This is a genomic window from Streptomyces sp. NPDC030798, from assembly GCF_055572275.1.
The window spans coordinates 426,646-484,316 of the sequence record NZ_JBVIDR010000005.1; the positions used below are offsets into that span (position 1 = coordinate 426,646).

Sequence of the window (57,671 nt, forward strand, 5' to 3'; positions counted from 1 at the left end):
AGCGCGGTGGACAGCTTGTTGCGTACGTCGCCGTGGTGGGCGACGTACGCCTGCGGGTCCACATGGACCGGGCGCTGAGGGGTGATCGGGATCTCGAAGACGCCGCCGTGCGCCATCACGGCCACGGACCCCTGGCCCTGGAGCGTCGTGGTGAACAGGCCCTGCCCGGTGACCTGGCCGCGCACCAGGCCCATCACCCCGCCCTGGGAGCCCATGAACATCGTGCCCTGGCGCAGGGTGCCCTCGAAGGCGAGCAGCCGGTCCGCCTCGACGTACAGCGTGTCGCCGGTCAGGGTGATGACGTGGACATGGTGGCCGCCGTGCCCGAAGAAGACGGTGCCACTGCCCTCGACGGTCATCAGCGGTGTCGCCTCGCCGGCCACCCGGCGCCCGATCATGGACATCAGGCCGCCCTGGCCGCCCTGCATGTTGGGTGTGAAGGACACGTCCCCCTTGTAGGCGAGCATCGCCCCGCGCTGGCTGAACAGCCGCCGGCCGGGCAGCACGGTCGCCTCGACCATCTTGGAGTTGATCTCCCGGAAGCTCATCTCACACGTCCCCCGCGATCGTGTTCCGCTCGCTGGGCTGGACGTACACCAGCCCGTCCCCCTCGAACCGGATCTGGAAGGCCTCGCCGCCGCCCTCCCCGAAGAACGTGCGGAACGTCACACCGGACTGGAAGGACTGCCGCACGTTGCCCTGATGGGCGATGTAGGCACCCGGATCGACGATCAGCGGGTACTGCGGGCTGACCCGGAGCACCACCGCCGGCCCGTCCGACGTGATCGCCGCCTGCCCGTGGCCCTCGACGGTCGTCGTGAACAGCCCGTTGCCCTGCGTGGCGCCGCGCAGCCCGGTGAACGTCGTGCCCGTCCGCAGCCCGCCGTCGGTCGCGAGCAGGTTGCTCGACTCGACGTACAGCTTGTCGCCCTGCAGGCCGACCAGGTTGATCTCGGACGCCCGGTCCGCGAACCAGCAGGTCCCCTGCCCTCTCACCTCCATCACCGTCATCTGCTCGCCGGTGAGCCGCCGGGTCACCATCCCGCGCAGCCCTTCGCCGCCACCGCTCAGCTTCTTGAAGGCCATCTGCCCGTCGTACGCGACCATCGAGCCGTTCTTCGCCTTCACGGCGTCCCCGGTCATGTCGACGGCGAGCACCTTGCTGCCCTGGAGTCGGAACATCGCCACGCCGTGCAACGTAGCGGGCGGCCGGGTGGAGGGAACAGGGCCGGTAGGTGGAGAACGACCCTGAGCGCACCCCTACGGGCCTCGTTTGTCACAATGGACGAACCCTTGTGCGTCCGTTCACAAACCGGCAGCCCGCCGTCGCAACTCCCACCGAAGGTGATCCGTGGACATCAAGACAGCCTCCGCCATCCGCCGCCTCCGCCTGATCTCCGTGCCGGAGGGCGTCTCCTGGATCGTGCTCGCGGCCTGCACGGTCATCAAGTACTCGGTCGACTCCGGCTTCGACGTGGCCCCGGTGCTCGGTCCGATCCACGGTGTGCTGTTCGTCCTCTACGTGCTCTTCTGGGCGGACGCCTGGAACCGGACGAAGTGGGAGAAGGGCAAGGCCGCTCTGTACTTCGCGTACTCGATCATCCCGGGCGGCGGCTTCGTCATCGAGCGCAAGCTCCGCCGCGAGGCCGAGGATGCCGTCATCGCCGCCCGCGCCCGCAAGGAAGGGGTGGTGAACGCATGATCGTCGCCTTCTCCGTTACGCCCCTCGGCGTCGGCGAGGACGTGGGGGAGTACGTCGCCGACGCCGTCCGCGTGGTGCGCGAGTCGGGCCTGCCCCACCGCACCGACGCCATGTTCACCTCCGTCGAGGGGGAGTGGGACGAGGTCATGGACGTGGTCCGGCGTGCCGTCGCCGCCGTCGAGCAGCGCGCGCCGCGCGTGTCGCTCGTCCTCAAGGCCGACATCCGGCCCGGGGTGACCGACGGGCTCACCTCCAAGGTCGAAACCGTCGAACGCCACCTGGCGCAGTAGCGGCCGGCACGGCAGCCACGAGGACCCCGGCCCGCCACGGGCCGGGGTTTTCTCGCCCCCGCCCTTTGAGCGATCGCTCAAAGACGTGTACGTTTCCCCGAAGAGTGTTTGAGCGGTCGCTCAAACGCGGGCCTGACATGGGGGAACATCATGGGTCTCTACATAGAGACACGTATCGCCGCCGACCTGGACGATCTCTGGGCGCACACCCAGGACCCCGGCCGGCACCAGCGCTGGGACCTGCGGTTCTCCGAGATCACCTACCTCCCCCTCGCGGAGGGCGAGCCGCAGCGCTTCCGGTACGCCACGCGCGTGCTGCCGCTGCTCACCCTGTCCGGCACCGGCGTCCTGGCCGGTGAGAAGCAGCGACCCGACGGCACCCGCACCTCCGCCCTGCGCTTCTCCTGCCCGCACCCCCTGTCCCTGCTCGCCGAGGGCAGCGGCTACTGGCGCTACGTCCCGGAGGCGGACGGCGTCCGCTTCCTCACCGGCTACGACTACCGCCCCCGCTGGGGCGCCTTCGGCGCCGTCGCCGACCGGCTGGTGCTGCGGCCGCTGATGGGCTGGGCGACCGCCTGGTCCTTCGACCGGCTGCGGCTGTGGCTGGAGCGGGGCATCACCCCCGAGCGGGCCCTGGTCAACTGGCTGGCCGAGCTGGCCGTCCGCGCGCTCGTGCTCGCCGGGTGCCTGGCCGGCCTCGTCCTGGAGCCCTCCCTGAGCCCCTTCGGCTCCCTCGCGCCCGCCCTGGCGTACCTCTGCCCGCTGCTGTTGGTGGTCGCCCTCTCCCTCGCCCTGTTCAAGGCGCCGCTCGCGGCCACCCCGGCCGCCCGCCGCTGCCTGCGTGCGCCGGTGACCCGGGCGTGCGCACCCGGGGTCCTGCGCACCCTGGAGAAACTCGGATGACGTCGATCTTCCGGGCGGCGATGGGCGACGCCTTCGACCGCCTCCACCCCCAGCTGCGGCGCCGCTTCTCGGTGGGCCTGGAAAGCGGCGAGGCCTGCACCGGCCGGGGCGTGATGGACCGGATCTGGCACGGCCCGGCCTTCGTGAAGCCGTTCCTGGCCCTCGGCGCAACCCGCAACATCCTCGTCCCGCGCGCGGGCCGCGACGTCCCCTTCGTCATCGAGAACGTGCCGTACACCGACACCTTCGGCCGTGAGACGGTGACCTTCGTGCGCACCTTCGACCTGCCCGGCCGCTCCCGCCGCTTCGACGCCCAGATGGTGCTCAGCCCCCGGGGGGACCGCATCCTCGACTACCTCGGCACCCACCAGCACCTCGCCAGCGAGCTGCACCTCGGCGCCGAGCCCGACGGCTCCCTGCTCATCCGCTCCGGGGAGCACCGCTTCCGCGAGGGCCCGGTGGACGTGCGCGTGCCCGAGCTGATCGGCGCCACGGCCGAGGTGCGCGAGTCCTACGACGACGCCACGGGCCGCTTCCGCATCCGGGTCCGGGTGGTCAACCGGCGCTTCGGGCCGCTCTTCGGCTACGAGGGCTCCTTCACGGCGTCGTACACCGACGTCCGCGACCGCGGCGTACGGCCCGGGCTGCGTCCGGTGCGGGAGGAGGCGCGCGCATGAGCCCGGAGCGGGCCAGGGCCGAGACGGCCAAGTCCCAGGAGACCAAGGTCAAGCTGCTGGAGGGGGCACTGCGCACGCTCACCGAGCAGGGCATCGCCAAGGCCTCGGCCCGTACGGTCGCCTCGGCGGCCGGGGTCAACCAGGCGCTGGTCTTCTACCACTTCGGGTCCGTCGACGAGCTGCTCGCCGCCGCCTGCCGGTACGGCGCCGAGCAGACCGTCGCGCGCTACCGGGCCCGCCTCGCCTCGGTCGCCTCGCTCTCCGAGCTCCTCGCCGTCGGCCGGGAGATGCACGAGCAGGAGCGGGCCGAGGGGCACGTGGCCCTGCTCGGCCAGCTGCTGGCCGGCGCCCAGACCCACGCGGCCCTGGGGCCGGCCACGGCCGCCGGGCTGGAGCTGTGGATCGCCGAGATCGAGCAGGTGCTGCACCGGGTGCTCGGCGCGACGCCCTTCGGGGAGTTCACCGACCCGGCCGGCCTCGCACGTGCCGTCGTCGCCTCCTTCGTCGGCATCGAGCTGTACGAGGGGGTGGACGAGGCGGGCGCCCACGCGGGGCTGGACGCCCTGGAGCAGCTCGGCGCGCTGGCCGCGGCCCTGGAGGAGCTGGGCCCGGTCGCCCAGCGCGCCGTACGCCACCATCTGCGCCGCACGAACCGCCGCTGAGGCCGACCCGTAGGTGACGCACGTCACCCGGACGGCCGAAGAGCGACCGAAAGCCGAGACAGGGCTGACCGGCATATGACCGGCCGGTAGGGTCTGATGACGTGCCGAAGCCACTCAGCCTTCCCTTCGACCCCATCGCGCGCGCCGACGAGCTGTGGAAGCAGCGCTGGGGAAACGTGCCCGCGATGGCCGCGATCACCTCGATCATGCGGGCCCAGCAGATCCTGCTGGCCGAGGTCGACGCCGTGGTCAAGCCCTACGGACTGACCTTCGCGCGGTACGAGGCGCTGGTGCTGCTCACCTTCTCCAAGGCCGGGGAGCTGCCGATGTCCAAGATCGGCGAGCGTCTGATGGTGCACCCCACGTCGGTGACGAACACCGTGGACCGCCTGGTGCGCTCCGGCCTGGTGGCCAAGCGCCCCAACCCCAACGACGGCCGCGGCACCCTCGCCGTCATCACCGACAAGGGCCGCGAGGTGGTCGACTCGGCCACCCGCGACCTGATGGCCATGGACTTCGGCCTGGGGGTCTACGACGCGGAGGAGTGCGGGGAGATCTTCGCCATCCTGCGCCCGCTGCGGATCGCGGCGCACGACTTCGAAGAGGAGTGAGGCGGGGCTCCCCGATGGGGTGACCCGGGGCAAGATCTCCCGGAACGGGCGGTTACGCTCGACGGCATGAAGAAGAGCGTGCTGACCCGCTACCGCGTCATGGCCTACGTCACCGGTGTGCTGCTGGTCCTGCTGACCCTGGGCGTGATCGCCAAGTACGGGCTGCACATCGACGGGGCCGACAAGTTCACCACCTTCATCGGCATCGCCCACGGCTGGCTCTACGTCGTCTACCTGGTCTTCGCCTTCGACCTGGGCTCCAAGGCGAAGTGGCCGGTCGGCAAGCAGCTCTGGGTCCTGCTGGCGGGTACGGTCCCGACGGCCGCCTTCTTCGTCGAGCGCAAGGTCTCCCACGAGCTGGAGGGCCGGGTGGCCGACCCGGCCGCGGCCGTCGCCAAGGCGTAGCCCTCCCGCCGCACACGCGGTTCCCCGCCGCGCAGGCGCCCGCACAAAGGCCGCTCCACCGCCACTCGAGTGCTGTGTGGCAGTCGGCCATCGACATTTACTAGGACGTCCAAGTAAATTCGAGGGTATGGACGCTCACGCCATCGAGGAGGGCCGCCGACGCTGGCAGGCCCGGTACGACGCCGCACGCAAGCGCGACGCAGACTTCACCACGCTCTCCGGCGACCCCGTGGAGCCGGTGTACGGGCCCCGGCCGGGTGACACGTACGAGGGATTCGAGCGGATCGGCTGGCCCGGGGAGTACCCCTTCACGCGCGGGCTCCATCCGACCGGCTACCGCGGGCGCACGTGGACGATCCGGCAGTTCGCCGGGTTCGGCAACGCCGAGCAGACCAACGAGCGCTACAAGATGATCCTGGCCGCCGGAGGCGGCGGCCTGTCGGTCGCCTTCGACATGCCGACGCTCATGGGCCGGGACTCCGACGACCCGCGCTCGCTGGGCGAGGTCGGGCACTGCGGGGTGGCCATCGACTCGGCGGCGGACATGGAGGTCCTCTTCAAGGACATCCCGCTCGGCGACGTCACCACGTCGATGACCATCAGCGGGCCGGCCGTCCCCGTCTTCTGCATGTACCTGGTCGCCGCCGAGCGGCAGGGCGTGGACCCCGCCGTCCTCAACGGCACGCTCCAGACGGACATCTTCAAGGAGTACATCGCCCAGAAGGAGTGGCTCTTCCAGCCCGAGCCGCACCTGCGCCTCATCGGCGACCTCATGGAGTACTGCGCGGCCGGCATCCCCGCGTACAAGCCGCTGTCCGTCTCCGGCTACCACATCCGCGAGGCGGGCGCGACGGCCGCCCAGGAGCTGGCGTACACGCTCGCGGACGGGTTCGGGTACGTCGAGCTGGGCCTCAGCCGCGGCCTGGACGTCGACGTCTTCGCCCCCGGCCTGTCCTTCTTCTTCGACGCCCACGTCGACTTCTTCGAGGAGATCGCCAAGTTCCGCGCGGCCCGGCGCATCTGGGCGCGGTGGATGCGGGACGTGTACGGCGCGAAGAGCGAGAAGGCCCAGTGGCTGCGCTTCCACACGCAGACCGCCGGCGTCTCGCTGACGGCCCAGCAGCCGTACAACAACGTGGTCCGTACGGCCGTGGAGGCGCTGGCCGCCGTGCTCGGCGGGACCAACTCGCTGCACACCAACGCCCTGGACGAGACGCTCGCGCTGCCCAGCGAGCAGGCCGCCGAGATCGCGCTGCGCACGCAGCAGGTGCTGATGGAGGAGACCGGCGTCGCCAACGTGGCCGACCCGCTGGGCGGTTCCTGGTACGTCGAGCAGCTGACGGACCGGATCGAGGCGGACGCCGAGAAGATCTTCGACCGGATAAAGGAGCGGGGTCTGCGGGCCCACCCGGACGGGCAGCACCCGATCGGACCCATCACCTCCGGCATCCTGCGCGGCATCGAGGACGGCTGGTTCACCGGCGAGATCGCCGAGTCCGCCTTCCGCTACCAGCAGTCCCTGGAGAAGGGCGACAAGAGGGTCGTCGGCGTCAACGTCCACACCGGATCCGTCACCGGAGATCTGGAGATCCTGCGCGTCAGCCACGAGGTGGAGCGCGAACAGGTCCGCATCCTCGGCGACCGCAAGGCCTCCCGGGACGAGGCGGCCGTGCGCACAGCGCTGGACGCCATGCTCGACGCGGCGCGCGACGGCTCCAACATGATCGGGCCCATGCTGGACGCGGTCCGCGCGGAGGCGACGCTCGGCGAGATCTGCGGCGTACTGCGCGACGAGTGGGGGGTGTACACGGAGCCCGCCGGGTTCTAGGAAGTGGGCGGCCGGGACGTCAGGCCCTGCAGCAGGACCTGGGTGAAGCTGTGGACCCATTCCTCGTCCGCCGGTTTGCCGCTCACCAGGGTGCGGTGGACGACTGCGCCCGCCACCATGTCGAAGATGAGGTCCACCGTGCGGGCCGCCTCCTCCGGACCGGGCTCGGGGGGCAGTTCGCCCCTGGCCTGGGCGCGGGCGCGGCCCTCCAGGACGAGGCGCTTCTGGCGTTCCACGATGGAGGCGCGGATGCGTTCGCGCAGGGCGTCGTCGCGGGTGGCCTCCGCGACCGCCGCCATCAGGCCACTCTTGGCCTCGGGGCGGGCCAGGATGGCGGCGAATTGCAGCACCACGCCCTCGATGTCCGCGGACAGGCTCCCGCTGTCGGGCAGTTCGAGCTCGTCGAAGAGCTCCGCCACCGCGTCGACCACCAGTTCGTGCTTGCCCGCCCAGCGGCGGTACAGCGTCGTCTTCGCCACCCCGGCCCGTGTCGCCACGTCCCCCAGGGTGAGCCGGGACCAGCCCAGTTCCACCAGTGCCTCGCGCGTGGCCGCCAGGATCGCGGTGTCCGCGGCGGCGCTGCGCGGGCGGCCGGGGCGGCCGGCGGGGGTGCGGCTCTGCATGTCTCGACCATAACCGGCGTGATCTGTGCGGTCGTGAGGGAGATCACCGGGGTGTGGTGTCCCGGGGTGTCCGTATGGCATTACGCTACGGGTCGTAGCGAAAGCTCGTGAGGGACGTACACGGGCGACGACCACTGGCGTGGGGTGGGGACCCGGCGCCACCACACCGTTTTTTCTTCATGCGCGGGATCGGGGGAGGATAGACGCATGCAGCCACGGAACATGTCCATGAGCGGTGTTGTCGACCTCGCCGCGGTGAAGGCGGCCCAGGAAGCCAAGGCCAAGGCCGAGCAGGCGCGCGCCGAGGCCGCCCGGCAGGGCGGTGCGGGGGCCGTCTCCCCGGCCGATCTCGTCATCGACGTCGACGAAGCCGGATTCGAGCGCGATGTGCTTCAGCGCTCCGCCGAAGTCCCCGTCGTCATCGACTTCTGGGCCGAGTGGTGTCAGCCCTGCAAGCAGCTGAGCCCGGTCCTGGAGCGGCTGGCCGTCGAGTACAACGGCCGCTTCCTCCTCGCCAAGATCGACGTCGACGCCAACCAGATGCTGATGCAGCAGTTCGGGGTGCAGGGCATCCCGGCCGTGTTCGCCGTTGTGGCCGGACAGGCGCTGCCGCTCTTCCAGGGTGCGGCCGGCGAGCAGCAGATCCGGCAGACCCTGGACCAGCTCGTGCAGGTGGCCGAGCAGCGCTTCGGGCTGACCGGCCTGACCGTCGACCCGGACGCGCAGCCGGGCGCCGACGCCCCGCGCCAGGCGGCGCCGGCCGGGCCGTACGACGCCCTGCTCGAGGCCGCCGTGCAGGCGCTGGACGCCGGGGATCTCGCCGGGGCCGTCCAGGCCTACAAGAACGTGCTCGTCGACGACCCGGGCAACACCGAGGCGCAACTGGGGCTCGCCCAGGCCGAACTGCTGCAGCGGGTGCAGGGCGCCGACCCGCAGCAGGTGCGCAAGGACGCCGCCGAGAAGCCGGGCGACGTCCAGGCGCAGATCGCGGCCGCCGACCTGGACCTGGTGGGCGGTCATGTGGAGGACGCCTTCGGGCGGCTCATCGAGACCGTGCGGCGCACGGCGGGTGACGACCGGGACACGGTACGGCGCCGGCTGCTGGAGCTGTTCGAGGTCGTGGGCCCCGAGGACCCGCGCGTGGTGGGCGCGCGACGAGCGCTGGCGCGCGCCCTGTTCTGACCAGTCGCTAAACGCCACGGCTTGTGGTGCCGGGGTGAAAGATTGGCCGACGATGCGTCAGGGCGGCTGCGCTTTACCAAATCTTGGTAATCGCACGGGCTGTTACTCCGAGTAAATCAGGGCCGTTGATCTGTCTGGTTTCGTCCAAGGATCAACGGCTTTGCTCTGCCCCCCGATGCCACCCAGGGTGGCCGTCCGAGACCGGTGGGTCGTCCTTCGGTTATCCGGCCGTTACTAGCGAGTAACGAACCCCCTTGTGTCCGGGCCGAGAATGCACCACGATCGGCGACGCTCGGTCCATTCCCGTACCCCGGCAGCCGGTCGGGTCGCGGGGAGTCTGGGTCCCCACCGAGCAGAGCCGGCGGCAGTGGCGCCGGGTCTAGGACAGGGGGGTCTTCGCCGTCACGGCGAAGCCTGTCCAGAAGGTTGTGCGTGATGTGTGTCAGGCGCGACCAGTGGTTGTCGCTCGGGGGTGATCGCCGGTGATTCGGGTGCGGTTCGCGCCTGACGACTACGGGCGCTCTCCTTCCCGAGGACGTAGCACTTCTCCCATCCCTGCCTGGCTGCAGCCGCCCACTCGGGGGCGAGTCAGGGCCAGGAGATGTACGTCCGAGAAGGAGGAAATATGGAGTCCCAGGTGCGTGGCGGGACCAGATGGAAGCGGTTCGCTGTGGTCATGGTGCCCAGCGTCGCCGCCACGGCGTGTGTCGGTGTCGCCCTCGCGCAGGGTGCCCTCGCCGCGTCGTTCAGTGTGTCGGGCCAGGAGTTCAAGGTCACGGCCTCGAAGCTCGAGGGCAAGGACTTCGTCCAGTACGGGGCCATTGACACCGGCTACAGCATGTCCGGCAAGAAGGACGCCGCTCACGCGGTGGCCGTGTCCGGATTCAGCTCCGCGGACATCACGAACATGTGCCAGTCCGTGGTCACCCCGGACCTGCCGCTGGTCGGCACGGTCACCCTCAAGCTGACCGCCGGCAGCAGCACGCCGGTGCACGCGGAGAACCTCTACATCGACGTCAACGACCTCGATGCGAACGCCACGTTCAACAACATCGACATCGGTGTTGCGGCGGGGGAGACCCACAAGGGCATACACCCGGGTGACAAGGCGAACCCGGCCGGTTTCGCCCAGCAGGCCGACTCGGCCACGCTGACCGACGTGAGCCAGCACGCCTGGGCCACCACGGCGGCGACCTTCAAGCTCAGCGGGCTGCACATGGCGCTGTCCAAGGGCACCGACGAGTGCCAGCTCGTGCACTGAGCACGGGGTGACGGGCGGGGGGCCGACGGACTCCCCGCCCGTTCCACCTTCACCCGCGTCTTCACGCACCACCCACCGTTCCGTCGCAGAACCACCCCCACCACAGCAAGCCGCACCAGGGAGCTTTCCATGAGCGCCGAGACTCCTGCCGCACCCGGCCAGTTCACCCGCCGGAGGTTGCAGTTCCGCGCCTGGCGGGGCACCCGGCCGTTCTGGGCCGGCCTGTTCGTCATGCTCGGCGGCTTTCCGATCATTTACTTCCCGTACTACCACCTCCAGCTCGGTCATCTCACGCTCGCGATGTCCACCACTGCGGGAGCCGGGTCCCTGATCATCGGCGTGCTGCTCATCGTCCTGGGCTTCACCCTCTGGTTCCAGAAGCATGTACGGACGTTCGCCGGCGTCGCCGCGATCCTGCTGGCGCTGGTGTCCCTCCCTGTGTCGAACTTCGGCGGCTTCATCGTGGGCTTCCTCTTCGCCCTCGTCGGCGGCGCGCTGGCCGTCGCCTGGGCGCCGGGCGCGGAGCCCGAGCCGGAGCCGCCGGCCGCCCAGGCGCCGGTGGAGGGTGGTGCTCCGGACTCCGTGCCGCTGCCGCACCAGGCCGCGGACGGGGTGTACGAGTCGCAGGACCTGTCAGGAACGAGCCCGGCCAACGGGGCGAACGGGAGGCACAGTGCCGGCTGACGAGGTGACCCACGGGACCGACGTGGACGCGTCCCGTGCGAGAACCGGGCCCCGCCACGCGGCACCCAAGAAGCCGCTCTTCACCAGGTTCCACATGCCGGCCGGCAAGGCGATAGCCTCCGTGGCGATGCCGACGGCGGTGCTGATGGGCCTCGGCTTCACGTCGTCGCTCGCCCTCGCGGACAGTGCCAACACGTCCAACAGCCAGAAGGCCGCGGACTACAAGGACTGCGTCAAGGCGCTGGAGGACTCCAAGGACGCCTCGTCCTCGCCGTCCCCGTCCGCGAGCGAGTCCACCGGTACGGCGACGCCGACCCCCACGGCGAGCGCCCCCACCAAGGACACGCAGAGCTCCACGGACTCGGGCAAGACCTCTTCCTCGGATTCAGGTTCCGGCGACAAGGCCACGCCCGAGCCGACGGCGAGCTCCGGTTCCGCCGACTCGGGCTCCGGCTCCTCGGGTTCGGGCTCCTCGGGCTCCGAGGACACGGCGACGCCCAGCCCCTCGGCGTCCCAGAGCAGCGGCGGCAACCTGCTGGACACCATCGGCGACACGATCGGTGACATCTTCACCGGCGGCAAGCAGGACTCCGGTACGTCCGCGAGCCCGACGCCTTCCGCGTCCCCGTCCCCGTCCTCGTCCGCTCCCTCTTCCGGTACCTCGGGCACGGGCGGCGCCTCCGACACGGTCAAGGACACGGCGAAGAAGGCGACGGACACCGTCGAGAAGGCCACCGACACCGTCAAGGACACCACGGGCACGGTCTCCAAGACGGTCGAGGACACCACCACGACGGTCAAGGACGCCGCGGAGTCGGCCACCCCGAGCCCGTCCGCGAGTTCCTCGACGTCGCCCGACGACTGCCCGGCTGCCACCGACGCCGAGGGCGGCGTCGACAACAAGGTGACGGTGGCGGACGATCCCTGGTACCTGGACGCCAGCCACCTGACCCTGAACGGCGCCGACTACCAGGGCATCGTGAAGGTCAGGACGGCCAACGGCACGGTCAAGAAGGTGCTCAAGTACGTCATCTCGGACGGTACCGAGATCGGTGACCTGCATCAGACGGTCAAGGACAAGCAGTCCGGCAAGACCTACCACGTGCAGGCCGCCAAGGGGTCCAACTCCACCATCAGCGGCGGCAAGACGGTGATGTACACCGAGAGCATCTCGGGCAACCTGCTCGGACTGATCCCCGTCACCTTCAGCCCCGACAGCCCGCCCCCGCTGAACATCCCCTGGATCTACATGACCAAAGTCCACGTGGTCCAGGCAGCCCAGTTCGGTGGCAATCTGACCGTCCCCGGCATGCAGGTCTACACCACCGACTGAGCGGTCGCACAAGCTCACCCGGGAGCCGCATCACCGTGGCCCGGTCCTCCCCCCAGGGACCGGGCCACACCCGTGTCCGGGACGGCCGCAGAACGCCCGAGGGCGCCCCCCTGTCACAGGGAGGCGCCCTCGGTGCGCGGAAAGGCTCTCAGCGGCCGTCAGGCCGCCGTTTCGCCCAGGTGGTGCACGCGGACCATGTTGGTGGTGCCGGGGACACCGGGGGGCGAGCCGGCGGTGATGATGACGATGTCGCCCGGGTTGAAGCGGCCCAGCTTGGCCAGCTCCTGGTCGACCATGTCCACCATCTCGTCGGTGCTGTTGACGAACGGCACGACGTGCGGCTCCACGCCCCAGCTCAGGGTGAGCTGGTTGCGGGTGGCCTCGTCCGTGGTGAAGGCGAGGACCGGCTGGGCCGCGCGGTAGCGGCACAGGCGGCGGGCGGTGTCGCCGGACTGGGTGAAGGCGATCAGGCCCCGGCCACCGAGGAAGTCGGCGATCTCGCAGGCCGCACGGGCCACCGAACCGCCCTGGGTGCGCGGCTTCTTGCCGGGGACGAGCGGCTGCAGCCCCTTGGAGAGCAGCTCCTGCTCGGCCGCAGCGACGATCTTCGACATGGTCTTGACCGTCTCGACCGGGTACGCGCCCACCGAGGACTCCGCGGACAGCATGACCGCGTCGGCGCCGTCCAGGATCGCGTTCGCCACGTCGGAGGCCTCGGCGCGGGTCGGCCGCGAGTTGGTGATCATCGACTCCATCATCTGGGTCGCCACGATCACCGGCTTGGCGTTGCGCCGGCACAGCTCGATCAGCCGCTTCTGCACCATGGGGACCTTCTCGAGCGGGTACTCGACGGCGAGGTCACCGCGGGCGACCATCACGCCGTCGAACGCCATCACGACGTCCTCCATGTTCTCCACCGCCTGCGGCTTCTCCACCTTGGCGATGACCGGGACCCGGCGGCCCTCCTCGTCCATGATGCGGTGGACGTCCGCCACGTCCTTGGCGTCCCGCACGAAGGACAGCGCGACCAGGTCGCAGCCCATGCGGAGCGCGAAGCGCAGGTCCTCCACGTCCTTCTCGGACAGCGCCGGCACGTTGACGGCCGCGCCGGGCAGGTTGATGCCCTTGTGGTCGGAGACGACACCGCCCTCGATGACGATCGTCCGCACCCGCGGCCCCTCGACGTCCACGACCTTCAGCTCGACGTTGCCGTCGTTGATCAGGACCTGGTCGCCGCGCGAGACGTCGCCCGGCAGCCCCTTGTAGGTCGTACCGCAGATCTGCTTGTCACCCGGTACGTCCTCGGTCGTGATGACGAACTCGTCACCGCGCTCCAGCTCGACCGGACCCTCGGCGAAGGTCTCCAGGCGGATCTTCGGGCCCTGCAGGTCGGCCAGCACCCCGATGGGGCGGCCGGTCTCCTTGGCGGCGGCCCGGACGCGGTCGTACCGCGCCTGGTGCTCGGCGTGGGAGCCATGGCTGAAGTTGAAACGGGCTACATTCATGCCCGCCTCGATCATGGCGACGAGCATCTCGTGGGAGTCGACCGCGGGGCCGAGAGTACAGACGATTTTCGAACGGCGCATGAGGCGATCCTATCGGTTTGTTTCGCTGCGGAATATTCCGTCTGGCGGAAGATACAAATGGGCGGACATGCGCTCAGGCGTGTTACCGGGCTGTAGTTTCTGTCATTTGTGCGGTGTATTGCTCAGCTGTTCTTTCCCACCAGTGCGTAGGTCTGCGTGGCGATCTCCAGTTCCTCGTCCGTCGGCACCACCGCGACCGCCACCCGCGCGCCCTCCGGCGAGATCAGCCGCGGCTCACCGCTGCGTGCGGCGTTGAGCTCGCCGTCGACCGCCAGGCCCAGCGAGTCCAGGCCGGCGATCGCCGCCTCCCGCACCGGCGCCGCGTTCTCCCCGACACCGGCCGTGAACGCGACCGCGTCCACCCGGCCGAGCACCGCGTAATAGGCGCCGATGTACTTCCGCAGCCGGTGAATGTAAATGTCGAAGGCCAGGGCGGCCGCTTCGTCGCCCTCGTCGATCCGGCGGCGGATCTCCCGCATGTCATTGTCCCCGCACAGACCGAACAGTCCGCTCCTCTTGTTGAGAAGAGTGTCGATCTCGTCCATGGACATTCCGCCAACACGCTCCAAATGGAAGATGACCGCCGGATCCAGATCACCGGATCGCGTACCCATCACCAGCCCCTCCAAAGGCGTCAGCCCCATGGAGGTGTCCACGCAGCGCCCGCCCCGGACCGCCGACGCCGAGGCGCCGTTGCCCAGGTGCAGCACGATGACGTTGACCTCGTACGGCTCCTTGCCCAGCAGCCGCGCGGTCTCCCGGGAGACGTACGCGTGCGAGGTGCCGTGGAAGCCGTAGCGGCGGATCCGGTACCGGTCGGCGATCTTCGGGTCCATGGCGTAGCGCGCCGCCGACTCCGGCATCGTCGTGTGGAACGCGGTGTCGAAGACGGCCACCTGCGGCAGGTCGGGCCGCAGCCCCTGCGCGGTGCGGATGCCGGTGAGGTTGGCCGGGTTGTGCAGCGGCGCGACCGGGATCAGCCGCTCGATCTCGGTGAGCACGGTGTCGTCGATCACGGTCGGCTCGGTGAAGAACAGACCGCCGTGCACCACCCGGTGCCCGATCGCGGCCAGGTCCGGCGAGTCCAGCCCGAAGCCGTCCCGGGCCAGCTCCTCGGCGACCGCCTTCAGCGCCGCGTCGTGGTCGGCCATCGGCCCGTTCTGCTCCCGGGTCTCCCCGGTGACGAGGCAGGTGTGCTTCAGCCGGGAGGTCTGCTCGCCGATGCGCTCGACCAGGCCCGCCGCCAGCCGGCTGCTGTCCCGCATGTCCAGCAGCTGGTACTTCACCGACGAGGAGCCGGAGTTGAGGACGAGGACACGGGTGGGGGAGGTCACTGCTCGGACGCCTTCTCGGTCGGGGACGGGGCGGGGTGCTGGGCCTGGATCGCCGTGATGGCGACGGTGTTGACGATGTCCTGGACGAGCGCGCCGCGGGACAGGTCGTTGACCGGCTTGCGCAGACCCTGCAGCACCGGGCCGACGGCGATCGCGCCGGCCGAGCGCTGCACGGCCTTGTACGTGTTGTTGCCGGTGTTGAGGTCGGGGAAGATCAGCACGGTGGCCTGCCCCGCGACCTCGGAGCCGGGCAGCTTGGTGGCGGCGACGGAGGGCTCCACGGCCGCGTCGTACTGGATCGGCCCCTCGATCCTCAGGTCGGGCCGCCGCTCGCGCACCAGCTCGGTGGCCCGGCGCACCTTGTCCACGTCGGCGCCCGAGCCGGACGTGCCCGTGGAGTACGACAGCATCGCGATCCGGGGCTCCACGCCGAACCGGGCGGCGGTGGCCGCCGACTGCACGGCGATGTCGGCGAGCTGCTCGGCGTCGGGGTCCGGGTTGACCGCGCAGTCGCCGTAGACCAGCACCTTGTCGGCCAGGCACATGAAGAAGACCGAGGAGACGATGGACGACTCGGGCCTGGTCTTGATGATCTCGAAGGCGGGGCGGATCGTCGCGGCCGTGGAGTGCACCGAGCCGGACACCATGCCGTCGGCCAGGCCCTCCTGGACCATGAGCGTGCCGAAGTAGTTGACGTCGCTGACCACGTCGTACGCCAGTTCCACGGTCACGCCCTTGTGGGCGCGCAGGCGGGCGTACTGCTCGGCGAAGGAGTCCCGCAGCTCGGAGGTGGCCGGGTCGATCACCTGGCTGTCGCCGAGGTCGATGCCGAGGTCGGCGGCCTTCTTGCGGATCCGGTCCTCCGGGCCGAGCAGGGTCAGGTCGCACACGCCCCGGCGCAGCAGCACCTCGGCCGCGTGCAGCACCCGCTCCTCGGTGCCCTCCGGCAGCACCACCCGGCGCCGCTCGGCGCGGGCCTGCTCCAGCAGCTTGTGCTCGAACATCATCGGCGTGACCCGGTCGCTGCTCGGCGCCGAGACCCGGCGCGCCAGCTCGGCGGTGTCGGCGTACCGCTCGAACAGTCCGAGCGCGGTCTCCGCCTTGCGCGGAGTGGCCGCGGTCATCTTGCCCTCCAGCGAGAAGAGCTGCTCGGCGGTGGGGAAACTGGTGCCGGCCACCGAGATCACCGGGGTGCCGGGGGCGAGACGGGCGGCCAGGGTGAGGATCTCCTCGCGCGGCACCTCGTCCAGGGTCAGCAGCACCCCCGCGATCGGCGGGGTGCCGGCGCTGTGCGCGGCCAGCGAGCCCACGACCAGGTCGGCGCGGTCGCCCGGGGTCACCACCAGGCAGCCCGGGGTCAGAGCGGCCAGGAAGTTCGGCAGCATCGCACCGCCGAAGACGAAGTCCAGGGCGTCGCGGGCCAGCCCCGAGTCGTCGCCGAGCAGTACCTTCGCGTCCAGCGCGTGGGCGATCTGGGAGACCGTCGGCGCGGACAGCGCGGGCTCGTCGGGCACCACCCAACAGGGCACCGGGAGCCGGTTCGTGAGCCGCTCGGCGATCTCGTCGCGGTCCTCGCGGGCCACCCGGTTGGTGACCATGGCCAGCACGTCGCAGCCCAGCCCGTCGTACGCGCGGTAGGCGTTGCGGGTCTCGGCGAGCACGGCCTCCGTCGTCTGCTTGCGGCCGCCCACCACCGGGATCACGGACGCGCCGAACTCGTTGGCGAGGCGGGCGTTCAGCGACAGCTCGTCCGGCAGCTGTGTGGCGGCGAAGTCGGTGCCGAGGACCAGCACCACGTCGTAGTCCCGGGCCACCCGGTGGAAGCGGTCGACCAGCGTGGAGACCAGCTCGTCCGTGCCCTGCTCGGCCTGGAGCGCGGACGCCTCCTGGTAGTCCATGCCGTAGACGGTCGCCGGGTCCTGCGCGAGGCGGTACCGCGCCCGCAGCAGCTCGAACAGGCGGTCGGGAGCGTCGTGGACGAGCGGACGGAACACCCCCACCCGGTCGACCTGCCGGGTCAGGAGTTCCATGACCCCCAGCTCCACGACCTGGCGGCCGTCACCGCGGTCGATCCCGGTGACGTACACGCTGCGCGTCACGTGTCCACTCCGTTCGTCTTGTCGTGCGTCACGCCTTCGGCATAAAAATCGCCCACCAAGGTGAGCAGAACCCTCTTGACAATACCCCCCGTGCCGGTTAAGGCGCCCGTCAAGACGTCACCTCACTGGCGGACGTGAAACAATCGACACCGGCTCACCGGCACCCACAGCGAGCAGGAGACACAGCACGATGCGCATCGGAGTTCTCACCGCAGGCGGCGACTGCCCCGGCCTGAACGCCGTGATCCGTTCGGTCGTGCACCGTGCGGTGGCGCAGTACGGCGACGAGGTCATCGGCTTCGAGGACGGCTACCGGGGCCTGCTCGACCGGCACTACCGCACCCTCGACCTGGACGGCGTCAGCGGCATCCTGGCGCGCGGCGGCACCATCCTCGGCTCCTCCCGGCTCCAGCGCGACCGGCTGCGCGAGGCCTGCGAGGGCGCCGCCGACATGGTCGAGGAGTTCGGCATCGACGCCCTCATCCCGATCGGCGGCGAGGGCACGCTGACCGCGGCCCGGATGCTCTCCGACGCCGGCCTGCCGGTCGTGGGCGTCCCCAAGACGATCGACAACGACATCTCCTCCACCGACCGCACCTTCGGCTTCGACACCGCCGTCGGCGTCGCCACCGAGGCCATGGACCGCCTGAAGACCACCGCCGAGTCCCACCAGCGCGTGATGGTCGTCGAGGTCATGGGCCGGCACGCCGGCTGGATCGCGCTGGAGTCCGGCATGGCGGCCGGCGCCCACGGCATCTGCCTGCCCGAGCGCCCCTTCGACCCCGCCGACCTGGTCAAGATGGTCGAGGAACGCTTCGCCCGCGGCAAGAAGTTCGCCGTCATCTGCGTCGCCGAGGGCGCCCACCCCGCCGAGGGCACCATGGACTACGGCAAGGGCGAGATCGACCAGTACGGCCACGAGCGCTTCCAGGGCATCGGCACCGCGCTGGCGTACGAGCTGGAGCGGCGCCTCGGCAAGGAGGCCAAGCCGGTCATCCTCGGCCACGTCCAGCGCGGCGGCGTCCCGACCGCCTACGACCGCGTCCTCGCCACCCGCTTCGGCTGGCACGCCGTCGAGGCCGCGCACCGCGGCGAGTTCGGCCGGATGACCGCGCTGCGCGGCACCGACATCGTGATGGTGCCGCTCGCGGAGGCGGTCACCGAGCTGAAGACGGTCCCGAAGGACCGGATGGACGAGGCGGAGTCGGTCTTCTGACCCCTGCCCGCGGCTAACTTCTGCCGGCGACCGCCGTCCAGAAGTTCTCCACGATCCGGTCGAGGAACTGCTTCCCCGACTCGCTGGCACCGCTGCTGCCGCCGCCCCAGCTCAGGGTGGCGGCCATGTGCCCCTGGTAGTCCTCGTGCAGCTCCTGCAGCACGCCCTCCACGAGGTCCCGGTCGAGGGGCGCGAGCTTCGTGACCGGGCGCACGTACGCCTGCCAGCGGGTGGTCACCGCGCTGTGCAGCAGCTCGGCGAGCTTCTCCTCGCGGCCCGTGACGGCGACGAAATCCGGCAGCGCCAGATCCAGCACCCGCGCCAGCTCGGCCGACTGGCGCTCGGTCCCCCGCCACCGCCCGCTGTCCTCCATCCGCAGATACGCGGGGAGGTCCAGGCCGACGGCACGGGCCAGGTCCTGCGGGGCGATCCCGCGCGCCATGCGATGCTCGCGCAGGGTGCGGGGCCGGCCGATGAGTTCGCCGGGGGAGCACCACAACACCCCGGCCAGCGCGGTGAGTTCGGGGTTGCTGGGGGAGGCGACCCCGCGTTCCCAGGCGATGACCAGGTCCGGCGTGACGTACGGCAGCCCGTAGGAGGCCCGCAGGCCGTGGGCGACGTGCTCGGGGCCCATGCCGAGCGCGGCGCGCAGCCGACGGGCGGCGGGGGCGTTGAACGGGGGAGGAGCTGAGGGTGGAAGCACCCCGCACAAGCTAGGCGTGCCGCCACGCGGTGGCTACGGTCCGTTCGGACAGGATCACCGATTGTCGGAACGTCCAATTCCGGCTGTTCGGTACGTTCCGGCTGTTCGGTATGTACAGCCTCTTCGGTACGTTCCGGCCGTCGGGGCCGCCGCTCGGCAGGGCCCGGCCGCGGTCTTCCGGCCGCTCACCGGCCCCCGTCCCCCGGCACCCACCGGTACACCAGCTCCGGCCGCCCCACCTGCCCGTACACCGGCTTCCGCGCGGCGCGCTCCGCCTCCACGAGGTGCTCCAGGTAGCGCCGGGCGGTGATCCGGGAGATGCCGACGCTCTCCGCGACGCCCGCCGCCGTGACACCCTCCGAGGCCTCCCGCAGGGCCCCGGTGACGCGCTCCAGGGTCGGGCCGCTCAGGCCCTTGGGCAGGGCGGCGGGGGAGGGGGCGCGCAGGGCGGCCAGCGCCCGGTCGACCTCGTCCTGGCCGCTCGCCTCGCCCACCGCCGCGTGGAACTCGGCGTACCGCACCAGCCGGTCCCGCAGCGTCGCGAACGTGAAGGGCTTCAGCACGTACTGCACGACCCCGAGGGAGACGCCCTCCCGCACGACCGCCAGGTCCCGTGCCGACGTCACCGCTATCACGTCCGCGTGATGCCCGGCCGCCCGCAGCGACCGCGCCAGGTGCAGCCCGTGCCCGTCGGGCAGGTGCAGGTCCAGCAGCAGCAGGTCCACCGCCGTCCGGTCCAGGAACCTGCGCGCCTCCGCCCCCGTGTGCGCCTTCCCGACCGCGACGAACCCCGGTACCCGTCCGACGTACATCATGTGCGCGTCGGCGGCCACCGGGTCGTCCTCGACCACCAGGACCCGGATGGGCCGCTGCTCGTCCGTCATCTGCCGTCACCCACCGCCGTGCGCAGCGGCAGCCGCACCTCGAACACCGCCCCGCCCTCCTCGGCCTCAGCCACAGTCAACGTCCCTTCGAGCCGGGCGACCGCCTGCCGGACCAGGGCGAGACCCAGGCCCCGCCCGCCGGGCCCGGCCGGTTTCGTGGAGAACCCCCGTTGGAATACCAGGTCCGCATGGGCGGGGTCGACACCCGGTCCGGTGTCCGACACGCGCAGGACCAGTTCGGCGTCCGAGGCGTACGCCGTCACGGTCACCCGTGCCCCCACACTGCCCTGCGCCGCGTCCACCGCGTTGTCGATCAGATTGCCGAGGACGGTCACCAGGTCCCGGGCCGACAGCTCGGCCGGCAGTACCCCGTCGTCCAGGCGGCTGTCCTCCGAGACCACCAGCTCCACGCCCCGCTCGTTGGCCTGGGCCGTCTTGCCCAGCAGCAGGGCGGCCAGCACCGGCTCGCTCACCGCCGCCACCACCTGGTCGGTCAGCGCCTGGGCCAGCTCCAGTTCCGCCGTCGCGAACTCCACCGCCTCCTCCGCCCGGCCCAGCTCGATCAGCGAGACCACGGTGTGCAGCCGGTTCGCGGCCTCGTGCGCCTGCGAGCGCAGAGCCTGGGTGAATCCTCGCTCGGAGTCCAACTCGCCCATCAGGGACTGCAGTTCGGTGACGTCCCGGAGGGTGACCACCGTGCCCCGGCGCTGGCCGCCCGAGACCGGGGAGGTGTTCACCATCAGCACCCGGGACGCCGTCAGATGCACCTCGTCCACCCGGGGCTCCGAGGACAGCAGCGCCCCGGTCAGCGGGGCCGGCAGGCCCAGGTCCGCCACCGAACGGCCCACCAGGTCCGCCTCCCCGGCCTCCCCGGCGATGCCCAGCAGCTCCCGCCCGCCGTCGTTGATCAGCGCCACCCGGTACTGCGCGTCCAGCATCAGCAGCCCCTCGCGCACCGCGTGCAGCGCGGCCTGGTGGTAGTCGTGCATCCGGCTCAGCTCGGCGGCGTTCATCCCGTGGGTGTGCCGGCGCAGCCGCGCGTTGATCACGTACGTCGTGACGGCGCCGACCGCGAGGATGCCGGCCGCGACTGCGAACAGCGCCGTGACCTGCTCCTGGATCCGCTCGCTGATGGCCTCCACCTTGATGCCGGCGCTGACCAGCCCGATGACGTGCCCGTGCTCCATGACCGGCGTGACCGCGCGCACGGAGGGGCCGAGCGTGCCGGTGTAGGTCTCGGTGAAGGTCCTGCCCTGCTGGGCGGGCGCGATGGTGCCGATGAACCGCTTGCCGATCTCCTTCGGGTCCGGGTGGGTCCAGCGGATGCCCTCCGGCGTCATGATCGTGACGAAGTCGACCCCGGTGTCCCGCTGCACCTTCAGCGCGTACGGCTGGAGCGTCGTCGAGGGGCGCGCGGTGTGGATCGCCTCCCGGACCGACGGCGAGTCCGCGATCGAGCGGGCCACCGCCGTGGCCTGACGGCCGGCCGCGCCCACGGCCTGGCCCCGGTCGCTGACGAAGGTGAACAGTGCGTATCCAGCCACGACGAGGGCGAGCAGCACGGCCTGCATGGCGAACAGCTGGCCCGCCAGGCTGCGAGGTCGCGGGAGGACGGTCAGGCGCATGCCGTCAGTCTGCCTCCCGGGTCTGGCGTGAACTAAATGAACGGAAGGGTGACCGGCCTCACAGAGCGGGAGATAGTCGCCGCATCCCCGAAAAACCCCGGACGTGAGCCGCACGCCGGTGACCACCGACGACGTCGTCAAGGAGGGCCGCTGTGACCAGCGCAGCCGATACGGCACCTGCCGCACCCCCCGTCAAGCGGGACCGCACCCACTTCCTCTACATCGCGGTGATCATCGCGGTCGCCCTCGGCATCGCGGTCGGGTTCGCCGCACCGGACTTCGCCGAACAGCTCAAGCCGCTGGGCACGGGCTTCGTCAACCTGATCAAGATGATGATCGCGCCGATCATCTTCTGCACCATCGTGACGGGTGTCGGCTCGATCCGCAGCGCCGCCAAGGTCGGCAAGGTGGGCGGGCTCGCGCTCACCTACTTCATCGCCATGTCGTTCGTGGCGCTCGCCATCGGCCTCGTGGTCGGCAACATCCTGCACCCGGGCCAGGGCATGCACCTGACCGAGTCGGTGAAGCAGGTCGGCCACACCCAGGCGGCTTCGGGCAGTGAGGGCCTCGTCGACTTCCTGCTGAGCATCATCCCCACCAGCTTCGCGTCCGCCTTCACCGGCGGCGTGGTGCTGCAGACGCTGCTCGTCGCGCTGCTGGTCGGTTTCGCGGTGCAGGCGATGGGCACGTCCGGGGAGCCGATCCTGCGGGGTGTCGGGCACATCCAGAAGCTGGTGTTCCGCGTCCTGAGCATGATCATGTGGGCGGCGCCGGTGGGTGCGTTCGGCGCGATCGCGGCCGTCGTCGGCGAGACCGGCGTGGAGGCGCTGAAGGCCCTCGGCACGATCATGCTGGCCTTCTACATCACCTGTGTGCTCTTCGTCGGCGTGGTGCTCGGCCCGATGCTCTGGTTCGTGGCCAAGGTGAACCTCTTCAAGCTGCTGAAGTACCTGGGCCGTGAGTACCTGCTCATCCTGTCGACCTCGTCCTCCGACGTGGCCCTGCCCCGCCTGATCGCCAAGATGGAGCACCTGGGCGTCAGCCGTCCCGTCGTCGGCATCACCGTGCCGACCGGCTACTCCTTCAACCTCGACGGCACCATGATCTACCTGACCATGGCGTCGCTCTTCATCGCCGACGCGATGGGCCAGCCGCTGCACCTGGGCGAGCAGATCACCCTGCTGCTGTTCATGATGGTCGCGTCCAAGGGTGCCGCGGGTGTCTCCGGTGCCGGTCTGGCCACCCTCGCCGGTGCCCTCCAGACGCACCGGCCGGCCCTGGTCGACGGTGTCGGACTCATCGTCGGCATCGACCGCTTCATGAGCGAGGCCCGCGCCCTGACCAACTTCTCCGGCAACGCCGTGGCCACCGTGCTGATCGGCGCCTGGACGAAGGAGATCGACAAGACCCGCGTCGAGCAGGTGCTGTCCGGTCATCTGCCCTTCGACGAGACCGTGCTCGACACCGTGGACGGCCACGGCGGCCCCGAACTGCCCCAGCAGCGCGAGGAGGGCGAGAAGGAGCTGGCCAAGGCCTGATCCCCGCGGGCCCGCCCCGCTGAACTCCGGATGTCCGGCCCCGCCTGAACCGGGGCCGGGCATCCGGGCACCGCCGCCGGGCGGCCGAGTCTCCCCCGTACCTCGGCCACCCGGCTTCCTCATGTCCGGGAAGCGTCCCCGGGGATGTCCGGGGACTCCTTGCTCACTCTGGCCACCAGCGCGGTGGCCAGGGAGGCGGGCACGCCCGCCGCGGTCAGCACCGTGACCGTGGCCGAGCGGCCCGCCTCCTCGGCTGTCACCAGCCCGTCGTTCACCGCCTCCATCACCGCGAACAGCATCTGCTCGTGCACGTACGCCAGCGCCGGCGCGGGCAGTGGCGAGCTGAACACGCCCTGGTCCAGCCCCTCCTGCAGCAACCGCACCTTGGTCTCGCGCAGCGGGGCGAGCCGCTCGCGGATGCCCTGCACGGTGACCGTGCGCTGGGCCAGGGCGATCAGCAGCCGGTAGCGGTCGGCGATCCGCCAGAGCGCGAGCACCGAGCGGGCCACCGCCTCCGCCGGGTCGGCGCCCCCGTCCCGGGCGCCTGCGTCGGCGTCCGCCAGCGCCTCCACCGCCCCGTCGACGAGCGTGCCGATCAGCGCCTCGCGGCTGGGGAAATGGCCGTACACGGTCCGCCGTACGACCCCGGCGGCGCGCGCGATCTGGTCCATCGAGGCGTCGGGGTCGCGCAGCAGCTCGGCGAGGGCGACGTCGAGGATGCGGCGCCGGTTGGCGTCGGCGCGGCTGGTGTTACCCGTGGTCATGGCAGTCATTCTGCACGCCTCTCCTCGGTTTGCACAGCACCGTGCAACATGACTTGCACAGGGATGTGCAATCTCGTACTCTGCACAGTGTTGTGCAATTGCACGGCGCTGTGCAATCCAGCGATGTCCTGCGATCCCGTCGCGTATCCGAGGAAGGCGACCCCTGCCATGCGACTCGTCCTGACCGAACCGGTCGACACCACCGAGCGCCCCTACGCGCGGCGCTGGTGGGCGCTGCTCGTCCTCTGCCTCAGCCTGCTGATCATCGTGATGGCGAACACCGCGCTCACCGTCGCCGCGCCCGGCATGACGAAGGACCTCGGCCTCACCAGCGCCGACCTGCAGTGGGTGATCGACGGCTACACCGTGCCCTACGCGGCGCTGATGCTGCTGCTCGGCGCGATCGGCGACAAGTACAGCCGGCGCGGCGCGCTCCTGCTCGGCCTCGTCGTCTTCGGCGCCGGCGCGGTCTTCGGCTACCTCGCCGACAGCGCCACGACCGTCATCGCGGCCCGCGCCGTGATGGGCGTCGGCGCCGCGCTGATCATGCCCGCCACACTCTCCCTGCTCGCCGCGACCTTCCCGCGCGCCGAACGCGCCAGGGCCATCACCCTGTGGACCGCCACCGCCGGGCTCGCCATCGCCGCCGGACCGGTCGTCGCCGGTGCCCTGCTGCGCGGCCACGGCTGGTCCTCCACCTTCCTGATCAACGTGCCCGTCGCGGCCGTCGCCCTCGTCGGCGCCCTCGTCCTGGTCCCGCCGTCCAGGGCCGGCCACCACGACCGCATCGACTACGTCGGCGGGCTGCTGTCGGTGCTCTGGACCGGCTCACTGGTCTACATGATCATCGAGGGGCCGCACTTCGGCTGGGGCGTCAAGGCGGTCACCGCCGCGGTCGTGGCCGGCCTGGGCCTCGTCGCCTTCGTCGCCTGGGAGCTGCGCCACCCCCGCCCGATCCTGGACGTGCGCCGGTTCGCCGACCGCCGGTTCGCCGGCTCCAACCTCGCCGTCGCCCTGTTCTTCCTCGCCGTCTTCGGCGCCTTCTACTACCTGACCCAGCACCTGCAGTTCGTCCTCGGCTACGACGCCCTGGAGACCGGCGTCCGCATGCTCCCGCTCGCCGGCGCCGTCTTCGTGGGCTCGGCGCTCACCGGCCGCCTCACCCCGCGCGTCGGCATGAAGTGGACGGTCACCGCCGGCATGGTCGGCGGCACCACCGCCCTGGCCCTGCTGACCCGGGTGGACGCCGGCTCGACGTACGGCGACTTCGTGGCGCCCCTCGTCGTCCTGGGCCTCGCCATCGGCCTCGCGCTCTCGCCCTGCACCGACGCGATCATGGGCTCCTTCCCGGAGACCGAGCTAGGCGTCGGCGGCGCGGTCAACGACACCTCGCTGGAGCTGGGCGGCTCGCTCGGCATCGCGATACTCGGCTCCCTGCTCGCCACCTCCTACGGCGACCACCTCACGGACGCCACCGCCGGCAGCCGGCTCCCCGCGAGCGCCCTCGCCACCGCCCAGGACTCCGTCGGCGCCGGCTACGCGGTCGCCCAGGGCATCGGGGACCGGGCCCGGCAGCTCGGGGCGCAGGCCGCCCGGGCGAGCGACCCCCAGCAGGCCGCCCAGCTCAAGGCCCAGGCCACCCAGTTGGCTCAGGGCGCCCGGCAGATGAAGGACGCGGTCGGCTCCGCCTTCGCCGACGCGGTCGCCCACACCAGCCTGGTCGGAGCCGTGATCCTCGGCGTGGGCACCCTCGCCGTGGCCCTGCTGCTCCCGCGCGGCGCGGCCGCCGAGCCGGAACCGGCGTCGACGCGGGAAGCGCAGCGGGAACCGGTCGGCAGCAGCGCGAACTGAACTCCCCCCGCCGTCGTCTCATACCGCGATGCACTAGCGTGCCGTGCCGGACCCACCGGCGCGGCACCGCCGCGCAGGACCTGCATGAACATCTGTACGGGAGGCACGGGGGATGGCGATCGACTGGGACCGGCGGACCTGCGCCCGCAAGGGTCATGTGACCTACGCGCCGGACGACCCCCGGCTGCGCGTCCGGCTGCACGCCGAGACCGCCCTGGGCGAGGTGTGGCGCTGCCTGCGGTGCGGCGACTTCGTCCTCGGCGAGCCGCACGGCTCCGGCCCGGCCGCCGAGGCCCCGCTGGTACCGCGCGGCAAGGTGCTGCGGGACCTGTTCATCCTGCGCTTCCTCGCCCTGGAACGGGCCGTGCGCGGGGTGTTCATCGTGCTGGTCGCCGTGGCCGTGTGGAAGTTCAGCAACAGCCAGGACGCGGTGCGCCGGCTGTTCGACGAGTACCTGGACGTCTTCCGCCCCGTCTTCAAGCACTTCCACTACGACCTCGACCACTCCCCGGTCGTCGGCACCGTCCAGAAGGCCTTCGGCTACCGGCACTCCACCCTCCTGCTGGTGGCCGGACTGCTGCTGGCCTACGCCCTGATCGAACTGATCGAGGCGGTCGGCCTCTGGTACGCCAAGCGCTGGGCGGAGTACCTCACGGTGGTCGCGACCGCCGCCTTCCTGCCCCTGGAGATCTACGAGCTCACCGAGCACATCAGCTGGCTGAAGATCACCACTCTCGTCCTCAACGTCCTCGCGGTCCTCTACATCGCCCTCGCCAAACGCCTCTTCGGCCTGCGCGGCGGCCGCAGGAAGTTCGACGAGGAACGCCGGAGCGCCTCCCTGCTGGAGGTGGAGGAGTCGGCCGGGGTACCGGTCTGACCCCTGGGCCTTGCCTTGACGCCCGCGTCAACGCCTACCGTCGGGGACATGCGAATCGGCGAGCTGGCGGCGCGGGCCGGGACCACCACCCGGGCGCTGCGGTACTACGAGGCACGGGGACTGCTGCCCGCGCGGCGGGACGGCAAGGGTCACCGGACCTACGACGAGGGTGACCTCAGGCTGCTCGAGCAGATCCGGACGCTGCAGGACTTCGGGTTCGGCCTGGAGGAGACGCGGCCCTTCGTGGAGTGCCTGCGCGCCGGGCACCCGGAGGGCGACTCGTGCCCGGCCTCGCTCGTGGTCTACCGGCGCAAGCTGGACGAGCTGGACGCGCTCATCGGGCAGCTCACGGCGGTGCGGGAGACGGTCGCCGGGCAGCTGCGGCGGGCGGAGCGGGCCCGGGACGCGCTGGCCGCCGAAGCGCTGGTTCCGGGGGGTCCGGAACCCGCTTGCGAGCTGGGAGGGCTGACGCGATGAGCAAGCTGAGCGGACTGGCCGAGGTGACGGACGCGGACTTCGCGGCCGAGGTGATCGGCGCCGAACTGCCGGTGCTGGTGCAGTTCACGGCCGACTGGTGCGGGCCGTGCCGGCAGCTCGCGCCGGTGCTGAAGGACATCGCCGCCGAGGAGGGCGACCGGCTGAAGATCGTCCAGCTCGACGTGGACCGCAATCCGCAGACGACCATCGCCTACCAGGTGCTGTCGACGCCGACCCTCATGGTTTTCCGGGACGGCGAGCCGGTGCGGTCGATGGTCGGGGCGCGGCCCAAGCGGCGGCTGCTGGAGGAGCTGGCCGACGTGCTGTAGGAGGCCCGGTACCGCCCAACAGAAAATCCCCCGAGCAATTGCGCTCGGGGGATTTCTCTGCGTATATTCAATGGTTCGCGACTTCAGCCGGAAGACCAGTCGGATTAGCCGCGAAGAAGTTTACTGAGCAGAGTATATCCGGGCGGGAGTGGAATTGTCAAACATCGACTTTCCCGACGATGAATTGCGCCACGAACAGGAATTCATCGACGGGCTGTACGCGCGCGTGGACGTGCTGCGCGGCGAGGCCGAGTCCTCGGTCTCGGACGCGCTCGCCCAGGGGGACAAGCCCATGCAGGCCCGGCTCGAACGCGACATCCTGGTCGCCGAGCGCTCGGGGTTGCTGGCCGCGCTGAACGCCGTCGACGGCTCGCTCTGCTTCGGCCGCATCGACCTCGCCGAGGGAGCCTGCCACCACATCGGCCGGATCGGCCTGCGCGAGGACGACGCCGAGCGCACCCCCGTCCTGATCGACTGGCGGGCCGACGTCGCCCGCCCCTTCTACCTCGCCACCGGCCACACCCCGATGGGCCTGCGCCGCCGCCGGCACATCTCCACCCAGGGCCGGACCGTGACCGCCCTGCACGACGAGATCCTCGACCTCGGCGACACCACCCGCACCGGGTACGAGGACCACAGCGGCGACGACGTGCTGCTGGCCGCGCTGAACTCGGCGCGCACCGGCCGCATGAGCGACATCGTGCAGACCATCCAGGCCGAGCAGGACGAGATCATCCGGGCGCCGCACCGCGGGGTGCTGGTGGTCGAGGGCGGCCCCGGCACCGGCAAGACGGCGGTGGCGCTGCACCGGGCGGCTTACCTGCTCTACGAGCACCGCGAACTGCTCGGCCGCCGCGCGGTCCTCATCGTCGGCCCCAACCCCGCCTTCCTCGGCTACATCGGCGAGGTGCTGCCCTCCCTCGGCGAGACCGGGGTGCTGCTGGCCACGGTCGGCGAGCTGTTCCCCGGCGTGCGGGCCACCGCCACCGACACCCCGGAGGCGGCCGCAGTGAAGGGCCGTGCCGCCATGGCCGACGTGCTCGCCGCCGTCGTACGCGACCGGCAGGCACTGCCCGACCCGGTCATCGCCGTCGAGCACGAGCGCGAGGTGCTGATGCTGGACGACGGCCTGGTGCGCGTCGCCCGCGAGCGCACGCGGGCCGCCAAGCTGCCGCACAACGAGGCCCGCGAGTACTTCGAGGGCCACATCCTCAACACGCTCACCGAGCTGTACGCCGAGCGCGTGGGCACCGACCCGTACGACGGCAGCAGCCTGCTGGACGCCTCCGACCTCACCCAGATCCGGGACGAGCTCGCCGAGAACCCCGAGGTCTGGTCCGCCATCGACCGGCTCTGGCCCCGGATCACCCCGCAGCGACTGGTCGCGGACTTCCTCGCCGAGCCCGAGGGCTACCTCGGCGACGCGGACGCGGCCGCGATCCGGCGCCCGGTGACCCGCGCCTGGACCGTCGCCGACGTCCCGCTCCTGGACGAGGCGGCGGAACTCCTCGGCGAGGACGGCCGGCCGGCCCGCGCCCGCGCCGAGCGCGAGCGCGAGACCCAGATCGCCTACGCCCAGGGCGTCCTGGACGTCTCCTACGCCTCCCGCACCTACGAGTTCGAGGACAAGGAGGACAGCGACCCGGAGGCATCCGAGGTGCTGTCCGCGCACGACATCATCGACGCCGAGCGGTTCGCCGAGCGGCAGGAGGAGGCCGACCACCGCAGCGCCGCCGAGCGCGCCGCGGCCGACCGGACCTGGGCGTTCGGGCACATCATCGTGGACGAGGCGCAGGAACTGTCCCCGATGGCCTGGCGCCTGCTGATGCGGCGCAGCCCGACCCGCTCCATGACCCTGGTCGGCGACCCCGCCCAGACCGCCGAGGCGGCCGGCGTCGGCTCCTGGGCGGACATCCTCACCCCGTACGTCGAGGACCGCTGGGAGCACACCCGGCTCGGCGTCAACTACCGCACCCCGGCCGAGATCATGGAGCTGGCCGCTGCGGTCGTGCGCGCCGAGAACCCGGACTTCGAGCCGCCCAGCTCGGTCCGCTCCACGGGCGTACGGCCCTGGGTGCGGCAGGCCGCCGGCGATCTGCCCGAGGCCGTGGCCAAGGCGGTCGCCGAACTGACCCCGGCCGAGGGCCGCCTCGCGGTCGTCGCCCCGCGCGCGCTGCACCGCCGCCTGGCCGCCCGGCTGGACGGCGTCACGGCCGGTGCCGAACCCGACCTGACCCGTGCGGTCGTCCTGCTCGACCCCCGCCAGGCCAAGGGCCTCGAATTCGACTCGGTCCTGGTGGTGGAGCCGGCCCGCTACGGCACGAGCGACCTGTACGTCGCCCTGACCCGCGCCACCCAACGGCTCGGGGTGCTGTACACGGACGAGCTGCCGCGGGCGCTGGCCGGGGCGGTCACCGGGCCGTAGCGGTCGGCGAGGAGGACGGCGGCGGGTAGCTGGGGTGCAGCGAGGAGGGCAGCGGGGCCAGGCCGGCGCACAGCGCCGTCGGGAAGGCCGGTTCGCTGTGCTGCACGGCCCGGCAGCCGCCGGCCGCGCTCTCCAGGACGGGCTTCCAGCCGGAGCGCTCCGCCCGGAAGAACCAGCGGTCGCCGAGCCTGGCGGTGCAGGCGGAGTCCTTGCTGTCGTCGCCGCACGCCGGTCCGGTGCGCCAGGAGAAGTCCAGCACCAGCCACTTGCCGTCGCAGTGCTCGGCGTCGCGGTAGGTGTGCCGGGGCGCGCCGGCCGCGTACAGCGCCTGGTCGTAGGAGGCGGGGGTGCAGCCGGTGGCCGGCGGGTGGCAGCCGAGCGGGCCGCACAGCCGCAGGGCGGGCGGCTCGGCGCCGTCGGTGGTGAAGACGGTGTCGTCGTCGACCACCAGCTCCCGCTTGCCCAGCGGCTCGGGCAGCCGTACGCGGGCCGTCGCCGTCCTCTCCTCGGTGCACCCGGAACGCCGGTCGCCGGACGGGGAGCTGAAGGTGATCTGCACATGCACCGTGCCGGGCACGGCGCCGTACTGGGCGTCGGTGTCCTGCGCCTTGAGGTCCCGCACGCAGGGGCGCTCGCCGCTGGGCACGTCCGCGTCCAGGCTCAGCGTGCGGTGGTCGGTGCCGAGCCGGGCGGCGGTGACCCGGGAGGGCTCCCCGCTGGTCCACGGGATCGGCCCGGTCTCCGTGGGAGCCGCCCCCGTGCCACCGGCCGCCGACGGGCCCCGCCCCGCCACTTCCGTGCCGCAGCCGCCCAGCAGCAGGACGGCGACGGCACACAGCAGGGCGGTGACTGATCGATCGGGTCGCACGCGCCTCATTCCCCCCGTGGTGCACGCCTGTTGACCCCGGCACTATAACGAGCGCTACGCGGGCCTCAGCCAGACGGTGGCCAGCGGGGGCAGGGTGAGCCGGATGCTCGCCGGCCGGCCGTGCCAGGCCTGCGGCTCCGGTTTGACCACGTCGGGGGTGACGACGTCGCTGCCGCCGTACCGCGCGGCATCGGTGTTGAGGGACTCGTGCCAGGCCGGTACGTCCTCCGGCACCCCGATGCGGTAGTCGTGGCGGACCACCGGGGCGAGGTGGCAGACCGCGAGCAGCGGAGTGCCGTCGGCGTCGTGGCGCAGGAACGCGAAGACGTTGTCGTCCGCCGCGTCCCCGGTGATCCACTGGAAGCCCGCCGGGTCGGTGTCCCGCTGCCACAGCGCCGGAGCCGCCCGGTACAGCGCGTTGAGGTCCCGTACGAGGTCCCGCACGCCCCGGTGGTCGGCCTCGGCACCGTACGACGGGTCGAGCAGCCACCAGTCGGGGCCGTGCGCCTCGGACCACTCGGCGCCCTGGGCGAACTCCTGGCCCATGAACAGCAGTTGCTTGCCGGGGTGCGCCCACATGCAACCCAGGTAGGCCCGCAGGTTGGCGCGCTGCTGCCACCAGTCGCCCGGCATCTTCGAGACGAGGGACCGCTTGCCGTGCACGACCTCGTCGTGGGAGATCGGCAGGACATAGTTCTCGCTGTAGGCGTACACCATCGAGAACGTCATCTCGTGGTGGTGGTAGCTGCGGTGCACCGGGTCGTGGCTCATGTACTGCAGCGAGTCGTGCATCCAGCCCATGTTCCACTTCAGGCCGAAGCCGAGCCCGCCGAATCCGCTCGGGCCCTGGTGGTGCGTGGGCCGGGTGACGCCGTCCCAGGCCGTGGACTCCTCGGCGATCGTCACCACGCCCGGGCAGCGCCGGTACACCGTGGCGTTCATCTCCTGCAGGAAGGCCACCGCGTCCAGGTTCTCCCGGCCGCCGTGCTCGTTCGGCGTCCACTGGCCCGGCTCGCGGGAGTAGTCCAGGTAGAGCATCGAGGCGACCGCGTCCACCCGCAGGCCGTCGATGTGGAACTCCTCGCACCAGTACACGGCGTTGGCCACCAGGAAGTTGCGCACCTCACGGCGGCCGAAGTCGAACTCCAGGGTGCCCCAGTCGGGATGCGCGGCCCGCAGCGGATCGTGGTGCTCGTACAGGGGCCGTCCGTCGAACTCGGCCAGCGCCCAGTCGTCGCGCGGGAAGTGCGCCGGCACCCAGTCCATCAGGACGCCGATGCCGGCCTGGTGCAGCCGGTCCACCAGGTACCGGAAGTCGTCCGGAGTGCCGAGCCGGGCCGTGGGCGCGTAGAAGCCGGTGACCTGGTAGCCCCAGGAGCCGCCGAAGGGATGCTCGGCGACCGGCATCAGCTCCACGTGCGTGAAGCCCATCTCCTGGACGTAGGCGGGCAGTTGCTCGGCAAGCTGCCGGTAGGTGAGGCCGGGGCGCCAGGAGGGCAGGTGCACCTCGTAGACGGAGAACGGCGCCTCGTGCACCGGGGTGTCGGCGCGGTGGGCCATCCACTCGCCGTCGCCCCACTCGTGGTGCGAGGCCGTGACGATCGAGGACGTGGCGGGCGGCACCTCGGTACGGCGGGCCAGCGGGTCGGCGCGCAGGGTGCGCGAGCCGTCCGGGCGGGTGATCTCGAACTTGTACAGCTCGCCCTCGCCGACGCCCGGCACGAACAGCTCCCACACGCCCGACGAGCCCAGTGAGCGCATCGGGAAGGCACCCGCGTCCCAGAAGTTGAAGGTCCCGGCGACCCGCACCCCCCGCGCGTTCGGCGCCCACACCGCGAACCGGGTCCCCGTCACGCCCTGGTGGGTCGTGACGTGCGCGCCGAGCGCCCGCCACAGCTGCTCGTGGCGGCCCTCGCCGATCAGGTGCAGGTCCAGTTCGCCGAGCGTGGGCAGGAACCGGTAGGCGTCCTCGGTCTCGTGGACCGTGCCGTCGTACGTCACCAGCAGCCGGTAGGCGGGCACCTCGGTGAGCGGCAGCAGGCCGGAGAAGAAGCCGTCGCCGTCGTCGTGCAGCTCCGCCCGCAGGTCGCCGGAGACCACGGTGACCGCCTGCGCGTACGGGCGGAAGGCGCGGAAGGCGACGCCGCCGGGCACCGGGTGCGCGCCCAGCACGGAGTGCGGGGCGTGGTGGGTGCCGTGCAGGAGCCGCTCCCGGTCACCGGCGTCCACGGCGGGCGAGACCGCCACCTCCAGCGGGCGTTCCCGCGCGTCCGGCTCCGGCCGGCGGGCGCCCGGAATGGCGACGGGACCGCTCTCGGACACGGCCGGCCGCCCGTCCCTCTGCGCCTCCGTGCCCCCGTTCGTCTCCGCCTTGCTCCTGCTCGTGCCAGAGGGGTTCTTGCCGGAGGGGTTCTTGCCGGAAGGGTTCTTGCCGGAAGGGTTCTTGCCGGAGGGGTTCTTGCCGGACTTGTTCTTCGCGGTGGCTGACTTCTTGGACGTCACGGACGGGTCTCCCGGGCGAGGTCAGAACGGGTCGGACGCGGCCAGGCGACGGATCGCCGACAGCGGTACGGGCAGCCAGTCGGGGCGGTGGCGGGCCTCGTAGACCACCTCGTAGACCGCCTTGTCGGTCTCGTAGGCCCGCAGCAGCACCGGATCGGTGCGCGGATCGCGGCCCGCGACCTCCGCGTATCCGGAGCAGTAGGCGGCCCGGCACCGGTGCGCCCACTCCGGGGCGGGCGGGCTCGCCGAGTGGGCGGCGTAGTCGAACGAGCGCAGCATCCCGGCGATGTCCCGCACCGGCGGCTGCGGCATGCGCCGCTCGGCCAGCGGCCGGGCGGGCTCGCCCTCGAAGTCGATCAGCGACCACTGCCCGGACGGCGAGCGCAGGCACTGGCCGAGGTGCAGGTCGCCGTGGATGCGCTGGGCGGTCCAGGTGCGGCCCTCGGCGGCCAGGTCGTCCAGCGCGGTGAAGGCCGAGCGCAGCCCGCGCTCGTACGGCCGCAGCCCCGGCACCGCCTGCACGGCCGCCTCCAGCCGCTCGGTCATACCGTCCACCAGCAGCCGGAGCTGGGCCTGGCCGAGCGTGACGGTGGGCAGGGCGCGGGCGAGCGCGGTGTGCACCTCGGCGGTGGCCCGGCCGAGGGCCCGCGCCTCGGCGACGAAGTCCTCGCCCTTGGCCAGCTCGCGCAGGGCCAGCTCCCAGCCGTCGCTCGCCCCGTTCACGAACGGCTGGAGCACGGCGAGGACGTACGACTCCGCGTCCACGTCGGCGTGCAGCCACGCCGTCGGCGCGGGCACCCGGGCGCAGCCCTCGCGGGCGAGGGCCAGGGGCAGCTCCAGGTCGGGGTTGACACCGGGGAGCACCCGGCGCAGCAGCTTCAGAATGAACGTATCGCCGTAGACGACCGACGAGTTGGACTGCTCGGCCGTCATCAGCCGGGCCACGAGGCCCTCCCGGATCTCCTGGTCCGGGTCCCGTTCGAAACGCAGCCCGCCGATGCGCGCCCGGGTGCGCAGGGCCTCCAGGAGCACTTCGGCGGGCCTCGGGTCGTACAGGGCCTCGTACACCGTGCGTCCGGTGAGCGGTCCGTCCGTGACATGCCCGATGAGCGCGGGCGCCAGCCGGGGCGGCAGCGCCTCGCGCACGCCTATCAGCAGTTGGTAGCAGTCGCCGGGGTGCGCGGCGGCGCCGAGCACGGGCGGCTGGTGGACGCGCAGTAGCAGGTGGTACAGGCCGAGCCGGCCCTCGGGGGGCAGCAGTTCGGTGGCCGCGACGAGGGTGAAGCCGGTGACCGGCCGCCCCTTGCCCGCGAACCAGCGCTGCCTCGGCAGCCACTCGCGCAGCAGGGGGTCGAGCGAGGCGAGGAGGTGACCGGTGGGACGGGTGGTGCCGGAGGGGGTGACCGTTTCCGCCATGGGCGTCATGTCCTTTCCCCGGGTCGTCGGGGGTGTTACTGATGCGTGCCCCCGGTGGGACGGAGGAAACCGCCCCACCGGGGGGTGGTCTATGCGGCTTCCCGCCGCAGCCGGAACCAGTAGAAGCCGTGCCCCGCCAGGGTCAGCAGGTACGGCAGTTCGCCGATCGCCGGGAAGCGCACCCCGCCGAACAGCTCGACCGGATGCCGGCCGGTGAACCGCCTGAGGTCCAGCTCCGTGGGCTGCGCGAACCGCGAGAAGTTGTGCACGCACAGCACCAGGTCGTCCTCGAACTCGCGCAGGAAGGCGAGGACCGCCGGGTTGGAGGACTGCAACTCGTTGTACGAGCCGAGTCCGAAGGCGGGGTTCTGCTTGCGGATCTCGATCATGCGGCGGGTCCAGTGCAGCAGTGACGACGGCGAGGACATCGAGGCCTCGACGTTGGTCACCTGGTAGCCGTAGACCGGGTCCATGATGGTGGGCAGGTACAGGCGCCCCGGATCACAGGACGAGAAGCCCGCGTTGCGGTCGGGCGTCCACTGCATCGGGGTGCGCACGGCGTCGCGGTCGCCGAGCCAGATGTTGTCGCCCATGCCGATCTCGTCGCCGTAGTACAGGATCGGCGAGCCGGGCAGGGACAGCAGCAGGGCGGTGAACAGCTCGATCTGGTTGCGGTCGTTGTCGAGCAGCGGGGCGAGGCGGCGTCGGATGCCAATGTTGGCGCGCATCCGCGGGTCCTTGGCGTACTCGGCCCACATGTAGTCGCGTTCCTCGTCGGTGACCATCTCGAGGGTCAGCTCGTCGTGGTTGCGCAGGAAGATGCCCCACTGGCAGCGCGAGGGGATCGCCGGGGTCTTGGCGAGGATCTCCGAGACCGGGTAGCGCGATTCGCGGCGTACGGCCATGAAGATGCGCGGCATCACGGGGAAGTGGAACGCCATGTGGCACTCGTCGCCGCCGGCGGCGTAGTCACCGAAGTAGTCGACGACGTCCTCGGGCCACTGGTTGGCCTCGGCGAGGAGCACCTTGTCGGGGTACTGGGCGTCGATCTCCTTGCGCACCCGCTTCAGGAACTCGTGGGTCGCCGGCAGGTTCTCGCAGTTGGTGCCCTCCTGCTGGTACAGGTACGGCACGGCGTCCAGCCGGAACCCGTCGATGCCGAGGTCCAGCCAGAACTTCAGCGCGGAGATCATCTCCTCCTGCACGGCCGGGTTCTCGTAGTTCAGATCCGGCTGGTGCGAGAAGAAGCGGTGCCAGTAGTACTGCTTGCGTACCGGGTCGTACGTCCAGTTGGACGCCTCGGTGTCGACGAAGATGATGCGCGCGTCCTGGAACTGCTTGTCGTCGTCGGCCCAGACGTAGTAGTCCCCGTACGGACCGTCCGGATCCCGCCTAGACTCCTGGAACCACGGGTGCTGGTCGCTGGTGTGGTTCATGACGAAGTCGATGATGACGCGCATGCCGCGCTGGTGGGCGGCGTCCACGAACTCCACGAAGTCGGCCAGGTCGCCGAACTCGGGGAGCACGGAGGTGTAGTCGGAGACGTCGTAACCGCCGTCCCGGAGCGGTGACTTGAAGAACGGCGGCAGCCACAGGCAGTCCACGCCGAGCCACTGCAGATAGTCGAGTTTCGCGGTCAGGCCCTTGAGGTCGCCGACACCGTCGCCGTTGCTGTCCTGGAAGGAGCGGACCAGGACCTCGTAGAAGACGGCGCTCTTGAACCAATCCGGGTTGCGGTCCTGGGCGGGAGTGTCCTCGAACGTGTCCGGGACGGGCTCATTGACGATCATGTTGTGGGTGACCCTCCGATCTGCGGGGTGGACGGTCGCAGAACCGAGAAGACATGCGCGGGCCCATGGCCCGGTTCCAGTCGCACATAGTTGGCCCTGCCCCAGTGATAGGTCTCGCCGGTGAGCAGATCGCACACCGGCACCGACTCGTGCCAGTCCAGGCCGAGTTGCGGCATGTCCAACGAGACCGTGGCCTCCTGGGTGTGGTGCGGGTCGAGGTTGGCGACGACCAGAACCGTGTTCGATCCGCTGCGCTTCGAGTAGGCGATCACCGCTTCCTTGTCGGTGTGATGGAAGTGGAGGTCGCGCAGCTGCCGCAGGGCCGGGTTCTGCCGGCGGATCGTGTTGAGCCGGGTGATGAGCGGTGCGATGGTGCGGCCCGTTCGTGCGGCGGCCTCCCAGTCGCGGGGCCGGAGCTGGTACTTCTCCGAGTCGAGGTACTCCTCGCTGCCTTCACGCAGGGGCGTGTTCTCGCACAGCTCGTAGCCGCTGTAGATGCCCCAGGTGGGGGAGAGGGTGGCGGCGAGCACGGCACGGACCTCGAAGGCGGGCCGGCCGCCGTGCTGGAGGTAGGCGTGCAGGATGTCCGGGGTGTTGGCGAAGAAGTTGGGCCGCATGTAGGCCGCCGCCTCACCCGACAGCTCGGTCAGGTATTCGGTCAGCTCCTGCTTGCTGTTGCGCCAGGTGAAGTACGTGTACGACTGCTGGAAGCCGATCTGGGCCAGGGTGTGCATCATCGCCGGGCGGGTGAACGCCTCCGCCAGGAAGATCACGTCCGGGTCCTTGCGGTTGACCTCCGCGATGACCCGCTCCCAGAAGACCACCGGCTTGGTGTGCGGATTGTCCACCCGGAAGATCCGCACCCCGTGGTCCATCCAGTACCGCAGGATCCGGACGGTTTCCGCGACCAGCCCGTCCATGTCGGCGTCGAAGGCGATGGGATAGATGTCCTGGTACTTCTTCGGCGGGTTCTCGGCGTGGGCGATGGTGCCGTCCGGCCGGTGGTGGAACCACTCCGGGTGCTTGTGCACCCAGGGATGGTCGGGCGAGCACTGCAGCGCGAAGTCGAGGGCGATCTCCAGGCCCAGCTCCCGTGCCCGGCCGACGAAGCGGTCGAAGTCCTCGATGGTGCCGAGGCCGGGGTGGACGGCGTCGTGGCCGCCCTCGGGGGAGCCGATGGCCCACGGCACGCCGACGTCGTCGGGGCCGGCGGTAAGGGTGTTGTTGGGGCCCTTGCGGAACGTCGTGCCGATCGGGTGGATCGGCGGGAGGTAGACGACGTCGAAGCCCATCTCCGCGATCGCCTCCAGCCGGCGCGCGGCCGTGCGGAACGTGCCGTGCGGCTGCTCGGCCGTGCCCTCCGAGCGCGGGAAGAACTCGTACCACGAGCCGTACAGCGCCCGCTCCCGCTCCACCAGCAGCGGCATCGGGTCCGAGGCGGTCACCAACTCCCGCAGCGGGTAGCGATCCAGCACGGCCCTGGTGTTCGGCGCCAGCGCCGCAGCGAGTCGCCAGGCGGCCGGGCGGTCCTCCGCGCGCAGCGCGGCCACGGCGTCCAGGACGACACCCCGCTGCTCCCGCGGGACCCCGTCCGCCGCCCGTTCGTACAGCCGCGCACCCTCCTCCAGGACCAGGTCCGTGTCGATCCCCGCCGGGATCTTGATCTGCGCGTGGTGCCGCCAGGTGGCGATGGGATCCGACCAGGCCTCCACCGTGTACGTCCAGAGGCCGGGCGCGTCCGGGGTGACGGTGGCGCCCCAGCGGTCGGTGCCCGGGGCCAGTTCACGCATCGGCGTCCAGGGGCCGGGCCGGCCGGCGGGGTCGCGCAGGACGACGTTCGCGGCGACGGCGTCGTGGCCCTCCCGGAACACGGTGGCCGACACCTGGAACGACTCGCCGGTCACGGCTTTGGCGGGTTTGCGCCCCTGCTGGACGACCGGGCGGACGTCGAGAACGGGTATCCGGCCCACGACGGGCTTGGCGGCGAACGGATGTTCGGGAACGGTGGGCCGGTGTTCCGTTGGCGCAGGCGGGTGTTGGGCGGCCGCCGCCGGCTGATCCGCGGCGGCGGACGGCTCCTCGGCCGTGGTGGCGGGCGGGTCGAGGGCGCCCGCGGCGGGCTTGCCGGACTTCCTGCCCGGTGACTTCTTCGCCGCTGCCTTGCTGGTGGTCGGTGGTGCTGACGAGTGGTGCGTGGCGGGCATGACCGCTCCTGTCCGCGTCAACGAGGGTGTGGGCGGAGGGCTGTGGGGAGGTGGGTCCTGCGGGTGGTGCTGTGGTGCGCCTGTGGGGTGTACCGGGTGAGCCTTCCCATCCTCCTCGGGTGGGCAATCCGGCACTTTGTTAACTACTCCCGCGTATGTCTACGGGGAAGACCGGCCCCTTTCCAAGTGCCCGCCGACTGCGCGTCCACGCCACCACCGGCGCGGGTGCGGCCCCGATCCAGCCGGTGCGGCGCGCTGCTGAGCCCTTGGCGGGCCGTGCCGTGCGCCCGTCGCGCCCCGACACCCGCTTCGGGCACCTCCCCACCGACCCCCCGGTAACCACTACCGTCGACAGGGACGACGAGACGTACAGCGCCGTGCGTCTCACCCCGCAACGCGTCGAGGTGGAATGTGAAGGCGATCCGTCGGTTCACCGTCCGTCCCGTTCTCCCCGAACCCCTCCGGCCGCTGAGCGACCTGGCCCGCAATCTGCGCTGGTCCTGGCATGCGGAAACGCGCGACCTGTTCCAGTCCGTCGACCCCGAGGGCTGGGCCGCCGTCAAGGGCGACCCGGTGCGGCTGCTGGGCGGGGTCCGGCCGGCCCGCCTCGCCGAACTGGCCGGGGACCGGCGGTTCCGGCGCCGGCTCACCGCCGTGGCCGACGACCTGAACGACTATCTGACCGGCGACCGCTGGTATCAGGTTCAGGACGCCGGACTCCCCGCCGCCGTCGCCTACTTCTCCCCGGAGTTCGGCATCACCGCCGCACTGCCGCAGTACTCCGGCGGCCTCGGCATCCTCGCGGGCGACCATCTGAAGGCGGCCAGCGACCTCGGGGTCCCGCTGATCGGCGTCGGCCTGCTCTACCGGCACGGGTACTTCCGCCAGACCCTCTCCCGGGACGGTTGGCAGCAGGAGCACTACCCGGTGCTCGACCCCCACGAACTGCCCGTCACCCTGCTGAAGGAGGCCGACGGCACCCCCGCCCGCGTCCTGCTCGCCCTGCCCGGCGGCAAGGCGCTGCACGCCCGGATCTGGCTGGCCCAGGTGGGCCGGGTGCCGCTGCTGATGCTCGACTCCGACGTGGAGGAGAACGACCTCGGCGAACGCGGGGTCACCGACCGGCTCTACGGCGGCGGCAGCGAGCACCGGCTCCTGCAGGAGATGCTGCTCGGGATAGGGGGCGTGCGGGCCGTGCGGACGTACTGCCGGCTCACCGGGCACCCGGAGCCCGAGGTGTTCCACACCAACGAGGGGCACGCCGGCTTCCTCGGCCTGGAGCGGATCGCCGAACTGTGCGCGCGCGGACTGGACTTCGACGCGGCGCTGGAGGCGGTGCGCGGCGGCACGGTGTTCACCACGCACACGCCGGTCCCGGCCGGCATCGACCGCTTCGACCGGGAACTGGTCGCCCGGCACTTCGGGCCCGACGCCGAGCTTCCCGGCATCGAGGTGCAGCGGATCCTGGCGCTCGGGATGGAGACCTACCCCGGCGGCGAGCCCAACCTGTTCAACATGGCCGTGATGGGGCTCCGGCTGGCCCAGCGGGCCAACGGGGTGTCGCTGCTGCACGGACAGGTGAGCCGGGAGATGTTCGCGGGGCTGTGGCCGGGGTTCGACCCGGAGGAGGTGCCGATCACCTCGGTGACCAACGGGGTGCACGCCCCGACCTGGGTGGCCCCGGAGGTCCTCCGGCTCGGCGCCCGGCAGATCGGCGCCCAGCGGGCCGAGGACGCGCTGACCGTCGGCGGCTCCGAGCGCTGGGACTCGGTGGCGGACATCCCGGACCAGGAGATCTGGGAGCTGCGCCGCACCCTGCGCGAACAACTCGTCCTGGAGGTGCGCGACCGCCTGCGCACCTCCTGGCGGCAACGGGGCGCCGGGGACGCCGAATTGGGCTGGATCGACGGGGTGCTGGACCCGGAGGTCCTGACGATCGGCTTCGCCCGCAGGGTCCCGTCCTACAAGCGCCTGACGCTGATGCTGCGCGACCGCGACCGTCTGATGGAACTGCTCCTGCACCCGCAGCGCCCCCTCCAGATCGTCGTCGCGGGCAAGGCGCACCCGGCGGACGACGGCGGCAAGCGCCTGGTCCAGGAACTGGTGCGGTTCGCCGACGACCCGCGGGTCCGCCACCGCATCGTCTTCCTGCCCGACTACGGCATGGCGATGGCCCAGAAGCTCTACCACGGCTGCGACGTCTGGCTGAACAACCCGCTGCGCCCGCTGGAGGCCTGCGGCACGAGCGGGATGAAGGCGGCGCTGAACGGCTGCCTCAACCTCTCGGTGCTGGACGGCTGGTGGGACGAATGGTTCCAGCCGGACTTCGGCTGGGCGATCCCGACGGCGGACGGCGCGGGAACCGACCCCGACCGCCGCGACGACATCGAGGCGGCGGCACTGTACGACTTGCTGGAGCAGCGGGTGACCCCCCGCTTCTACGAGCGCGGACGCGCGGGTCTGCCCGACCGCTGGATCCAGATGGTCCGCCAGACCCTCACCCTGCTGGGCCCCCAGGTGCTGGCCGGCCGCATGGTCCGCGAGTACGTCGACCGCCTCTACGCCCCCGCCGCCCAGTCCCACCGCGCCCTGACCCCGGACACGGCCCGCGACCTGGCCGCGTGGAAGGCCAGGGTGCGGGCGGCCTGGTCCGGCGTGAGCGTCGACCACGTCGAGACGACGGCGACGACGGCCACGGCGGAACTGGGCACGACCGTGGGGCTGCGCGTCCGGGTCGGCCTGGGCGAGCTGACCACCGACGACGTCGAGGTCCAGGCGGTCTCCGGCCGCGTCGACGCGCAGGACCGCATCACCGACGCGACGGTGGTCCCGCTGAAGCCGACGGGCGCCCCCGACCTGGAGGGCCGCCTGCTCTACGAGGGCCCCATGTCCCTCGACCGCACCGGCCCCTACGGCTACACGGTCCGCATCCTCCCCTCACACCCCCTCCTCACCTCCGCCGCAGAACTGGGCCTGGTCACGGTGCCACCGGAGGAGGTGGTGGAAGGGGCGGGGGTGCTACTGCGCTGACACCCGACCCGTCAGGCGCTACCGGAGCCGCACAAAATCCCCGGCCGACACGACCCGAGCGGTCGTCACCGTGCCGGGGAAGTACCAACGCCAACTGCCGCCCGACAGGGCCGTAACCTTGGCACCGAGCTTCCCGGCGCCACCTGTCCGTACCGCCTTCGCTCAGTTGTCTCCGTCGTTCGTACGGCCTCCTTCAGAAACGGAAGTCCTCGTTGCCGACCGATTCGCTTTCTCATGAGGGGTCACCACAGACAACTGCTCCGAGCCTTCCCCTCTCCTTTGACCGGAGCTTCCGGCCATGGCGATACGGTGTCGGCCATTCCCGGCTCATTCTGCGAAGCGTCGAACCAGCTTCCGTGAGCGAGGTTATCGAGGTGACGTTCTACGGCGTGGTCGGAATGAAGCTGAAAATGGTGTACAGGCCGCTCACTCTTGCCATTGCCGAGCCGTTGCAGGTCGAAGAGATGCTGAGGTTCTCCGGTGTACCAGAAGCTCACGCCTCGCGGGTCCGTTGCTTGGCGTTGAAGTCGGACCACGGCGACGGGCTCGTGGCGTGTCGCAGTTACGACATCTGGTCACGTCCCAGGGACTCGGACTGTGCCGGGTCGGGAGTCGCACATCGGGATTCCGTGCTGATTTCCAAAGGGTAACGAGGAGCTTCGACAGCGGGGCTCGCGTCATGGTGTTGCCTGTGCGGAGCGCACCGCCGCTTCATGGCCGACCCTCAGGTCGGGGCCGAGGTGGTCGGTCCGCGCAGGGCGGCGGTCACCAGGCCTTCGAGGGCTTCGCGTGGTACGGCTCCTCCAGTGACGAGCCCGTCGAAGACCAGTCCGTCGATGCAGGTCAGCAGGGTGTGGGTGCGGTTCTCGACGTCCGTTACGCCTTGGCCGGCGAGGAAGAGGCGGACGGCTTCGCGGCCGGCGTTCTCGCGGGGGACGAGGATCTCGCGCAGTTCCGGGTCGCGGACGCTCTCGACGGCGCAGGCATAGCGGGCGAGGGAGCGGCGGCGGCCCTCGCCGGTGAGTCGCTGCCGGGTGAGCAGCGCGATGCCGTCCACCAGTTCCTCGGCCGTGCGGAGGGGTGGGAACTGCTCTGCCGTCGCCTGCAGTTCCGCCTGGTCGAGCTGGACAAGGCGGGTGACGAGTCCGGTGAGCAGTGCGGCTCGGGTGCGGAAGTACGCCGACGTGGTGCCGGGCGGCATGGCCGCTCTGCGGTCGACCGCGCGGTGGGTCAGGCCGCGCATCCCCTCGTCGGCGAGTACGGCGAGAGCTGCGTCCGCGAGAAGGGTGCGCCGATCCGAAGCCATGGCTCCTTTCTACACCTGTAGAGCTTCAGGTAGTGTCGTTCTTCTACAGGTGTAGAAAGAGGCGGGGGTTCGGCATGGGGAACACGGCAGTGGTCGTCGGAGGGGGGATCGGAGGGCTGGCCGCCGCGATCGGTCTGCACCGCATCGGCTGGCAGGTGACGGTGCTCGAGCGCGCGTCCGTGCTCGACGACGCGGGAGCGGGCATCTCGCTGGCCGCCAACGGCCTTCGGGCACTGGACGAACTCGGCGTGGGCGAGGCGGTGCGGGCGGCCTCGCGGGGTCAGTACAGCGGCGGCACCCGCACGCCGGCGGGTGCTTGGCTGGCCCGGATGGACGGCGCGGCGCTGGAGAGGGCGGTCGGCACGCCGATCATGGGCATCCCGCGCTCCACCCTGCACCAGCTGCTTCGCGAGTCGCTGCCCGCCGGGGCACTGCAGCTCGGCTCCGAGGCCGGCTCGGTCCAGCAGATCGGCCCCGGGAAGGTGCGTGTCGGTTGCGGTGACACGATGCTGGACGCCGCACTGGTGGTGGCGGCGGACGGAATCGGCAGCAAGGTGCGCGGCCTGCTCTTCCCGGCCCACCCCGGCCCCGTCCACAGCGGCTCCACGGTGCTGCGCGCCGTGACGGAGCAACCGGTCGACGTGCCCGGCGACTTCGAGCTGACCTGGGGGCGGGGCGCCGAGTTCGGGCACATCGCCTTCCGGGACGGGCGGGCCGAGTGGCACGCCGTGCTCAACCTCCCCGCCGGGACACGCTTCGCCGATCCGCTGACCGAACTGCGCCGACGGTTCCACGACTGGCACGAGCCGATCCCCGCGCTGCTCGACGCGACCCGGCCCGGCGCCGTGCTGCACCACGACGTCAACGAACTCCGCACCCCGCTCGCCTCGTACACGGCCGGCCGCATCGCACTGCTCGGCGACGCGGCGCACGCGATGACACCCCACCTCGGGCAGGGCGCCTGCCAGGCGCTGGAGGACGCGGTCACCCTGGCCGCCGCGCTCGCCGACGAGCCCACCGTCGAAGCGGCGCTGGTCCGCTACGACACCGAGCGACGACCGCGCAGCCAGGCTGTCGTCCGGGCCGCCCGGCAGGCGGGGCGAATGGGACAGCGACTTTCCCATCCCCTGGCCGTCGCCCTGCGCAACACGGCGATGCGACTCACACCCTCCCGCGCCACCGTGCGCATGATCCTCCGCCACCACGACTGGACCCCACCTCGGCTGCGCTGACCCGGCCTGGTCGCGCGCGGACGTCCGGTGGAGGACGTGCACGATGTGACCCGTGGAGGTCCATGGGCCCCATGGAGGACGAAGCGGTCGACCAAGTGCTGAGGCGCTGGAAGGCGAGCCGTGAGTGCGGCGGCGGGGTCGTCTTCGCGTGGCCGGACCTCGTACTCGTGCCCGAGCCCGGGGTGCCCGCCATGGTGGCGGCGCTTCGCGAGATCGTCGCGGCAGGGCCACAGGAGACGCTGCAGCCCCCGACCGGCCCGGAGGGTCAGTCCCCCTCCTGCCCGGTGCACAGGCGTCGCAGTACCGTTCCGCAGCGGCGCGCGTACGCGTGCTGCAGGCCCCGGGTCGCCGCTCCGCCCGCGCGGGCGTACCACTTGGTGGGGCGGCTGAAGGCGGCGACCGTGAGCCAGACCGTGCCGTCGCCCGTGCGGTCGACGACGAAGGCCTCCTCGCCGCATTCGGGGTGGCCCTGGAGGGTGCCGTAGGCCCAGCCGGCGCGGCGGTGGTCCTCGGTGGTCCACACGATGCGGCAGGGCGCCTTGATCAGGCCGGCCAGGGTGACGGTGACGTCGACGCCGGGGGCCGCCCGGTCGGCGGTGGCGTCGATGCCGACGCCCATCGCCCGGTGCATCTCCCAGGTGAGGACCGCCTCGGCGGCCCGGTGGAAGACCTGCTCGCCCTCGCCGAGGCGGGTGCGGACGAGCATGGGGTGGAAGCCGGGCGGGCAGAAGGTGAGGTCGTCGCGGGTCGCGCCGACCGGCTCGTAGGTGAAGGGCGCCGGGGACATGGGTCACAAGGGTAGGGCGGCACCCGGGGAGTCCTCCGCCCGGGTGCCGCCCCAGTCCGCGGCTTGCCTTTTCGTCCTGGTTGTCCTGCCGGTCCTAGTTGACGTTGACCGCCGACCAGGCGGCCGCCACCGTCTGGTACTCGGTGCTGGAGGAGCCGTACAGCGCGGACGCCGCGTTCAGGGTCGCCGTGCGGGCGGCCTTGTAGTTGGTCGTCGACGTCATGTACGACGTCAGCGCCTTGTACCAGATCTGCAGCGCCTTGGCGCGGCCGATGCCGGTGACCGTGGAGCCGTTGTACGTCGGGGAGTTGTACGACACCCCGTTGATCGTCTTCGCGCCGCTGCCCTCGGACAGCAGGTAGAAGAAGTGGTTGGCGACGCCGGACGAGTAGTGGACGTCCTTGGTGCCGACCGAGGAGGACCAGTAGTCCGCCGAGCCGCCGTCCTTGCTGGGCTTGTCCATGTAGCGCAGCGGGGTGCCGTCGCCGTTGATGTCGATCTTCTCGCCGATGAGGTAGTCGCCCTTGTCGGAGGCGTTGTTCGCGAAGAACTCCACGCCGGTGCCGAAGATGTCGGAGGTGGCCTCGTTCAGGCCGCCGGACTCACCGGAGTAGTTCAGGCCCGCGGTGTTCGCGGTGACGCCGTGGCTCATCTCGTGGCCGGCCACGTCCAGCGAGGTCAGCGGGCTGACGTTGCCCTCGCCGTCGCCGTAGGTCATGCAGAAGCAGCTGTCGTCCCAGAAGGCGTTCACGTACGAGTTGCCGTAGTGGACGCGCGAGTAGGCGCCGACGCCGTTGTTCTTGATGCCGCTGCGGCCGAAGGTGCTCTTGTAGAAGTCCCAGGTCTCCTGCGCGCCGTAGGCGGCGTCGGCCGCCGCCGTCTGGTCGGTGGAGGAGCTGGAGGCGCTGCCGGTGCCCCACACGTTGTCGGAGTCGGTGAACAGCGAGCCGGTGCCCGAGGTCCGGTGGGCCAGGTTGTACGTCTTGTGGCCGCCGCGCGTGGTGTCGTACAGCTGGTACGTCGAGCCCGACAGGGTGGTGTTCAGGCTGACGGTGCCGGAGTACAGCGTCTTGCCGGTGCCGGTCGCGTTCTCGATGCCCTGGTACTCGAAGAGCTTCTTGCCGGTGGCGGCGTCGGTGATGACGTGCAGCTGGTTCGGGGTGCCGTCGTCCTGGAGGCCGCCGACGACCGTCTCGTAGGCGAGGACGGGCTTGCCGGAGCCGGCCCAGATGACCTTGCGGGCGCCGTCCGCCGAGGTCTTGGCGGAGCCGAGGGTCTTGGCGGCGCCCACGGCCTGCTTCTCGGCCTTGGCGGCGGTGATCTGGGGCTTGAGCGAGGCCACCTTGATGGCCGACTTGGCCGCCTTGGTGACGCCCTCCGTCCTGCCGGACTTGGCGGTGTGGACGATCAGGTCGCCGCCGAGGACGGGCAGCCCGGCGTAGGTGCGCTCGTAGCGGGTGTGGAGCGTGCCGTCGGCGTCCTTGACGACGTCCTTGACGACGAGCTTCTCCTTGGCGCCGAGGCCTATGGACCGGGCGGTCTCGGACGCCCCGGCCTCGGCCTTCTGGATCAGGGAGGTGCGCGCAGCGGCGGACAGCGCGGTCGGCGCGGCGGCCAGGGGCTTGGCGGACTCCGCGGGGGTCTGGGCGGAGGCACTGGTGGTCAGACCGGTGGAGAGGAGGGCTCCGGCGGCGACAGCGGTGGCGATGGCCAGAGTGGTGCGCTTGTGACGCGCGTAGAGGGGGCTCACAGAAGCTCCTTCTTGTGGGGGAGTCCGGTCAGCGTGGGGTTACTGCCCGGAGCATGTGGCGTTGTGAAGTTGCGGTGCTGCTGCGGCGGGTGGAGAGAGAGTGACATCAAGGGCGTGCACATGTCAGGACCCTGATGTGATGTTGACCGAAAGTCGACTGACCGGTGAACGTTTCACGTGTGTAACAAGGCGCCGCCCGGGACGAGGTGCACCCCCGGGCGGCGCTCTGTTGCCGGGCCGGCGGCCTGCGTTCTACGGGAACGTCAGCTTCCAGTCGTTGAGCGTGCCCGTGTCGTACCTGGCCTGATCCTGCACCTTCAGCTTCCAGGTGCCGTTGGCCGGTTCGGAGGACGCGTTGACCGTGTAGGTCTCGTTGACGTTGTCCGCCGAGTCCGAGGACGAGAAGTTCTTCAGCCGGTACGCGGTGCCCGACGGACCGATGAGGTCGATCACCAGGTCGCCCCGCCAGGTGTGCGAGATGTCCACGCTCACCTGGAGGTTGCTCGGCGCGTTTCCGCTTCTGCCGGAGACGGTGATGTTCGAGGTGACGGCGGGCCCGTTGTCCGGAATCGACAGCGGGGTGTTGTTCTCGTACGACGTTCCGCCGCCGCCCCCGCCGCCGGAGCGGGAGCCGACCTTCACGGCCGCCCAGGCGTCCTGCACCGCCTTGTACTCGGCGCTCGAGGTGCCGTACAGCTCACCGGCCGCCGCCAGGGTGCCGGTGCGGGCGCCCGCGTAGTTGGTGGTGGAGGTGAACTTGGTGGTGAGCGCCCGGTACCAGATCTGCAGCGCCTTGTCCCGGCCGATGCCGGTGACCGGAAGCCCGTCCGCGGTCGGTGAGTTGTAGCTCACGCCGTTGATGACCTTGGCGCCGCTGCCCTCGGACAGCAGGTAGAAGAAGTGGTTGGCGATGCCCGAGGAGTAGTGCACGTCGAGGTTGCCGACGCCCGAGTACCAGGAGTCGGCGGAGCCGCCGTCCTTGCTGGGCTTGTCCATGTAGCGCAGCGGGGTGCCGTCGCCGTTGATGTCGATCTTCTCGCCGATGAGGTAGTCGCCGACGTCCGAGGAGTTGTTGGCGTAGAACTCCACGCCGGTGCCGAAGATGTCGGAGGTGGCCTCGTTCAGGCCGCCCGACTCGTCGGAGTACTCCAGGCCGGCGGTGTTGGAGGTGACGCCGTGGCTCATCTCGTGCCCCGCGACGTCCAGCGAGGTCAGCGGGTCGGCGTTGCCGGAGCCGTCGCCGTAGGTCATGCAGAAGCAGCTGTCGTCCCAGAAGGCGTTCACGTACGAGTTGCCGTAGTGGACGCGGGAGTAGGCGCCGACGCCGTTGTTCTTGATGCCGCTGCGGCCGAAGGTGTTCTTGTAGAAGTCCCAGGTGACCGCCGCGCCGTAGTGCGCGTCCGCGCCCGCGGTGGCGGCGTTGGACGTGGTGCCGTTGCCCCAGGTGTCGCTGGACTGGGAGAACAGGGTGCCGGTGCCCGAGCTGCCGTGGTTCAGGTTGTACGTCTTGTGGCCGCCGCGCGCCCCGTCGTTCAGCGTGTACGTCGAGCCCGACTGGGTCGTGGTCAGCGTCACCTGGCCGCTGTACTGGGTGTTGCCGATGCCGGTGCGGATGCCCTGGTACTCGAAGAGCTTCTTGCCGGTGGCGGCGTCGGTGATGACGTGCAACTGGTTCGGGGTGCCGTCGTCCTGGAGGCCGCCGACGACCGTCTCGTAGGCGAGGACCGGCTTGCCGCTCGCCGCCCAGATCACCTTGCGCACGCTGTCCGCGGCCGACTTGGTGCTGCCGAGGGCCCGGGCGCGCCGCACGGCCTGCCTCTCGGCGGCGGCCTTCGTGACGGCGGGGGTGAGCCCGGCGACGTTCAGGGTGGCGTTGCTCGCCTTGATGACGCGCTTGGTGGCACCGGACCCGGTGGTGTCGACGACGAGGTCGCCCCCGAGGACGGGCAGACCCGCGTAGGTGCGCTCGTAGCGGGTGTGGAGGGTGCCGTCGGCGTCCTTGACGACGTCCCGGACGGCCAGCTTCTCCTTGCTGCCGAGGCCGAGGGACCGCGCCGTCGCGGCCTTCTCGGCGTCCGCGTGGCGCAGCAGTTCGGCGCGCTGCGAGGGGGAGAGGCGGAGGGCCGCGTGGGCGGGATCGACCTGGCCCGCCTTGGGCGCGGTGGCCGGGGTGGCGTGGGCGGCGCCCGCCTGGACGGCTGCGGCGATCAGCGCGGCGACGCCGGCGAGGGCGACGGTGGCGGTGCGGCGGTGCGGGGTGTGGGAGGTGCGTCTGCGAGAGGTGCTGCTCACACTGACTCCTTCTGCGTGACCGCGGGGTGCGCGGCCAGGGGAGACCGGACGGTGGGTGACGTCCGGGCAGAACAGGGGTGGTGCGCGAACCACGTGCAGGTGCGGAACCGGTCCGACGCGGAGCGTGCGAAATCTGTGGGGTCGCTGTGCGTCGGCCGTGGGAAGAGTGACAGGTGATCAGCGCACCTGTCAGGACCGCGTCAGAAACTTGGCCGGAAATGGTCCGTTGTCCGGATGCTCATGTTCGCTATCCGGACAGCTGGCCGAACTGCGCCACCCCGGCCTCCGCACCGCGTCAGCGCCCCGCCCCCGTGCCCTGTCAGTGCCGTGGGGCAGGCTGTCCGCCGTGAACGAGGACTCCTTCTGGCGGCTGATCGAGACATGCGGCGACGGCACGCCCGACCCCGAGGCGCACCGGCTCGCCCCGGCCCTGACCGCCCGGCTGTCCGCGGGCCCGCTCGCGACGGTCATCGGCTTCGCCGAGCAACTGGCCTGGGCGCTCCACCGGCTGGACCGACGGGAGTACGGCGAGGGCCTGTCGGGGGACGCGTTCCTGTACACGCGCGCCGCGGTCGTGGCGGCGGGGCGCGCGGAGTACGAGGCCGTGCTGGGCGACCCCGCGCGCTTCGTCCCCCATGCCACCGGCCCGGTGTGGGCGGAGCGGCTGCTGTACGTGCCCGACCGGGCGTACGAGCGGCTCACCGGGGAGGAGTGGACGCGTGGGACGCGCTACTCCTACGAGTCCCACTCCAACATCGAGGGCTGGGCGGACCCGGGGAACGACAGGTCCTCAGGCGCCTCCCCGGGTGCGTCCCCGTGCCAGGTGCGCCACAGGGACGCGTAGGCCCCGCCCGCTGCGACCAGGGAGTCGTGGGTGCCCAGTTCGGTCAGCCGGCCGTTCTGCATGACCGCCACGCGGTCCGCGTCGTGGGCGGTGTGCAGCCGGTGGGCGATGGCGATCACCGTGCGGGACTCCAGGACGGCCGCCAGGGCACGTTCGGTGTGGCGGGCCGTGGTGGGGTCGAGGAGGGCGGTGGCCTCGTCGAGGATGAGGGTGTGCGGGTCGGCCAGCACCACCCGGGCCAGCGCGAGTTGCTGGGCCTGCGAGCCGTCGGTGGGGTGGCCGCCCGGGCCGAGCAAGGTGTCCAGGCAGGACGGCAGGGCGCGGACCCAGTCGTCGGCGCCCACGGCCGCCAGCGCGTTCCACAGATCGGCGTCCGTAGCCGCCGGTTCGGCGATGCGGAGGTTGTCGCGGACCGAGCCGAGGAACACGTGGTGCTCCTGGGTGACCAGCACCACCTGCCGGCGCAGGCGCTCGGGTTCCAGCGACGCGATCGGCACGCCGCCCACCGTCACCGTGCCCGACCCCGGTGAGTCGATGCCCGCGAGAAGCCTGCTGAGTGTGGTCTTGCCCGCGCCCGACGGCCCGACCACGGCCAGCCGCTCCCCGGGCCGTACCGTCAGGTCCACCCCGCTCAGCACCTCGCCGCCGCGCTCGTAGGCGTACCGCACCCCGCGCACGTCGATCCGGTCGTCCGCCGGCTCCGGACAGGCGCCCTCCGCGTCCGCGCGCGGCGCCTGCGCCAGCCCCTCGACCCGGGCGAACGAGGCACCGCTGCTCTGCAGGTGCTCCACCCGCATCAGGATCTGGTCCAGCGGCTCGGTGAACTGCCGCAGGTACAGCGCGGCGGCCACCACCGCGCCCACGCCCACCGCCCCCCGCTCGTGCAGCCACCCACCGGCCAGCAGCACGCCCACCACCGGCACGGTGTACGTCACCTCGACCGCCGGGAAGAACACCGACCGCAGGCGCAGCGTGTAGAAGCGCGTGCGCCGCGACCGCTCCAGCGCGTCCCGGCCGGCCCCGATCCGCCGCGCCTGCAGCCGGAACGCCTCCACCGTCCGCGCCCCGGCCGCCGTGGCCGCCACGATCTCGGCGACCTCGGAGGTGGCCGCGCCCTCGGCGAGGTACCCGTCCCGGGCCCGGCGCAGATACCAGCGCAGCGCCGGCCAGATCGGCATCAGGCCCAGCACCCCGAACAGGCCCAGCAGCGGATTCAGCGCGAACACCGCGCCGAGCACGAACAGCGCCTGCACGGTGCACACCAGCAGCTCCGGGCCGACGTCACGCAGCGTGATGCCCACGGTCGCCACGTCGGCCGTGCCGCGCGCGGTCAGGTCACCGGTGCCGGCCCGCTCCACCGTCGACGCGGGCAGCGCCAGCACCCGGTCGACGTAGCTCTCGCGCACCCGGGCCAGCGTCCGCTCCCCGAACCGGTGCCCCACGTACCGCGCCCAGCGGGCCAGCAGCAGCTGGGCCAGCGCGCACAGCAGGATCCACAGTGCCAGCCGGTCCACCGCCCCGGTCCCGTGCCCGGCCCGCACCTCGTCGACGATCCGCCCGACCAGCCACGGCCCGGCCAGCCCCGCCCCGGCCGCCAGCGCGTTGAGCACCAGCGTGCCGGCGAACGCCCGCCCGTCGGCCCGCACCAGCCCCACGGTGGCCCGCCGCACCCCGGCCCGGTCCGCGACCGGCAGCAGCCCCTCACCCGTCGTCACCGCACGACCTCCTCGGCGTCCTCGGCGTCGCGGGCCACCAGGGCCCGGTATCCCGGCTCTCGGCGAGCAGCCGCCGGTGCGGACCGCTCGCCGCGACCTTGCCGTCGACGAGGAACAGCACCGTGTCCGCGCGGTCCAGCACCAGCGGCGAGGTGCTCGTCACCACCGTCGTACGGTCCTGTCGCGCTGCGCGCAGCCGTTCGGCGACCGTCGCCTCGGTGTGCGCGTCCAGCGCCGAGGTCGGTTCGACGGCGAGCAGCACCTCGGGGTCGGCCAGCAGCGCCCGCACCAGCCGGACCCGCTGCCGCTGCCCTCCGGAGAGGCTGCGGCCCTGCCCGGCGACGGCCGAGTCCAGCCCGTCCGGCAGCCCGCGGACGACGTCGTCGGCGGCGGCCGCGTGCACCGCCCGGCCGAGCGCGGCCTCGTCGGCCGGATGCGCGGCGGCCACGACCTCCCTGAGCGGCCCGGCGAACAGGTCCGCCTCGTTGTCCGCGACCAGGATGCGGGCCCGCACGTCGGCCAGCGGCACGGCGTCCAGCCGTACCCCGCCCCAGGTCGCGTCCGTGGCGCCGTACCGGCCGAGGCGGTCGACGACGGCGGCGGCCTCGGCGGGCCGGGCGGCGGCGAGCGCGACGAGCCGCCCCGGCGCCACCCGCACCCCGGACACCGGATCACACAGCTCGGCGGCCCCGGCCGGCGCCGGCAGCGTGCCCTCGTCGGGCTCCGGCTCCAGCCGCAGCAGCCCTACGACGCGGCGGGCGGCCACCACGCCCCGGTTCAGGTCGTAGGCCATCTGCACGAAGAACGCCACCGGACCGATCAGCACCGCCACATAGCCGTAGACGGCCACCAACTGGCCGACACTGATGCTGCCTTCGGCGGTCAGCCGGGCCGCGAGCCAGGTCACCACGGCCAGGAACAGCGTGGGCAGGCCCACCCCGAGCGCCTGCACCCAGCTCGCCACCGCGCCCACCCGGTACCCCTGCGCGCGCAGCCGCTGCGAGTCCGCCCGGAAGGCGTCGGCGAACAGCCCCTTGCCGCCGAGCCCGTTGAGCACGCGCAGCCCGCCCGCGAGGTCCCCGATCCGGGCCGCGAGCACCCCCTGCCGCTCCCGGTACTCGCTCTCCGCGCCCTGCAGCCGCAGCGTCAGCGGACCGGTGAGCAGCGCGATCACCGGCACCCCGAGCAGCACCACCGCGGCGAGCGGCGCCGAGATCGCCAGCAGCAGCCCGGCCACCACCAGGTAGACCACGACCGAACCCACCCCGGGCCCGACCACGGTCAGCGCCAGCGCCAGGGTCTGCACGTCACCCACCCCGATGGTGACGACCTCGCCCGCGCCGGTCCGCCGCGCCAGCACCGCCCCGAGCCGCGTCGCATGGCCCACCACCAGCTTGACCGTGCGGAAGTTGGCGTCCATCCGCACCCGGGTCATGGTGCGGTGCCGCATGATGCTCAGCCAGGCGTTCAGCGACCCGAGGGCGAACATCGCGGCCGTCCACGCGGCCAGCACCCCCATGCGGCCCGGCATCAGCCCGTCGTCCACGGCCCGCGCCATCATGTACGGCTGCGCGGCCAGCAGCACCATCCACACGCTGCCCAGCAACGCCCCGGCCACCGCCCGCCCCGGCTGCCGCAGCACCAGCCACCACAGGAACCGCCAGCCGCCCCGCGTGTCGGGCTCCCCCGGATCCTCGTACGCGTCGATCATCCACTCCTCGATCCGCTCGCCCCGCCGGGACGTTGCGACGGTATCGAGAGCGGGGAGGGCCGCTCCATCCAATAAAGCGGCAGGTGCCGACTCCGTCAGCCGAGGATTCCCCGGTCGTACGCCGTCGCCACCGCCGCCGCACGGTCGCTGACGCCCAGTTTGGCGTACGGGTGGGTGAGGTGGGTCTTCACCGTGGCCTCGCTGATGAACAGTTCGCGCGCGATCTCCCGGTTCGACGTGCTCTTGGCGACGAGGGCCGGCACCTCGCCGGTCCGCTCGGGACGGCATCGTCCGATCGGTTGATGCCGGGGTACGACTGCCCTGCCCGGTTCCTCGAACGCGCAGGTCGTAGGACCAGCGACCGACCCCTGTCCGGCCGAAACTCGGTGGGCGATGTCAGTGCCGGTCCGTAGGCTCGCGATGATGCCCACGACACGTGCAACCACCGAGGACCGCTCCGCCGTCCGCACCCTGCTGCGGCTGTGGCCGTACGTCCGTCCCGTGCGGGCCCGGCTGTTCACGGCCGCGTTCGTCGCGATCATCGCCTCCTGCGCGGGGCTGGTGATCCCGCTCGTCCTGAAGTGGATGGTCGACGGACCGGTCGCCGACCGGGACCCGGCGGGGGTCCGGCTCGGCGCGCTCTGCCTGCTGCTGCTCGGCATCGCCGAGGCGGTCCTGTTCGGCATACGGCGCTGGCTGGTCGCCCGCCCGCTGTCGCACGTCGAGGCGGAGATGCGGGCGGCCCTGTACCGCCGGCTGCAGCGGCTGCCGGTGTCCTTCCACGACCGGTGGGCCTCGGGCCAGCTGCTCTCCCGGGCCACTACCGACCTGATGCTGCTGCGCATGTTCCTCGCCTTCCCGCTGACCTTCCTGCTGGTCAACGGGGTGACGATCACCGTCGGCGTGGTGATCATGCTGATGCAGGACTGGGTGCTCGGGCTGGTCGTCCTCGGGCCCGCCGTGCCGGTGCTGTGGACCTGCGTGGTCTTCGAGCGGCGCTACGCCGAGGCGGCGCGGCGCGCCCAGGACCAGGTCGGGGACCTGACGACGGTCGTCGAGGAGAGCGTGCTCGGCATCCGCATCATCAAGGGGTTCGGCCGGCACCGCAGCCAGGCCCGGGCGTTCCGCGACCTGTCGGGCGCGCTGCGCGGCACCGAACTGCGCAAGGCGCGGCTGCTCGCGGTCATCTGGGGCGTCATCGTCACCCTCCCCGAGGTGGCGATCGGGGCGGCGCTGGTGCTGGGCGCGTACCGGGTGGCCGAGGGGCAGCTGTCCGCCGGCACGCTCGTCGCCTTCCTGAGCACGGCGCTGGCGCTGCGCTGGCCGGTGGACTCCATCGGCTTCCTGCTGGCGATGAGCCAGGAGGCGGCGACGGCCACGGAACGCTACTTCGAGGTGATGGACGAGGAGCCGGAGGACGTGGCCGCGGGCAGTCGTGCCGCCGGTGCGGCGCCCGGCACCGACGCCGGGCTCCGCTTCCACGACGTCCGGTTCCGCTACCCCGACGCCCCACCCGACTCCCCGCCCCTCCTCCACGGCATCGACCTGCACATCCGCCCCGGCGAGTCCATGGCCCTCGTCGGCGCCACCGGCAGCGGGAAGACGACGCTCACCGCCCTCGTCCCCCGGCTGTACGAGGTCTCCTCCGGCCGCATCACCCTGGACGGGGTCGACATCACCGCCATGTCACTCGAGGAACTGCGCGAGCAGGTCGCCGTCGCCTTCGAGGAACCCACCCTCTTCTCCGCGAGCGTCGGCGAGAACGTGCTGATGGGCGCCTCGGACGGGGCCGGCGAGGCGGAGCTGGGCCGCGCCCTCGCCATCGCCCAGGCCGAGTTCGCGCACGCGCTCCCGCAGGGCACCGCCACCCAGGTCGGCGAGCAGGGCCTGAGCCTGTCCGGCGGGCAGCGCCAGCGCCTCGCACTGGCCCGCGCGGTCGTCGGCCGGCCGCGCTTCCTCGTGCTGGACGACCCGCTGTCCGCCCTGGACGTGCACACGGAGGCCGCCGTGGAGGCCGCGCTGCGCCAGGTCCTCGCGGACACCACCGCGCTGATCGTGGCCCACCGCCCGTCCACGGTGCTGCTGGCGGACCGCGTCGCGCTGCTGTCCGGCGGCCGGATCGCCGCCGTCGGCACCCACCAGGAACTGCTGCGCGCCAACCCCGAGTACGCGCACCTGATGTCCGGGGAAGAGGCCGGGGAACGGGAGGACCACCGATGACCACCACGACGACCGCCGCCCCGGTAACCGAGGAAGACGACTTTCCGCGCCCGCCGGGCACCGGCGACGGCGACTCCTTCGACCGTGACGTCCTGCCCACCCCGCCCGGCGCCACGGCGGGCCTGCTGCGCTCGCTGCTCGCCCCCATGAGGGGCCGCGTCACCGTCACCACGGTCCTGCTGCTCCTGCAGCAGGCGGCGGTGCAGGCGGGCCCGCTGCTGGTGGCGTACGCCATCGACAACGCCGTACCGGCGCTCCGGCACCGGGACCACGGGCCGCTGATCGCCGTGGCCGTCGGTTATCTGCTGTGCGCGCTGCTCTCCGGCGGGCTGCAGTTCCTGTTCATCGAGGCCTCCGCCCGGGTCAGCCAGGACGTGCTGCTGGACCTGCGCGGCCGGATCTTCCGGCACGCCCAGGCGCTGAGCATCGACTTCCACGAGCGATACACGAGCGGCCGCCTGATCTCCCGCTCCACCACCGACGTCGAGTCGCTGCGCGAGCTCCTGGAGGAGGGGCTGCAGGAGCTGGTGACCGTCGTGCTGTCCTTCGTCTACATCTCGGCGATGCTGCTGTGGCTGGATCTCGGCCTGGGGGCGGTCGCGGTGGCCTCCTTCGTGCCGCTGTACCTGCTGGTGCGGGTCTACCAGCGGCGCGCGGGGCGGGTGTACCGGGCGCGGTCCACGGCGATCGCGGCGGTCATCGTGAAGTTCGTCGAGACGATGAACGGCATCCGGCCGGTACGGGCCTTCCGCCGGGAGGCCGCGAACGACGCCGAGTTCGCCGTGCTGAACCAGCGGCACGAGCGGACCAACGGCAACGCGCTGCTGGAGATGGCCCGGTACGTGGTCGGTTCCCGGCTGGTGGCCAACGCGGCGGTCGCCGGGATCGTGCTGTGGGGCGCCTACCGGGTGGCGTCCGGCTCGCTGGAGCTGGGGGTGCTGGCGGCGGCGGTGCTGTACCTGCGCCGGCTGTACGACCCGATCGACCGGCTCGGCATGTTCCTGAACTCCTACCAGTCGGCGGCCGCCTCCCTGGAGAAGATCGCCGGGCTGCTGGCGCAGACGCCGTCCGTGCCGGAACCGGCCCGGCCGCGCGAACTCCCGCCGCTGCGCGGTGAGTTCCCGGGCCGCGAGGTCGTCTTCGACCAGGTCCGCTTCGCCTACCGCACCGGCGGCGAGGTGCTGCCGCGCTTCGACCTGACCCTGCCGGCCGGGCAGACCGTCGCCGTCGTCGGCTCCACGGGCGCCGGCAAGTCGACCCTGGCCAAGCTGCTCGCCCGCTTCTACGACCCCACCGAAGGACGCGTGCTGCTGGACGGCGTCGACCTGCGCGAGCTGGCGACGCCCGAGCTGCGGCGCGGGGTGGTCATGGTGACCCAGGAGGCGTTCCTGTTCTCCGGCACGGTCGCGGACAACATCGCGATCGGCCGGCCCGAGGCCACCCGGGAGGAGATCGAACAGGCGGCGAAGGCGATCGGAGCGCACGAGTTCATCGCCGCCCTGCCCGACGGGTACGACACGGACGTCCGCAAGCGCGGCGGCCGCATCTCGGCCGGGCAGCGCCAACTCGTCGCGTTCGCCCGGGCGTTGCTCGCCGACCCGGCGGTGCTGATCCTGGACGAGGCGACCAGCTCGCTGGACGTCCCGGGGGAGCGGGCCGTGCAGCGGGCGATGTCGACCGTGCTGCGGGGCCGTACGGCGGTGGTGATCGCCCACCGGCTGTCCACGGTGGAGATCGCCGACCGGGTCCTGGTCATGGAGCACGGCCGCATCGTCGAGGACGGCCGCCCGGACGAACTCGTCGAGGGCACCGGCAGGTTCGCCGACCTGCACCGCGCGTGGCGGGACAGCCTGGCGTAGGAGGCCCCCGGGAGCCGGGCCTACGGCACCCCCAGCTCGAACAGGACGTATCCCGCGTACGACCCGGAGGCCAGGGCCGCGATGCCCAGCACCGTGCCCTGGACCGGCAGGGACAGCCGGCGCATCGCGACCGCCAGGGGGAGGAAGAGCGGGAAGCAGGGCAGCAGATAGCGCGAGACGTTGGCGAAGATCTGCTGGCTGCCCAGGACCAGGGCCAGGGTCAGCACGGTGTGCACGACCAGCACCAGCGGGGGCCGCAGCCGGAACAGCAGCGGC

At 71.6% G+C, this 57,671-nt stretch carries 45 protein-coding genes and 2 pseudogenes (2 of these 47 only partly in view); 24 read left to right on the forward strand and 23 right to left on the reverse strand.

What is annotated here, in order from left to right; genetic code table 11:
• A protein-coding gene (locus ACZ404_RS14965) for an AIM24 family protein (protein ID WP_468439714.1) crosses the window boundary here: on the reverse strand, positions 1–548 show its 5' portion. The gene continues 103 nt to the left of window position 1, outside the view; 548 of the gene's 651 nt are visible here — the first part of the coding sequence; the start codon lies at positions 546–548; its stop codon lies off the left edge, out of view.
• Position 549: 1 nt separating this feature from the next.
• Entirely contained in the window at positions 550–1,182 is a 633-nt protein-coding gene (locus ACZ404_RS14970) for an AIM24 family protein (protein ID WP_468439856.1), read from the reverse strand.
• Between the two features lie 169 nt (positions 1,183–1,351).
• On the opposite strand from ACZ404_RS14970, the gene ACZ404_RS14975 reads away from it, so the two are divergent.
• The 8 genes from ACZ404_RS14975 (at position 1,352) to ACZ404_RS15010 (ending at position 7,078) form a co-directional block, all read left to right on the forward strand.
• Positions 1,352–1,702 (forward strand): DUF3817 domain-containing protein, encoded by a 351-nt coding sequence (locus ACZ404_RS14975; protein WP_468439716.1) that lies wholly within the window; start codon positions 1,352–1,354, stop codon positions 1,700–1,702.
• Positions 1,699–1,992 carry an MTH1187 family thiamine-binding protein gene (locus ACZ404_RS14980; protein WP_468439718.1) on the forward strand — a complete coding sequence of 98 codons (294 nt, stop codon included), beginning with the start codon at positions 1,699–1,701 and terminating at the stop codon, positions 1,990–1,992. Before ACZ404_RS14975 ends, ACZ404_RS14980 begins: the two co-directional genes overlap by 4 nt.
• Positions 1,993–2,142: 150 nt before the next feature.
• Complete coding sequence (locus tag ACZ404_RS14985; RefSeq protein ID WP_468439720.1) at positions 2,143–2,895, forward strand: hypothetical protein; 753 nt, start codon at positions 2,143–2,145, stop codon at positions 2,893–2,895.
• The gene (locus tag ACZ404_RS14990) at positions 2,892–3,572 is read left to right on the forward strand and encodes a DUF4166 domain-containing protein (protein ID WP_468439722.1); all 681 of its coding nucleotides are present in this window, start codon (positions 2,892–2,894) and stop codon (positions 3,570–3,572) included. The genes ACZ404_RS14985 and ACZ404_RS14990 overlap by 4 nt, the downstream gene beginning before the upstream one ends.
• Complete coding sequence (locus tag ACZ404_RS14995; protein ID WP_468439724.1) at positions 3,569–4,234, forward strand: TetR/AcrR family transcriptional regulator; 666 nt, start codon at positions 3,569–3,571, stop codon at positions 4,232–4,234. The genes ACZ404_RS14990 and ACZ404_RS14995 overlap by 4 nt, the downstream gene beginning before the upstream one ends.
• Before the next feature lie 101 nt (positions 4,235–4,335).
• Positions 4,336–4,845: a MarR family winged helix-turn-helix transcriptional regulator gene (locus ACZ404_RS15000; protein ID WP_468439726.1), complete on the forward strand. Its 510-nt coding sequence runs from the start codon at positions 4,336–4,338 to the stop codon at positions 4,843–4,845.
• Positions 4,846–4,911: 66 nt separating this feature from the next.
• Complete coding sequence (locus tag ACZ404_RS15005) at positions 4,912–5,250, forward strand: DUF3817 domain-containing protein (protein WP_468439728.1); 339 nt, start codon at positions 4,912–4,914, stop codon at positions 5,248–5,250.
• A 127-nt stretch (positions 5,251–5,377) separates the two neighbouring features.
• The gene (locus ACZ404_RS15010) at positions 5,378–7,078 is read left to right on the forward strand and encodes an acyl-CoA mutase large subunit family protein (protein ID WP_468439730.1); all 1,701 of its coding nucleotides are present in this window, start codon (positions 5,378–5,380) and stop codon (positions 7,076–7,078) included.
• Here ACZ404_RS15010 and ACZ404_RS15015 read toward each other — a convergent pair.
• The gene (locus tag ACZ404_RS15015) at positions 7,075–7,701 is read right to left on the reverse strand and encodes a TetR/AcrR family transcriptional regulator (protein WP_468439732.1); all 627 of its coding nucleotides are present in this window, start codon (positions 7,699–7,701) and stop codon (positions 7,075–7,077) included. The two genes, ACZ404_RS15010 and ACZ404_RS15015, sit on opposite strands and share 4 nt — an antisense overlap.
• Positions 7,702–7,908: 207 nt before the next feature.
• Here ACZ404_RS15015 and ACZ404_RS15020 point away from each other — a divergent pair, with 207 nt between their 5' ends.
• The 4 genes from ACZ404_RS15020 (at position 7,909) to ACZ404_RS15035 (ending at position 12,161) form a co-directional block, all read left to right on the forward strand.
• Entirely contained in the window at positions 7,909–8,883 is a 975-nt protein-coding gene (locus tag ACZ404_RS15020; protein ID WP_468439734.1) for a tetratricopeptide repeat protein, read from the forward strand.
• 625 nt (positions 8,884–9,508) lie between these two features.
• Positions 9,509–10,144 carry a DUF6230 family protein gene (locus ACZ404_RS15025; protein ID WP_468439736.1) on the forward strand — a complete coding sequence of 212 codons (636 nt, stop codon included), beginning with the start codon at positions 9,509–9,511 and terminating at the stop codon, positions 10,142–10,144.
• Between the two features lie 129 nt (positions 10,145–10,273).
• Positions 10,274–10,828, forward strand: coding sequence for a DUF6114 domain-containing protein (locus ACZ404_RS15030; RefSeq protein WP_468439738.1), 555 nt, complete (start codon positions 10,274–10,276; stop codon positions 10,826–10,828).
• Entirely contained in the window at positions 10,818–12,161 is a 1,344-nt protein-coding gene (locus tag ACZ404_RS15035; protein ID WP_468439740.1) for a hypothetical protein, read from the forward strand. The genes ACZ404_RS15030 and ACZ404_RS15035 overlap by 11 nt, the downstream gene beginning before the upstream one ends.
• Before the next feature lie 158 nt (positions 12,162–12,319).
• Here the strand turns inward: ACZ404_RS15035 and pyk are convergent, their stop codons facing one another.
• From pyk to pta, 3 genes are all read right to left on the reverse strand, one after another.
• On the reverse strand, positions 12,320–13,747 hold the full coding sequence (gene pyk, locus ACZ404_RS15040) for a pyruvate kinase (RefSeq protein ID WP_468439742.1): 1,428 nt from the start codon (positions 13,745–13,747) through the stop codon (positions 12,320–12,322).
• Positions 13,748–13,869: 122 nt separating this feature from the next.
• Positions 13,870–15,081, reverse strand: a complete 1,212-nt coding sequence (locus tag ACZ404_RS15045; RefSeq protein ID WP_468439744.1) for an acetate kinase — start codon at positions 15,079–15,081, stop codon at positions 13,870–13,872.
• Positions 15,078–17,180 carry a phosphate acetyltransferase gene (gene pta, locus ACZ404_RS15050; protein WP_468439745.1) on the reverse strand — a complete coding sequence of 701 codons (2,103 nt, stop codon included), beginning with the start codon at positions 17,178–17,180 and terminating at the stop codon, positions 15,078–15,080. Before pta ends, ACZ404_RS15045 begins: the two co-directional genes overlap by 4 nt.
• 190 nt (positions 17,181–17,370) lie before the next feature.
• On the opposite strand from pta, the gene ACZ404_RS15055 reads away from it, so the two are divergent.
• On the forward strand, positions 17,371–18,396 hold the full coding sequence (locus tag ACZ404_RS15055) for an ATP-dependent 6-phosphofructokinase (protein WP_468439747.1): 1,026 nt from the start codon (positions 17,371–17,373) through the stop codon (positions 18,394–18,396).
• A 13-nt stretch (positions 18,397–18,409) separates the two neighbouring features.
• On the opposite strand, the gene ACZ404_RS15060 is transcribed toward ACZ404_RS15055, so the two are convergent.
• From ACZ404_RS15060 to ACZ404_RS15070, 3 genes are all read right to left on the reverse strand, one after another.
• Positions 18,410–19,099 (reverse strand): helix-turn-helix domain-containing protein, encoded by a 690-nt coding sequence (locus ACZ404_RS15060; protein ID WP_468439748.1) that lies wholly within the window; start codon positions 19,097–19,099, stop codon positions 18,410–18,412.
• 185 nt (positions 19,100–19,284) lie between these two features.
• Positions 19,285–19,983: a response regulator gene (locus ACZ404_RS15065; protein WP_468439749.1), complete on the reverse strand. Its 699-nt coding sequence runs from the start codon at positions 19,981–19,983 to the stop codon at positions 19,285–19,287.
• Complete coding sequence (locus ACZ404_RS15070) at positions 19,980–21,608, reverse strand: ATP-binding protein (protein WP_468439750.1); 1,629 nt, start codon at positions 21,606–21,608, stop codon at positions 19,980–19,982. The genes ACZ404_RS15065 and ACZ404_RS15070 overlap by 4 nt, the downstream gene beginning before the upstream one ends.
• 152 nt (positions 21,609–21,760) lie before the next feature.
• On the opposite strand from ACZ404_RS15070, the gene ACZ404_RS15075 reads away from it, so the two are divergent.
• Complete coding sequence (locus tag ACZ404_RS15075) at positions 21,761–23,146, forward strand: cation:dicarboxylate symporter family transporter (RefSeq protein ID WP_468439751.1); 1,386 nt, start codon at positions 21,761–21,763, stop codon at positions 23,144–23,146.
• Between the two features lie 119 nt (positions 23,147–23,265).
• Here ACZ404_RS15075 and ACZ404_RS15080 read toward each other — a convergent pair whose 3' ends face one another.
• Entirely contained in the window at positions 23,266–23,919 is a 654-nt protein-coding gene (locus ACZ404_RS15080) for a TetR/AcrR family transcriptional regulator (RefSeq protein ID WP_468439752.1), read from the reverse strand.
• A gap of 159 nt (positions 23,920–24,078) precedes the next feature.
• Between ACZ404_RS15080 and ACZ404_RS15085 the strand changes: the two genes are divergently transcribed.
• The 5 genes from ACZ404_RS15085 (at position 24,079) to ACZ404_RS15105 (ending at position 29,869) form a co-directional block, all read left to right on the forward strand.
• On the forward strand, positions 24,079–25,761 hold the full coding sequence (locus tag ACZ404_RS15085; RefSeq protein ID WP_468439753.1) for an MFS transporter: 1,683 nt from the start codon (positions 24,079–24,081) through the stop codon (positions 25,759–25,761).
• 112 nt (positions 25,762–25,873) lie between these two features.
• A complete protein-coding gene (locus ACZ404_RS15090; RefSeq protein ID WP_468439754.1) occupies positions 25,874–26,638 on the forward strand; it encodes a DUF2127 domain-containing protein in 765 nt (254 codons plus the stop codon).
• 48 nt (positions 26,639–26,686) lie between these two features.
• Positions 26,687–27,115, forward strand: a complete 429-nt coding sequence (locus tag ACZ404_RS15095) for a MerR family transcriptional regulator (RefSeq protein WP_468439755.1) — start codon at positions 26,687–26,689, stop codon at positions 27,113–27,115.
• A complete protein-coding gene (gene trxA, locus ACZ404_RS15100; protein WP_468439756.1) occupies positions 27,112–27,444 on the forward strand; it encodes a thioredoxin in 333 nt (110 codons plus the stop codon). The genes ACZ404_RS15095 and trxA overlap by 4 nt, the downstream gene beginning before the upstream one ends.
• A gap of 184 nt (positions 27,445–27,628) precedes the next feature.
• Positions 27,629–29,869: a HelD family protein gene (locus ACZ404_RS15105; protein ID WP_468439858.1), complete on the forward strand. Its 2,241-nt coding sequence runs from the start codon at positions 27,629–27,631 to the stop codon at positions 29,867–29,869.
• On the opposite strand, the gene ACZ404_RS15110 is transcribed toward ACZ404_RS15105, so the two are convergent.
• The 5 genes from ACZ404_RS15110 to ACZ404_RS15130 all read right to left on the reverse strand — a co-directional run bounded on the left by ACZ404_RS15110 (position 29,856) and on the right by ACZ404_RS15130 (position 38,649).
• Positions 29,856–30,746: a hypothetical protein gene (locus tag ACZ404_RS15110; RefSeq protein WP_468439757.1), complete on the reverse strand. Its 891-nt coding sequence runs from the start codon at positions 30,744–30,746 to the stop codon at positions 29,856–29,858. The genes ACZ404_RS15105 and ACZ404_RS15110 overlap by 14 nt on opposite strands.
• Before the next feature lie 45 nt (positions 30,747–30,791).
• Positions 30,792–33,239, reverse strand: coding sequence for a 1,4-alpha-glucan branching enzyme (gene glgB, locus ACZ404_RS15115; protein WP_468439758.1), 2,448 nt, complete (start codon positions 33,237–33,239; stop codon positions 30,792–30,794).
• A 21-nt stretch (positions 33,240–33,260) separates the two neighbouring features.
• A complete protein-coding gene (locus tag ACZ404_RS15120; RefSeq protein WP_468439759.1) occupies positions 33,261–34,655 on the reverse strand; it encodes a maltokinase N-terminal cap-like domain-containing protein in 1,395 nt (464 codons plus the stop codon).
• Positions 34,656–34,744: 89 nt separating this feature from the next.
• Positions 34,745–36,445, reverse strand: coding sequence for a maltose alpha-D-glucosyltransferase (treS, locus tag ACZ404_RS15125; RefSeq protein WP_468439761.1), 1,701 nt, complete (start codon positions 36,443–36,445; stop codon positions 34,745–34,747).
• A complete protein-coding gene (locus tag ACZ404_RS15130) occupies positions 36,442–38,649 on the reverse strand; it encodes an alpha-1,4-glucan--maltose-1-phosphate maltosyltransferase (RefSeq protein ID WP_468439763.1) in 2,208 nt (735 codons plus the stop codon). Before ACZ404_RS15130 ends, treS begins: the two co-directional genes overlap by 4 nt.
• Positions 38,650–39,060: 411 nt before the next feature.
• Here ACZ404_RS15130 and ACZ404_RS15135 point away from each other — a divergent pair, with 411 nt between their 5' ends.
• Positions 39,061–41,679 (forward strand): glycosyltransferase family 1 protein, encoded by a 2,619-nt coding sequence (locus tag ACZ404_RS15135; RefSeq protein WP_468439765.1) that lies wholly within the window; start codon positions 39,061–39,063, stop codon positions 41,677–41,679.
• A 724-nt stretch (positions 41,680–42,403) separates the two neighbouring features.
• Here the strand turns inward: ACZ404_RS15135 and ACZ404_RS15140 are convergent.
• A complete protein-coding gene (locus ACZ404_RS15140; RefSeq protein WP_468439767.1) occupies positions 42,404–42,985 on the reverse strand; it encodes a TetR/AcrR family transcriptional regulator in 582 nt (193 codons plus the stop codon).
• Between the two features lie 74 nt (positions 42,986–43,059).
• Here ACZ404_RS15140 and ACZ404_RS15145 point away from each other — a divergent pair, with 74 nt between their 5' ends.
• A complete protein-coding gene (locus tag ACZ404_RS15145; protein WP_468439769.1) occupies positions 43,060–44,217 on the forward strand; it encodes an FAD-dependent monooxygenase in 1,158 nt (385 codons plus the stop codon).
• Positions 44,218–44,482: 265 nt separating this feature from the next.
• Here ACZ404_RS15145 and ACZ404_RS15150 read toward each other — a convergent pair whose 3' ends face one another.
• From ACZ404_RS15150 to ACZ404_RS15160, 3 genes are all read right to left on the reverse strand, one after another.
• Positions 44,483–45,004: a DUF1990 domain-containing protein gene (locus tag ACZ404_RS15150; protein ID WP_468439771.1), complete on the reverse strand. Its 522-nt coding sequence runs from the start codon at positions 45,002–45,004 to the stop codon at positions 44,483–44,485.
• 94 nt (positions 45,005–45,098) lie between these two features.
• Positions 45,099–46,754, reverse strand: coding sequence for a M4 family metallopeptidase (locus ACZ404_RS15155; RefSeq protein ID WP_468439772.1), 1,656 nt, complete (start codon positions 46,752–46,754; stop codon positions 45,099–45,101).
• A gap of 252 nt (positions 46,755–47,006) precedes the next feature.
• Positions 47,007–49,046, reverse strand: a complete 2,040-nt coding sequence (locus ACZ404_RS15160; RefSeq protein WP_468439774.1) for a M4 family metallopeptidase — start codon at positions 49,044–49,046, stop codon at positions 47,007–47,009.
• A 346-nt stretch (positions 49,047–49,392) separates the two neighbouring features.
• Between ACZ404_RS15160 and ACZ404_RS15165 the strand changes: the two genes are divergently transcribed.
• Positions 49,393–49,890 carry a DUF4240 domain-containing protein gene (locus tag ACZ404_RS15165; protein WP_468439776.1) on the forward strand — a complete coding sequence of 166 codons (498 nt, stop codon included), beginning with the start codon at positions 49,393–49,395 and terminating at the stop codon, positions 49,888–49,890.
• On the opposite strand, the gene ACZ404_RS15170 is transcribed toward ACZ404_RS15165, so the two are convergent.
• The 3 genes and pseudogenes from ACZ404_RS15170 to ACZ404_RS15180 all read right to left on the reverse strand — a co-directional run.
• On the reverse strand, positions 49,782–51,605 hold the full coding sequence (locus tag ACZ404_RS15170) for an ABC transporter ATP-binding protein (protein WP_468439778.1): 1,824 nt from the start codon (positions 51,603–51,605) through the stop codon (positions 49,782–49,784). The two genes, ACZ404_RS15165 and ACZ404_RS15170, sit on opposite strands and share 109 nt — an antisense overlap.
• Positions 51,602–53,316: pseudogene (locus tag ACZ404_RS15175) on the reverse strand (ABC transporter transmembrane domain-containing protein). The gene ACZ404_RS15170 and the pseudogene ACZ404_RS15175 overlap by 4 nt, the downstream one beginning before the upstream one ends.
• Positions 53,317–53,411: 95 nt before the next feature.
• Positions 53,412–53,591, reverse strand: a pseudogene (locus ACZ404_RS15180) (response regulator transcription factor); the annotation flags it as partial.
• 148 nt (positions 53,592–53,739) lie between these two features.
• On the opposite strand from ACZ404_RS15180, the gene ACZ404_RS15185 reads away from it, so the two are divergent.
• Together ACZ404_RS15185 and ACZ404_RS15190 are read left to right on the forward strand one after the other, a co-directional pair.
• Entirely contained in the window at positions 53,740–55,536 is a 1,797-nt protein-coding gene (locus ACZ404_RS15185) for an ABC transporter ATP-binding protein (RefSeq protein WP_468439780.1), read from the forward strand.
• Positions 55,533–57,395: an ABC transporter ATP-binding protein gene (locus ACZ404_RS15190; RefSeq protein WP_468439782.1), complete on the forward strand. Its 1,863-nt coding sequence runs from the start codon at positions 55,533–55,535 to the stop codon at positions 57,393–57,395. Before ACZ404_RS15185 ends, ACZ404_RS15190 begins: the two co-directional genes overlap by 4 nt.
• A gap of 20 nt (positions 57,396–57,415) precedes the next feature.
• Here the strand turns inward: ACZ404_RS15190 and ACZ404_RS15195 are convergent, their stop codons facing one another.
• Positions 57,416–57,671 carry the 3' end of a hypothetical protein gene (locus ACZ404_RS15195; RefSeq protein ID WP_468439784.1) on the reverse strand. It continues 992 nt past the right edge of the window, so 256 of the gene's 1,248 nt are visible here — the last part of the coding sequence; its start codon lies off the right edge, out of view; its stop codon occupies positions 57,416–57,418.

Coding starts and splice junctions, on each gene's coding strand:
- ACZ404_RS14970 (WP_468439856.1), bottom strand. CDS start 1,182: ATGTTCCGACTCCAGGGCAGCAAGGTGCTCGCCGTCGACATGACCGGG.
- ACZ404_RS14980 (WP_468439718.1), top strand. CDS start 1,699: ATGATCGTCGCCTTCTCCGTTACGCCCCTCGGCGTCGGCGAGGACGTG.
- ACZ404_RS14985 (WP_468439720.1), top strand. CDS start 2,143: ATGGGTCTCTACATAGAGACACGTATCGCCGCCGACCTGGACGATCTC.
- ACZ404_RS14990 (WP_468439722.1), top strand. CDS start 2,892: ATGACGTCGATCTTCCGGGCGGCGATGGGCGACGCCTTCGACCGCCTC.
- ACZ404_RS14995 (WP_468439724.1), top strand. CDS start 3,569: ATGAGCCCGGAGCGGGCCAGGGCCGAGACGGCCAAGTCCCAGGAGACC.
- ACZ404_RS15005 (WP_468439728.1), top strand. CDS start 4,912: ATGAAGAAGAGCGTGCTGACCCGCTACCGCGTCATGGCCTACGTCACC.
- ACZ404_RS15010 (WP_468439730.1), top strand. CDS start 5,378: ATGGACGCTCACGCCATCGAGGAGGGCCGCCGACGCTGGCAGGCCCGG.
- ACZ404_RS15015 (WP_468439732.1), bottom strand. CDS start 7,701: ATGCAGAGCCGCACCCCCGCCGGCCGCCCCGGCCGCCCGCGCAGCGCC.
- ACZ404_RS15020 (WP_468439734.1), top strand. CDS start 7,909: ATGCAGCCACGGAACATGTCCATGAGCGGTGTTGTCGACCTCGCCGCG.
- ACZ404_RS15025 (WP_468439736.1), top strand. CDS start 9,509: ATGGAGTCCCAGGTGCGTGGCGGGACCAGATGGAAGCGGTTCGCTGTG.
- ACZ404_RS15030 (WP_468439738.1), top strand. CDS start 10,274: ATGAGCGCCGAGACTCCTGCCGCACCCGGCCAGTTCACCCGCCGGAGG.
- pyk (WP_468439742.1), bottom strand. CDS start 13,747: ATGCGCCGTTCGAAAATCGTCTGTACTCTCGGCCCCGCGGTCGACTCC.
- ACZ404_RS15055 (WP_468439747.1), top strand. CDS start 17,371: ATGCGCATCGGAGTTCTCACCGCAGGCGGCGACTGCCCCGGCCTGAAC.
- ACZ404_RS15065 (WP_468439749.1), bottom strand. CDS start 19,983: ATGACGGACGAGCAGCGGCCCATCCGGGTCCTGGTGGTCGAGGACGAC.
- ACZ404_RS15070 (WP_468439750.1), bottom strand. CDS start 21,608: ATGCGCCTGACCGTCCTCCCGCGACCTCGCAGCCTGGCGGGCCAGCTG.
- ACZ404_RS15080 (WP_468439752.1), bottom strand. CDS start 23,919: ATGACTGCCATGACCACGGGTAACACCAGCCGCGCCGACGCCAACCGG.
- ACZ404_RS15085 (WP_468439753.1), top strand. CDS start 24,079: ATGCGACTCGTCCTGACCGAACCGGTCGACACCACCGAGCGCCCCTAC.
- ACZ404_RS15090 (WP_468439754.1), top strand. CDS start 25,874: ATGGCGATCGACTGGGACCGGCGGACCTGCGCCCGCAAGGGTCATGTG.
- ACZ404_RS15095 (WP_468439755.1), top strand. CDS start 26,687: ATGCGAATCGGCGAGCTGGCGGCGCGGGCCGGGACCACCACCCGGGCG.
- trxA (WP_468439756.1), top strand. CDS start 27,112: ATGAGCAAGCTGAGCGGACTGGCCGAGGTGACGGACGCGGACTTCGCG.
- ACZ404_RS15110 (WP_468439757.1), bottom strand. CDS start 30,746: ATGAGGCGCGTGCGACCCGATCGATCAGTCACCGCCCTGCTGTGTGCC.
- ACZ404_RS15120 (WP_468439759.1), bottom strand. CDS start 34,655: ATGGCGGAAACGGTCACCCCCTCCGGCACCACCCGTCCCACCGGTCAC.
- treS (WP_468439761.1), bottom strand. CDS start 36,445: ATGATCGTCAATGAGCCCGTCCCGGACACGTTCGAGGACACTCCCGCC.
- ACZ404_RS15130 (WP_468439763.1), bottom strand. CDS start 38,649: ATGCCCGCCACGCACCACTCGTCAGCACCACCGACCACCAGCAAGGCA.
- ACZ404_RS15140 (WP_468439767.1), bottom strand. CDS start 42,985: ATGGCTTCGGATCGGCGCACCCTTCTCGCGGACGCAGCTCTCGCCGTA.
- ACZ404_RS15145 (WP_468439769.1), top strand. CDS start 43,060: ATGGGGAACACGGCAGTGGTCGTCGGAGGGGGGATCGGAGGGCTGGCC.
- ACZ404_RS15150 (WP_468439771.1), bottom strand. CDS start 45,004: ATGTCCCCGGCGCCCTTCACCTACGAGCCGGTCGGCGCGACCCGCGAC.
- ACZ404_RS15185 (WP_468439780.1), top strand. CDS start 53,740: ATGCCCACGACACGTGCAACCACCGAGGACCGCTCCGCCGTCCGCACC.
- ACZ404_RS15190 (WP_468439782.1), top strand. CDS start 55,533: ATGACCACCACGACGACCGCCGCCCCGGTAACCGAGGAAGACGACTTT.